Origin of the sequence: Mesorhizobium sp. M1050 (genome assembly GCF_040318715.1) — a bacterium.
In the GTDB taxonomy this organism is placed as follows: domain Bacteria; phylum Pseudomonadota; class Alphaproteobacteria; order Rhizobiales; family Rhizobiaceae; genus Mesorhizobium.
In genome coordinates, this window is record NZ_JAMYMV010000007.1 from 1 (window position 1) to 57,671 (window position 57,671).

The following is a 57,671-nucleotide window of genomic DNA, read 5'->3' on the forward strand; positions in this document are numbered from 1 at the left end:
AACACTGCCCGCCGGGGGGGGGCGTCGGGCTGCGGGGGGCCCTGCGTGGCGGGCCTATGCCGCGGCGGGGGGGGCGCGCCCCCCCGCCACCGAGAACACCCGATAGGCGTCGTCGACGGTCGATGCGAACACCGACACGCAGTCGAGCGTGCGGCAGGCCGGCACGACGCCGGCGGCCGACAGCGCGCCGACCGTCGGCTTCAGCCCGACGATATTGTTGAGGCCGGCGGGGATGCGGCCGGAGCCGGCGGTGTCGGTGCCGAGCGCAAACGAGACGATGCCGCGCGCCGTCGCCACCGCCGACCCCGACGAGGAGCCGCCCGGCACCAGCTCGGCGTCGATGGCGTTGCGCGGGATCGGCCAGGGCGGGCGCCCGCCCCCGCGGCCCGGGGGGCCCTGGGCGGGCTTGGTTTTTGCGCCCACCCGCGCGCCCGCCCCCCCCCCCCCCCCCCCCCCCGCCCCACCGCCGCCCCCCCCCCCCCCCCCACCCCCACACCCCCCCCCCCCCCCCCCCCCACCCCCCGCCCCCCCCGCCCCCGCCCCGCCCCCCCCCCCCACCCGCTGGGCGGCGAGGGCGTGGCGGGGGAGCGGCCCGGGCGGGCCCCCCCCCACGAGGCCGGTGGCGAACTGGTCGAGATTGGTTTTGCCGACGACCAGCGCGCCGGCCGCCCTCAGCCGCGCCACCACGGTGGCGTCGCTGTCGGGCCAGTAGGTGTATTCGGCGCAGGCCGCCGTCGTCGGCATGCCGGCGACGTCGATATTGTCCTTGACGGCGAAGGGGACGCCCCAGAGCGGCTGGGCCACCGGGTCGAACGGGCAGAGGGCGGCGGCGGCCGCCAGCAGCGCGGCCTTGTCGGCCAGATGGATGAAGATGCCGGGATCGGCGGCGGCCCTCAGGCGGGCATGCACCGTCTCGATGACTTCGTCTACGCCGATGCCAGCCCTATAGGCGGTGTGCAGGCTGCTTATGTCGAAGCGCAGGTCGCTCATTTGGCCTCCCCCAGAATGATCACCGGCAGGTCCCACTGGATCAGCACGACGCAGCCGTCTTTCGTCCAAACCGAATGCTCTGTGCCGACCGGATTGAGCACCACGCTGCCGGTGGGATAGTCGCCATTCTCGTCACTCTGCGTTCCCTCCAGCACGACGATGGTTTCCAGCCCGACATGGCGATGGCGCGGCACACCGGCGCCGGGCCGGTAGCTGAGGACGGCGACCGACGGCTCCACCGGCCCGCCCTTCAGCAGCCAGTGCACACTGATTCCCTCTCGGAAAGGCTCGAACGCCAGATCGCGCCAGCCGCCGTCGAGCAGGCCGGCAAAGGCAAGATTAGGCATTGGCAATTCCCTTGAGTACCTGATCGGTGGTCGCTGTCCAGCCGACGATGGCGCCCTGCGCCCTGATCATGGCGATCGCCGCTGCCTTGAACTCGGGGAAATAGCTTTCCGTCGCGTCCTCGGCGAGCAGGCACTCATAGCCACGGTCGTTGGCCTCGCGCATCGTCGTCTGCACGCAAACCTCGGTGGTGACGCCGGCAAAGACCAGCTGCCCTGCGCCAAGCCTCTTGAGATCCTCGTTAAAGGAAGTGGCGTAGAATGCGCCCTTGCCGGGCTTCTCGATGACGATCTCGCCAGGCAGCGGCGCAAGCTCGTCGAGGATCGCCGTGCCCGGCTCGCCGACGATCAGCACGCGGCCCATCGGCCCGGCATCGCCGATGCGGATCGAGGGATTGCCGCGATTGCGCTTGGCTGGCGGCAGATCCGAAAGGTCCGGACGATGGCACTCCATCGTGTGGATCACCGGCAGGCCGGCGGCGCGAAATCCCTCGATCAGCCGCTTCACCGTCGGCACGATCGCCACGACCCGGCTGACGTCGTTGCCGAGGCTGGCGCCGAAGCCGCCGGGCTCGGCGAAGTCGCGCTGCATGTCGATGACGACCAGCACCATGCTCTCACGCTTGAAGGCGAACGGAAACGGCTGCGCTGCGATTTCAGCCATCAATGATGTCCAGCCATATGCACGCCGATCGTCTGCACGCTCGCCTGCGCGATCGGCGTCTCGTAGACCAGTGCGCCGTCCGACATGACCAGGATACGGTCGGAGAGTTCAAGCAGTTCGTCGAGGTCTTCCGACATCAAAAGCACCGCTGCACCCGCATTGCGCGCCTTCATGATGCGGGCGCGGATTTCGGCCACTGCCGAGAAGTCGAGGCCGAAGCACGGATTGGAGACGATCAGAAGGTCGACTTCGCCGGTGAGTTCGCGGGCGAGCACGGCGCGCTGCACATTGCCGCCCGACAGCGAGGCGATCGGCGAGGATAGCGAGGCAGTCTTGACCTTGAACTGCTCGACCAGGCGGGCGCTGAAGGCCTTGATGGCACCGGCGCTGATCCAACTCACCGGCTTGCCGTTGCCGTCAATATCGAAGGTGCGGAAGGAGATGTTTTCGGCCACGGTCATCTTCGGCGCGCAGGCGTTCTTCAGCGGCTCCTCCGGAATGAGGCGGACGTTGAGCGCACGCGCCTCGGCGCGCGTCGCCGCATAGGCAGTGCCGCGCACCATCACTTCGCCGGCGTCGCGCGGGCGCTGCCCGGCCAGCACTTCGAGGAATTCCTTCTGGCCGTTGCCGGAAATACCGGCGATGCCGACGATCTCGCCGGAGCGCACGCCGAGGTCCTCGATCCGGATCGACTTCAGCCCGGTGCGATCAGGCGCCTTCAGCGCCTTGACCTTGAGTACGATCTCCGCGTCCGGCTTCGGCTCGGCGCGGCTGTCGAGCGCCGCGATCGGCTGGTCGCCGATCATCATCGCCGCCATCTGCCTGTGGTCGAGGTCGGCGACGCGGCCGGTCCCGGTCAGCCTGCCCTTGCGCAGCACGCTGACGTCGTCGGCGAACGCCGTCACTTCGTGGAACTTGTGCGAGATCATCAGCACGGTGAGGTCGCCGGCCCTGGTCATGGCGCGCACGAGGCCGAGCACCTCCTGCGCTTCGGCGGGGGTGAGCACCGAAGTCGGCTCGTCCAACACCATGAAGGAGCGGCCGAGATAGAGCTGCTTGACGATCTCCAGCTTCTGCTTCTCGCCAGCGGCAAGCTCGGCCACCTTGACATCGAGCGGAAGCTTGAATGGCATCCGGTCCATGAACACGGCAAGTTCGTCGCGCTCCTTGCGCCAGTCGATGATGGCAGGCACCTTCTCGCGCGAGATGACCAGGTTTTCCGCGCCGGTCAGCGACGGCACGAGGGTGAAATGCTGGTAGACCATACCGAGGCCGAGCGCCGAGGCGTCCTGGGGGCTGGCGATTGCCACCTCGCGGCCGTCGACCAGTATATCGCCGGAGGTCGGATGGTAGAAACCCATCATGCATTTGACCAGCGTCGACTTGCCGGCGCCGTTTTCCCCGAGCAGCGCATGGAATGATCCCGCCGGCACCTTGATCGAAACATCGCCCAGCGCCGTGAAGGCGCCGAAGCGCATGGTCATGCCGATGGTCTCGACACCGACGGCCTTGTGGCCGGTGATCTTGCTCATCCCGGGTTCCTCACGGCAGTTGGGCGACGAATGAGGCCGAGCTCGACACCGCGCCGAAGACGCCGCCCTGCATCTTGATCATCTTGATGGCGGCCAGATGGTTGCCGTAGTCGGTAGCGCCGCAGCAATCCTCCAGCATCACGCATTCGAAGCCGCGGTCGTTGGCCTCGCGCATGGTGGTGTGGACGCAGACATCGGTCGTGATGCCGGTGAGCACGATGTTGTCGATACCGCGCTGGTTTAGGATCAACTCCAGATCGGTGGCGCAGAAGGAGCCTTTGCCCGGCTTGTCGATGATCGGCTCGCCTTCGGCCGGATAGAGGTCCGGGATGATGTCCCAGCCCGGCTCGCCGCGCACCAGGATGCGCCCGCAGGGGCCGGGATCGCCGATGCCGGCATTGATGCGACGCGAGCGCCAGCGCTTGTTGGCCGGCAGGTCGGCGAGGTCGGGCCGATGGCCCTCACGGGTGTGAATGATCGTGTAGCCCTTGGACCGCATCGCCGACAGCACCGACTTGATCGGCTCGATCGGCGCACGCACCAGCGACAGATCGTAGCCCATATGATCGACATAGCCGCCCGGCCCGCAGAAATCGGTCTGCATGTCGATGATGATCAGCGCCGTGTTGTCTGGACGAAGCTCGCCATTGTAGGGCCATGGATAAGGATCGGCGTCGATATAGCGCTGGGTGATACCGGCTCTGGCGTTCATGGCAAAAACTCCGGTCTCATTTGGTGATCGACAGTTCGCCCGGAGCGCCGGCGAGCGAGCGGCTCGGCGACGAAGTGGCGATCATGATGACCAGGGTGAGGATGTAAGGTGCGGCGTAGAAGAGGTAATAGCCTTGCGTGACGCCGACCGACTGCAGCGCCGGCCCGAGCGCCCCGGCACCGCCGAACAGAAGTGCGGCGGCAAAGCAGCCGAGCGGGTTCCAGCGCGCGAAGATGACCAGCGCCACCGCCATCAGCCCTTGTCCAGACGAGATGCGCTCAGTCCAGCTGCCGGGATAATAGAGGGACAGATAGGCGCCGCCGATGCCGGCGAGCGCGCCGCCGACGCCGGTGGCGATCAGGCGCACGGTGTTGGGGTTGAGGCCCATGGCGCGGGCGGCATCGGAACTGTCGCCGACGACGCGCACGATGAGGCCGGCGCGGGTGTTGCGGAAGGCCCACCACAGGAACACCGCAAGTGCGGCGCCGATCAGGAACAGCACGTTGACGTCGAGGGCTGCCTGCACCTGCGGAATGTCGGACCATGCGCCTAAGGGGATGGCCGGCAGGTCGGGCGCAGAGGGCTGGATAAACGGCTTGCCGAAGAAGAAGGCGAGGCCCGAGCCGAACAGCATCAAGGCGATGCCGATCGCGATATCGTTAACCCGAGGGAATTTGCAGATCCAGCCGTGGAAGAGGCCGAAGCACAGGCCGGCGAAGGCCGCGGCGACGAGGCCGAGCCAGGGCGAGCCGGTTATAACCGCCACCGCATAGGCGGCCATGGCGCCGAATACCAGCGTGCCTTCCAACCCGAGGTTGATGCGGCCCGAACGCTCGGTGATGGCTTCGCCGAGCGAGACGAAGATGAAGGGCGTGGAAACGCGGATGGCGCCGCCGAGGATGGCGAGCGGCACGCCCCAGAGGCCGATCCCGCTGGCGTCCATCAGCTGCTCCTCTGCCACAGATCGGGGTTGAATGCCTTGAAACGGCCGTAGAAGGTCTCGCTGAACAGGATGACGATGAACAGCATGCCCTGCAGCACCAGCACGGTGGCGTCGGGCAGGTCCATGCGGCGCTGGATCAGCCCGCCGGAGGCGTCGATCCCGCCGAGCAGGAAGGCGACGGGGATGATGGCCAGCGGATTGTGGCGGGCGAGGAAGGCGACGAGGATGCCGGTATAGCCGTAGCCGGCGGCAAGCGAGGCGTTGGCGCTGCCCTGCACTGCTGCGACCTCCAGCATGCCGGCAAGACCGGCGAAGGCGCCGGCCAACCCGGTGAAACCGATGATCAGCGAGCCAACGGCAAGCCCCTGCACCTGGGCGGCCCTGACATTGCCGCCGGCGATGCGGGCGGCGAAGCCCCAGCGGGTCTTTTCGATCAGCACCCAGGACACGACGCAGGCGATGACGCCAACGGCAAGGCCCCAATGCACCTCCATGCCCGGCATGTCGCCGATGCGGTAGATATCGGCCAGCGGCTGGGTCGAGGGCTTGTTGAGCGAGGCTGGGTCGCGCAGCGGCCCTTCGACCAGCTGGTTCATCAGGGCGATGGCGATATAGGCCATCAGAAGGCTGGAAATGGTCTCGTTGACGGCACGGTAATGGCGGAGCGCGCCGACGGCACCTATCCAGATGCCGCCGGCGGCCATGCCCGCCACGCCCATGACGAGAATGACGATGAAGGAGGGGACGCCGTCGAGCGCCGTGCCTGCAGCCGCGGCGGCGACGCCGCCCAGCACGATGGCGCCCTCGCCGCCGATAACGACGAGGCCGAGCCGCGCCGGTAGCGCCACGCAGAGCGCCGCCAGCAACAGGGGTGCGGCGCGTGACAACGAGTTCTGCATCGAGAACCACGAGCCGAAGCCGCCACGCCACATCGTTTCATAGAGCTGGACCGGCGACTTGCCGACAGCCAGGATGAACAGGCTGAACAGGGCCATGCCGACGACCAGCGCGGCCAGCGGAATGACGAAGGCCTCGGCCCGCCGGGCCATCCATTCCAGCGCTGCCGGATGACTCCTGGCGCCGAACGTCACCGGCATGCCGACTTCTGTCACTATCTCGGCCATCGCCCCGCTCCCCTTCGATCAGGCGGTCGAGCCGACGACCCCGTCGACCAGATAGTCCATGCTTTCGAGTTCGATCGCGTTCTCGGGGAAGGCCTGGCCCGCAGTGGCTACAACAGCACCCTTGCTGCTGTTCAGTGGACCCTTGATGACGGCGAAGCCGCCCTTCATCATTTCGGCCAGCGTGGCGTCGAACTGCTTGCGCGCCGGCTCGCCGACGGCCGGGCCAAGCGGGCTCATCTTGACGAAGCCATCGGCCAGTCCGCCGCGGGTGAAATTGGGCAGCGGGTTTCCGGCGACGAGGTCGTCGACGAACATCTTGTAGACCTTTGCCCAATTCCATTCGGCACCAGTCAGGTATTTCTCGGGCGCCAGTGGGCTCTGGTTGGCATGGTAGCCGCAGACAAAGGCGCCGCGGCCAGCGGCCGTCTCGACCACGACCTTGGGGCTGTCGACATGGCAGGTGACGACATCGACGCCCTGGTCGACCAGCGCGTTGGTGGCCTCCGCCTCCTTGACCGCCAGGGACCATTCGCCGGTGAAGATCACCTGGCAGGTGATGGTCGGGTCGACGGAGCGCGCACCGAGCAGGAAGGAGTTGATGTTGAGCAGCACCTGCGGGATCGGCTTGGCGGCGACAAAGCCGAGCTTCTTGGTCTTCGTGGTGTGGCCGGCGACGACACCGTTCAGGTACTGGCCCATGCCGATATAGCCGAAATAGGATCCGGCATTCTTCGGATGCTTGTCCTTGTTCCACATGCCGCCGCAATGGCGGAACTGCACGTCGGGGAATTTCGTGCACATGGCCAGCATATGCGGGTCGAAGTAGCCGAAGGAGGTCGGGAAGATCAGCGAGGCGCCGTCGAGGTTGATCATCGATTCCATCGTCTTCTGGACATCGACCGTCTCGGGCACGTTCTCCTCCTCGACAATGGAGAGGCCTTCGATACCCTTCAGCGACGCGGCACCCTCGGCATGCGCCTGGTTATAGCCATAGTCGTCCTTCGGGCCGACATAGATGAAGCCGACAGTTGCCGAAGCGGCGAAGGCGCGGCCGATGGGAAAGGATGCCGACGCGAGCCCAAGTGCGGCTCCGGCGGCGGAAGTCTTGAGCAACTCGCGGCGGTTAAGCGTGAATTTCGCGGTCATAGTGAATGCTCCCCTGTAAGACCCATTTCCGGGTCGGTTAACATGCCGTCAAGAAAGTGCATGCAATCGCCATGCCAATTCTTTCGACGCAATTTATCGAATAAAATCAGTATATACATGAAACGCGCCTGCTCACGTCAAAGGCAATTGCATGCACTTTTTGCCTTGAAACTAGCCAGTTTGACAGGCAGATTAAAATAGAGGCATAAACAAGAAATATCGATTCGACGGGCCGCTGGGCCGCCCAACGAGAAGACCAAACGGAGGAAACTTGTCGGGGAAGCGCAGCTTGATCAGGTCGGGCACGACCGTGGATCAGATGGTGAGGGCGATCGGTGACCGGATCGTCACCGGCTTCTTGCGTCCCGGCGAAAAGCTGGACGAGACCTCGCTCGCCGCGCGCTTCGACGTATCACGCACCCCGGTGCGAGAGGCGCTCGGCCAGCTGAGCGCCATGGGCCTGGTCGAAAGGCGGCCCAACCGCGGCGCCATCGTCGCCGTGGTGACGCAGGAGCATCTCGCCTCGATGTTCGAGAGCATGGCCGAACTGGAAGCGATCTGCGCGCGCTTCTCGGCCGAGCGCATGACCAGCAGCGAGCGCCGCGCGCTCGAGGTCGAGCACCAGGCCTCGGCGCGGATGGTGCGTCTGGGCGCCGAGGAGGACTACGAGTACTTCAACACGGAGTTCCACAGCAGGCTTTATCGCGGCGCCCACAACGCACATATCTACGAAATGACCGTGATGACGCGCAGTCGGCTGGCGCCGTTCCGCCGAGCCCAGTTCATGCTGCCAGGCCGGCTCGCCAAATCCTGGCAGGAGCACGATGCCATCGTCACCGCGATCATGCGCGGTGACGGAGTTACTGCGGGAAACGCCGCCAAGGATCACGTTTCCATCGTCAGCAAGGCCAGTTCCGTCTTTGCGCTCGGCGAGCAGCCAAAGGGCACAAGTACGACAATGCCGGTTACCGCCGGTTGACGCCCACACGCCTTCATCTCGCTTTCCTCCCTTACGCCGCGCAAGCCTGCCACAAGCTTGTTGAGGCATGGTCTGGCTAAGGAAAACCGACAAAAGGCGGACTTTCTTGGCGATTTCTCCACCCAGCGACATCGTTATGGATGTCGCCCGAGCCGTCGACCCGACGGATATTGAAGCCGCCCGCGCCGCGCTTACAAAGCGGGCCGGTGGTGCTGTGGGCGCATTTTCGGTCGATGACGCCGCTTCGGTGAATGCCGGCTCGATCCTGTCGCGCGCCACCGCCGACAAGGCCGCCGCTTCAACCGACCCCGCCAAGAAGTTCAAGAAGTTCGAGGCCATGGTGCTGCAGACCTTCATCCAGAACATGCTGCCCAAAGACACCGAAGGCGTCTACGGCAAGGGCCTGGCCGGCGACATGTGGAAATCGCAGCTTGCCGAACGGGTGGCCGACGTCATGGCCGAGCGCGGCGGCATCGGCATCGCCAAGTCGATGCTGGCCGACCACTATGTCGAAGGCAAGCGCATCGTGCCGGTCGGTCCGGTTTCGGGCGGGCCGGAAAAAACCGAGATCGATCAACAGAGCAGCTTGTCGACCTCGCTGGTCCACGAATTGCAGCGCAAGGCGGCGCGGTCAATCACCGGTGACGAGACCACCATCAGGACAGACATCAAGATTTAAAGCATGCCCGGAAGCGGAACCAGTTTTGGGAAGATCATGCTGAACCAAGCAGATAGTGCGTATCCGAGTTCAATCTAACCAGACCGGGATTTCTCATGGCCGACTTTTCGGAATTCACCGCCAACCTGCCAGCACCCACGACCGTGTCGGAAGCGCCTATCCCGTTCGCGCGGCCTGGCAACCTCGCTGCCATCATCGGCCGCATCGAGGACGTGGTCGAGGAAGAGACGGCCGGCATTCGCAATGCCACCGATTACGATCTCAAGGCATCGAACGCCCGCAAGAGCCGCTATCTCTATGAACTGACCCGCGCCATGAAGGGCGGCAGCGAAGCCGAATTTCTCGAACAGCACCGCGAGGGCCTGACCCGGCTGCGCCACAAGCTGGCGAAGAACGAGGCGGCGATCCTGGCGCACCTCAGCGCGGTCAACGAAGTTGCCAACCTGCTGCGGCACGCCATCCAGCGCGCGGAAACCGACGGCACATATTCGGCCGGCGAATTCGGCTGGGCAAAGGCATGATGCGGGACACAAGGAACGCATCGGCGACCCTGCTCATGCAGGAGGGCAGCGCCGCGTTGCCATCGCAAGTCAATGACGGGGCCCGATGATCAAGGTCATCGCGATCGCGGTCTGGATCTGCGCCGCGACGCTCGGCGCGGTGTTCTATTCGTTCCAGGCTGCGGGCGAAAAGGGCGTCGGCGAAACGCCGAAGCCGATGCTGGGCGGCCTCGACTACGTCAAGACCGATATCATCTCGGTGCCGCTGATCCGCGATTCGCAGATCGGCGGCTATTTCCTGACAAAGCTCGTCTACACGGTCGAACCCGAGCAGATAAAGAAGCTGTCCATTCCAGCGGAAGCGCTGATCACCGACCAAGTCTATTCCTACCTCTATTCCAATCCTCAGATCGACTTCACCAATAAGGCGACGATCGATCTCGATGCCTTCCGCGCCGCGATCCGCGATACCGTCAACACGCGTGTGGGCGCCACTTTGGTGCATGAGGTTCTGATCGATCAGGTCAATTTCCTGTCGAAGGACGAAATCCGTGACAACTGGCTGCGTCGCAAGAAAAGCGAGACGGCCGCCGAAATGACCAAGGCGTTCAAGGAACACTGAGTCGCCTTGCCCACGGGTTCCGATCACATCGGTCCTTACCTGCCGCCGGCGCAGGAACCAGCCCCCGCGGGATTCCGCGTTGACGTAAACGTCAACCCAAAGCTATATGCGCCAGTGACCGTGATCGCGAAACCGCGGCATGGGCTTCGGCCGGATCGAAGCGCCGTTGCGAGACAGATGCAACCAGACAAGGAGAACAGCGTGAGCGTTCAGGAGATTGCCGAGAAGATCAAGTCGCGCGTGGCAAGCAGCGGGTTCGATCGTTCCGTGAAATTCGACACCGGCAGCGACGGCGTCATCGTCATCGACGGCGCGACAATTTCAACCACCGACGCGCCCGCCGATTGCACCATCAAGCTCTCGCTCGACGATCTGGATTCGCTGATCGCCGGCGACCTGAACCCGACCATGGCCTTCATGACCGGCAAGATAAAGGTCGAAGGCGACATGACCGTCGCCATGGCCCTCAGCCAGTTGATCGGCTGAAAACATGCAGCCGCCCAAGGCGGCGCCCGCCAATCGCAAAAAAAACGCCGCCTTTTTCGGGCGGCGTTTTTGCATGAGTTGCTGGCGCTTCGTGTCTCAGGCCGCCGATGTCAGTTCCTGCGCCTTCAGCTTGCGGCCGGCCGCCTTCAGCGTGCCGTGCACGCCGTCGAGCGCGCCTTCCACCAGTTCCAGGGCCAGCAGGCGGTGCCGCTCATAGGGTCCCGGCATGGCAAGCGAACCGGTCCTGGCGGCCGAGAAGCCGAAGCGTTCATAGTAGGGCGCATCGCCGACCAGCAGGATCGCCGCGTGGCCAAGACGTGTTGCTTCGGCGACGGCATGGCGCATCAGCGCCGAGCCGATGCCGGCACTCTTGAGCGACGGATCGACGGCGAGCGGGCCTAGCAGCAGCGCTGCCGGGCCGCCCTCGCCCAACGTGACATCCCACAGCCGCACGGTGCCGGCCACGTCGCCCGACGCGTCGCGGGCGACGAAGGCCAGGCCTTCCGATGGCCGCCGGCCACGCCGCAGCTTCTCCGATGATTTTTTCCGCCGCTTAGAGCCCATGGCCTCATCCAACAGCACTTCACGCGCGGCAGTGTCGGCCGCGGTTTCGGCAACGATGGCAATGGCACTCTCCCTCCTTGAGGGGGAGATTTCGCACGGAGCGCCTTCAACAATGAAATTTGCAATGTCCATTTCCGCGATCCTTCACGAGCGGAGGTTGTTCCACAGGCGACCCCGGGCGGGCGACGGACGCCCACCTGGGGTGATCTGACCGGTTCTTTCGAACCGTCAGATCACGTAGGATCGGAGAGGCTCGAAGCCGTTGAAGGCGACCGCCGAGTAGGTGGTCGTGTAGGCACCGGTGCCTTCGATCAGCACCTCGTCGCCGATCGTCAGCGACAGCGGCAGCGGGTACGGCGTCTTCTCGTACATCACGTCGGCCGAATCGCAGGTCGGACCGGCGAGTACGCAAGGTGCGGTCTCCGTGCCGTCATGGCGGGTGACGAGGGGGTAGCGGATAGCCTCATCCATCGTCTCGGCCAGGCCGCCGAACTTGCCGATGTCGAGGAATACCCAGCGCACATTGTCGTTGGCCGCCTTCTTCGAGATCAGGACGACTTCCGACTTGATGACGCCGGCGTTGCCTACCATGCCGCGGCCCGGCTCGATGATGGTTTCCGGGATGGCATTGCCGAAATGCTTGCGCAGCGCCGAGAATATCGCCTGGCCATAGGCCTGCGCTGCCGGCACGTCACGCAGATAACGCGTCGGGAAACCACCGCCCATGTTGACCATCTTCAAGACGATGCCTTCCTCGGCGAGCGTCGCGAACACTGCCTTGGCATCGGCCAGCGCGCGGTCCCAGGCGGTCAGGTCGGTCTGCTGCGAGCCGACATGGAACGACACGCCATAGGCATCGAGGCCGAGCCCCTTGGCATGGCGCAGCACGTCGACGGCCATCGCAGGCACGCAACCGAATTTGCGCGACAGCGGCCACTCGGCGCCCTCGCCATCGGTCAGCACGCGGCAGAACACGCGCGCGCCTGGAGCGACACGGGCGATCTTCTCGACCTCTTCGACGCAGTCGACCGCGAACAGGCGGATGCCGAGCTGGTAGGCGCGTGCGATGTCACGTTCTTTCTTGATGGTGTTGCCGAAGGAGATGCGGTCCGCCGGCGCACCGGCGTCCATCGCCATCTCGACTTCGGCAACGGAAGCGGTGTCGAAAGACGAGCCCATCGCAGTAAGCAGGCGCAGGATCTCCGGCGCCGGGTTTGCTTTCACCGCATAGTAGATTTTCGAATCGGGCAGCGCCTTCTCGAAGGCTCGGAAATTGTCGCGCACGACATCGAGGTCGACGACGAGGCAGGGGCCGGTCGGACGTCGGGTGGCGAGGAAGTCAAGGATGCGCTGGGTGGCCATCGGGGTCTCTCCATCAGCGCCTTTCGGCGCGCAATAAGGCTGCGGGAAGCGGGCTGTTGGCCTCGCGAACACGCGGTGGACAAAGGCGGGACGGAAATCCATGGAACCAGCCGGTGGAGACCCCGGAACCATGAAACGCCGTCTCGCGGCGGTGAACCTTGGCCTTGCCCGGCCTCGGTTCGCTTTGTCTGCCTTGGCTTGGATGGGAGACCCGTCCGCACTGCCGGCAATGAAGGTGTGCCTCTTCAGTAACCCCGGTCTTTGGACAACCGGCAGAACACCAGAAAGGCCCGCACCGTCGTTGCTTCAAGGTGTCCTCGGGCTTGCGGTTGGCCGCTAGACCGACTGGAGGGGTTAGCTCCAGTTACCTTACCGATTTCCCTCACCATTCGAGGATCGGCGGACACCCACAGGCACGTGCGACTTTGGGCAAGCGCGATATAAGGTTGAACGATTTCACAATCAATAAAAATCGTATCCAAGGTTGTAAAATTCCTTGCATCGAACAATGCTGCGCCAACCGTATCCGGATAGCGAACGATGACAGGCACGCACGGCCCTCCAAACGCCTTTCTCGACCTTCGCCAGATGCCGGTGGCGCATGCCGAAACTGGCCCTCTGGCCGGCTTGCGGCTGGCCGTCAAGGACATCTACGACGTCGCCGGCTACCGCACCGGTTGCGGCAACTTGCAGAAATTCGCAGACAGCCCCGCCGCCTCGCGCACGGCGCAGGCCGTGCAAGTGATTCTCGATGCCGGGGCGCGCTTCGTCGGCAAGACCCAGACCGACGAGCTTGCCTTCGCGCTGTTCGGCCAGAATGCGCATTTTTCGTTTCCGGTGAACCCGGCCGCGCCCGACCGTGTCACCGGCGGCTCGTCATCGGGATCGGCGGCGGCGGTGGCGGGCAGGCTTGCCGATATCGCCACCGGCTCCGACACCGGCGGCTCGATCCGCGCGCCGGCGAGTTTTTGCGGACTGATCGGGCTGCGCACCACGCATGGCCGCATTTCGCTCGATGGCACGATGAAGCTGGCCCCGAGCTTCGACACGTTCGGCTGGTTCGCCGACGACATCGAGACTTACGAGACCGCTGGCAGGCTGCTGCTCGGCCGCGACCCGCACCAGCACACACTCGACCGGCCGTTGGCGCTGGACTGGCTGGATGGGATGGTCCACCACCCGGCGCTTGCCGAATATGCCCGAATGAAGGCACTGGCGAGTACGGTATTCGGTGCGCCAGCGACGGCAATGACGCGCTTCACCTCATCTCCCGATAAACTCTACTGGTGCTTTCGCCGGCTGCAGGCCAAGGAGGCCTGGGCCGTGCATGGCGATTGGATAACCAGCGGCGAGCGCGACCTCGGTCCGGGCGTCGAAGAGCGCTTCGGCTTCGGCCGTGCCGTCGACGACAAAACAGCCCAGGCGGAGAAAATGCGCCGACAGACCTTTCGCGGCGAACTGAGCGTCCTGCTGGGCAAGGACGGCTTCCTTATCCTGCCGACGGTGCCGGGCCCAGCTCCCTACGTGAACAGCACGCCGGAGCAGTTCCAGGCCTATCGCGAACGAGCGCTTCAACTTCTGTGCCTGGCCGGCCTGTCCGGTTTTCCACAGATCACCCTGCCCATCGGCTCGGTCGCCGGCGCCCCGTTCGGCCTGTCGCTGCTTGGCCCTTCCGGCAGCGACATTGCCCTGATACGGCTCGGCCGGAAACTTCTCGACGCCGCACGAAAGGCCTGACCATGGACACACTGACCCGCATGCGTGCCTTCATCGACGTGGTCGAGGCCGAGGGCTTTTCGGCGGCGGCACGCAAGATCGGCCGTTCCAAGGCCCTTTTGTCGAAATATGTGCGCGAACTGGAGGACGAACTCGGCGCGCTGCTGCTCAACCGCACCACGCGCCAGTTCTCCATGACCGAGGCCGGCCACACCTATTACCGGCGCGCCTCGGAGATCGTGCGCGAGGTCGACAGCCTGGCCGACGCCGTGCGCGAATCTTCCGGCGACGTGCGTGGCCGGATCAAGCTGTCGGCGCCGCGCACCTTCGCCGACGCGCCGGTCGGCCAGTCGCTGATCGATTTCGCCAAGCAGCATCCCGACATCGTGCTCGACGTCCAGCTCGACGACCGCTTCGTCGATTTGGTCGAGGAAGGCTTCGACCTCGCGGTACGCATCTCGCGGCTCGAGAACTCGTCGCTGATCGCCAGGCGGCTGGCGCCATTTTCTGTAAAGCTCTGTGCCTCTCCCGAACTGATCGCCAAGCATGGCATGCCGACGCGGCCGCAGGATCTTAGCCGCATGCCCTGTATCGTCGACACCAATGGCCGCGGATTGAGCAACTGGCCGTTCAAGGGCGACAATGGCGATCCGATGAGCGTTTCGGTGTCGGGTCCCATCGAGGTCAACAGCCCGATGACGGCGCGTGCGGCGACCGTGGCCGGGTTGGGGTTTTCCGTCCTGCCGGATTTTATCGCCGCGCCCGACCTCGAGAGCGGCCGGCTGGTGTCGGTGATGGATGACCGTATCCTGCCGGGCGGCGGCATATTCGCCGTCTACCCGCACCGCCGTTACCTGCCCGCCAAGGTTCGCGTTTTCGTCGATTTCCTGGTGCAGTGGTTCAGGACGCGTGAAGCTGCCTGACCCATTCAGTCGAGTCCCGGTCCCAATTTCGCCCCCTTTCTGATAACTCTCGACATCACTCCGAGGCCCATGGAATCGCGACTGAGAATGCACCTGAAACGGCACGCAATCATGCTGGCTTCGGCCTTGGCGGCAACCATTGCCGCCACCGGACCGGCTGAGGTGCACCCGCACGTCTTCGCCGAGGCCCGCCTGGACGTGATCCTCTCCCCGGATCACCAAAGTGTGAAAGCGTTGCGGCATCTCTGGCGCTTCGACGATCTCTTCTCCAGCACGGTGATGATGGAGTTCGACAAGAACTCCGACCTGAAGCTCGACGACAAGGAGCTGAAGGAGGTCGCCGACACCGTCCACGCCTCGCTGGCCGAATTCAACTATTTCCAGCTCGTCACCGTCGACGGCAAGGACGTGGCGATGACGCCGCCGCCGCATCTGATGGCCAATTTCGACAACGACCAGTTGATCATCCTGTTCGAGTCCGAGCCGAAAGTGCCGATCAAGCTCAACGGCAAGATAGATATCGGAGTCTACGATCCGACGTTCTACACCGCGATCGACTTCACCGACGATTCCAACATCACGGTTGAAGGCCTGCCGTCGAACTGCACCAGCAAGGTGATCCGTCCGGACCCGGACGAGGCCATCAAGGAAAACCAGAAGACCCTCACCGATGCCTTCTTCAACGATCCGACAGGCACCGACATGAGCAAGATCTTCGCCACCAAGCTCGAACTGACCTGTCAGCCAGAAGGATGAAGCCGGTGACGAAACCGTCCCTGCGTTTGGCATTCGGCCTGTTGGCCGCCACTGTCGTCATGATGCATTTCGCCAACTCCGCCCATGCCCAGAGTTCGCTCGGCATCGGCGTCAATGACGGCATCGCGCCCAGCACCGGCCCCTTCGCCCACATACTGATGTGGATCAATCTGCGGCAGCAGGAATTCTATCGTGCGCTGGCAACTGCAATGAAGGCGATGCGCCAGGACGGCAGCAAGATTTGGATACTCGTCGGCCTGTCCTTCGCCTACGGCATCTTCCACGCCGCCGGCCCGGGCCACGGCAAGGCGGTGATCTCGTCCTACATGGTCGCCAACGAAGTGGCGCTGCGGCGCGGCATCCTGTTGTCCTTCGTCTCGGCGCTGCTGCAGGGCCTCACGGCGGTCGCGGTGATGGGGGTAGCCTATTTCGTCCTGCGCGGCACCTCCGTGACGATGACGGACGCGGCCTGGTTCATGGAGATCATGAGCTTTGTCTTCGTCACCCTGTTTGGCGCCTGGCTGCTGTGGCGCAAGCTCGGCCCTGCCGTCCTGCGCTTGTTTGGCAAAGGTCCCGCCTACAGCCTGTCGGCGGCGCACGCCGGCCATTCTCATGGTGGCCATTCTCATGCCGGTCATTCGCATGCCGCTCACAGCCATTCGGCGCATGCCCATTCGCATGCGCTGCAGGTGCATCACGATCATGACCACGTGCACAACCATTCCCACGATCATCACGACCACGGAACGCATGACCATGATCACGCCACCCACGATCATGCCCATCACGATCACGCGGCGGGCGAGGTTTGCGACACCTGCGGCCATTCGCATGCACCCGATCCGGCGCTGCTGTCGGGCGATCGCTTCGACTGGCGCACCGCCTGGTCGGCGGTGGCGGCGGTCGGCATCCGCCCCTGTTCCGGCGCGCTGATCGTGCTCAGCTTCGCCCTGCTCAACGGTCTCTGGCTCGGCGGCCTTCTGTCGGTGCTGGCGATGTCGCTGGGTACCGCGATCACCGTCTCGGCGCTGGCGACACTGGCGGTGACGGCAAAGAACTGGGCGGTGTATTTCGCCGGTGATGGCCGCATGGGCAACCGCATCCACTCGATCGTCGAGATCGGCGGCGCCGCCTTCGTGTTCCTGTTCGGACTGTTGCTTTTGTCGGCGAGCCTGGCGTCAGGCGGATGATATCCCCACCGTAGTGCTGCGGGTTTAACTCGCGATCTTGCCGCCCAATTCATCCTCGATATGCGCGCGGATGATCTCGCCGAAACTCTTTTCGGCGACAAAGCCGAGCTCCCTCGACCGTCGCGCTTCGAACCTTGTCGGCCAGCCCTTGACGATCGCCCAGATCGTTTCGTCCGGCTCCTCGCGGATCAGGCTTACCGCCTTTGGCCCGGCGATGCGTTCCAGCGCCTCGATCTGCTCGCCAACGGTGACGGCGACGCCGGGCATCGTCAGATTGCGGCGCGGCCCGACAGCGGCGCCATCGATCTCCGCAGCATGGATCAGGAAATTGACCGCCGAACGCGGGCTGGCGTGGGTGTGCACGACCGAACGCGGCACTGGCAGGATCGCCTCGTGGCCGCTCAAGGGTTCGCGGATGATGCCGGAGAAGAAGCCGGACGCCGCCTTGTTCGGCTTGCCGGGTCGCACGCAGATGGTCGGCAGCCGGATGCCGATGCCATCGAAGAAGCCGCGCCTGGTAGAGTCGGCCAGCAGCGCTTCGCTCATCTGCTTCTGGGTGCCGTAGGAGGTCAGCGGCGTCGGATGGAATTCGTCCGGTATGACATCCGGGAACGGCGCGCCGAACACCGCGATCGACGAGGTGAAGACGACACGCGGTGCAAAGCCCGCCAGGCGAATGGCATCGAACAGCGCGCGCGTGCCATCGAGATTGACGCGGTAGCCGAGTTCGAAATTTGCCTCCGCCTCGCCGGAGACGATGCCGGCGAGATGGAAGACGACATCGGGGCGCGATGCGACCAGGCGCTCAGTGGCACCCGCCTCGGCTAGATCGCCGGTGTGGAGGGTGATGCTGGCCCCGTCCATGCTAGGTGCCTGCGGCGGCACGATATCGTGCAGTTCGAGCGCGGTGATCTTGCCGCCGCGCAACGTGCCGTCCTTGGCCAGCCGGGCGATGAGCTTGCGGCCGACCATACCCGCGGCGCCGGTGATCAGAATGCGCATGTCGAAAATCCCTTGCCTATTTACCCTGGTTTTTGCGCTGGTTGCGGGCCCGCAGCCAGAACACCGAGAAGAACGCCAGCACGAAGACGATGGCAAAGACGCCGGCCAGCACGGTCGAAAGGCTGCCGAGCGCCAGCATCATGGTCGGCAGATAGTAGGCGCCGACGCCGAACAGAAGCATGATCCACACCGCTGCGATGGCCGCATTCCTGGTGTCGCGATCCATCATGCCGCGTCCGGGCAGTGGGCGTTCATCAAGCTGGTTTTCAAGGTTTGGAACTCCTGAGGCAGGACCAATCGATCGGTCCTAGTGATGGTGGTCGTGATGCGCGGCCGCTTCATGCCCGTGCTCATGCCCGTGCTCATGGCCGTGGCTATCGTCGGCGCACTGTCCGAATTCCGGTTCCACGGTGGCATGGCTGATGCCGTGCTCGCTGGCAAGCCGCTTCTTGACGGCGCTGACCGCCTGGTGCGCGTCGACGCCCTCGTCGAGGCAGGCATGCAGCGTCGCCATGTTGCTGGTTCCGTCGAGCGACCAGACATGCATGTGATGCACTTCGCGGACGCCCGGGACCGTCGTTTCGATGTCCATGGCTATGAGATCACGGTCGAGGCTGGGCGGCACGCCTTCGAGCAGGACATGGGCGGCTGCGCGCATCAGCGACCATGCCGTATACAGGATCAGCAGCGAGACCAGGACCGACAGGATCGGGTCTATCGGCGTCCAGCCGGTCGCCAGGATAACCAACGCAGCCGCGATGGCGGCGGCTGAGCCGAGCAGGTCGCCCAGCACATGCAGGATGGCGCCGCGCATGTTCAGGTTCTCGCGATCGCCGCCATGCAGCACCAGGAAGGACCCGATATTGACCAGCAGCCCGAGGATCGCGACCACCAGCATCGGGCCGCCAAGCACCGGAGCCGGTGCCTGCAGCCGCCTCCATGCCTCGTAGACGATCCACAGCGCGATGACGAAGATGGCGATGCCGTTGGTATAGGCCACCAGCGTCTTGACCCGGCCGAAGCCATAGGTGAGGCGCACGGTCGCCGGACGCCCCGCTAGATGAAACGCATACCAGGCAAGGCCGAGCGCGATCGAATCGGCGAGCATGTGGCCGGCATCGGCCAACAATGCCAGTGAGCCGGTAAGGATGCCGCCGAGCGCTTCGGCGACCATGAAGCCGCCAGTCAGGCAGGCCGCGGTAAGCACGCGTTTCTTGTCGGTCGAGCCATGCACATGACCGGGCCCATGATCGTGGCCAATGTGATCGTGCCCAGTGTGATCGCGCCCGGTGTGATCATGCCCGCTGTGATCGTGGGTGTGGGCCAATGGCATACTCCCGTTACGCGCCTGATCTCACGCACCGAACTGCGCGCGAAAATCCTCAAGCCGTCGCTTCTGCTGGCCGTCGCCATCGAAATTAGCCGGATCGAGCCACGCTTCATAGGCCTTGCGCAAGGCCGGCCACTCCTTGTCGATGATCGAATACCATGCCGTATCGCGGTTTTCACCCTTGACGATGAGATGCTGGCGGAAAATGCCCTCGAACTTGAAGCCGAACCGTTCTGCCGCCCGCTTAGATGGCTCGTTGCGGTTGTTGCATTTCCATTCGTAGCGGCGATAGCCGAGCTCGTCGAAGATGTATCTCATGAACAGGAACTGCGCTTCGGTCGCCGCCGGCTTGCGCGAGATGATTGGTCCCCAGTAGATGTTGCCGATCTCGATGACGCCGTAGGCCGGATCGATGCGCATCAGTGTCTGGCGCCCGGCGATCTTGCCGCTGGCCTTGTCGATAACCGTGAAGAACAGCGGATCCTCGCTGGCCTCCACCTTGTCCAGCCATGGCTGGAAGGCGGCACGGGTCTCCGGCGGATAGTCGGGCAGCCAGGCGAAGCGCCCATCGACATCGGATACGGACGACGCTTCATAGAGACCGTCGCCGTGTTTTGCAGCGCTCAGCGGCTCAAGCCGGACATACCGGCCGTCGATGGCCTTGCGTTCGGGCCGCGGGCGCGGTTGCCAGTCTTTGAGATTTTCCGACACCGAAAGCTCCAATCCGTTTGACTTTTGCGGCCTGAGGCTCACAAAAACGCGACCCAACAGTAAGAACCACACGGACGGGAAAAATGCTCCACACGATTTCGGCCTTCGACCGTCTCGGCGAGGAAAACGCCTTTGCCGTGCTCGCGAGGGCCACAGCACTGGCCCAACAAGGCCGCGACATCGTCAATCTCGGCATCGGCCAGCCCGACTTCAAGACGCCGCAGCACATCGTCGAGGCGGCGATCAAGGCGCTGCGCGACGGCCATCACGGCTACACGCCGGCCAATGGCCTTTTGGCGACGCGCGAGGCGGTGGTGCGGCGCACGCTGACCACCACCGGCGTAGAGGTGTCGCCCGAAGCGGTGATGATCCTGCCCGGCGGCAAGCCGACCATGTTCGCCGCGATCCTGATGTTCGGCGAGCCTGGCGCCGAGATCCTCTATCCCGATCCGGGCTTCCCCATCTACCGCTCGATGGTCGAGTTCACCGGTGCGGCACCTATTCCAGTACCTATGCGCGAGGAAAACGGCTTTGCCTTCTCCGCAGAGGAAACGCTGGCGCTGATCACCTCCAAGACCAGGTTGTTGATCCTCAATTCGCCCGCGAATCCGACCGGCGGCGTCACGCCGCGGGCCGAGATCGAGAAACTGGTCAAGGGTCTGGAGGCGCATCCCCAGGTCGCCATCCTCTCCGACGAGATCTACGACGTCATGACCTATGACGGCGAGACGCATTGCTCGCTGCTTGGCTTCCCCGGGATCCGCGACCGGCTGATCGTGCTCAATGGCTGGTCGAAGACCTGGGCTATGACCGGCTGGCGCATGGGCTGGTCGATCTGGCCGAATGGCGACAAGGGCGCTCACCTCTACGACAAGGTGCGCAAGCTCGCGGTCAATTGCTGGTCCTGCGTCAACGCGCCGAGCCAGTTTGCCGGCATCGCGGCCATCGACGGCCCGCAGGACGACGTCGACAAGATGATGCGCGCCTTCGACCGCCGCAGGAAGATCGTGGTCGAGGGATTGAACGCCCTGCCTGACATATCCTGCATCACGCCCAAGGGAGCGTTCTACGCCTTCCCCAACGTCTCGAAGACCGGCTGGAAAGCAAAGAAGCTTGCTTCGGCCCTGCTCGACGAGGCCGGCGTGGCATTGATTGGCGGCCCCGATTTCGGCATTCTCGGCGAAGGCTATATCAGGCTCTCCTACGCCAACTCCGAGGAGAACATCTTGCGGGCACTGGAGCGGATCGGAGCGTTCCTGGGCAAGTGAGGCTGTCGGGCCTTGCGACCGGCGCTGGATGTTTGCAATCACGACAGAAGGTGACTCGATGTTTTACGCCATCCTCGCCTACCATGTGGAAGGAGCCATCACCGCACTGACGCCGGAGCAGGACGCCGCATTGATGGCCGACCTGCTCGAAATCAACGATCGGCTTTACCGGGAAGGCAATCTTGGCCCATCGGCGCGGCTTGGGGCGACCCAGTCGGCCTGCACCTTGCGTGGACCGGGCGACGGAACCGTTTTTGACGGGCCGTTCGCCGAGACGAAGGAACAGCTTCTCGGTCTCTATGTCGTAGACTGCGCGACACGCGACGATGCGATCGTTATCGCCCGCGACCTGCGCCGCGTTAATCCGACCGCCGTCTACGAAATCCGTCCAATCGCGCTCTACCTGCCGGGCGTGGCGTTGGCCGGGAAATAACTACCCACGCCCGACGAACGGCATCTTGGTCGCCATCACCGTCATGAACAGCACATTGGCGTCGAGCGGCAGGCTGGCCATGTGGACAACGGCGTCGGCAACGTGCTGAACGTCCATCACCGCTTCGGCAGCGATAGAGCCGTTGGCCTGCGGCACGCCGACCGTCATCGGCTGCGCCATGTCGGTCAGTGCGTTGCCGATGTCGATCTGGCCGCAGGCAATGTCGTAGGGCCTTCCGTCGAGCGCCAGCGTCTTGGTCAGCCCGGTGATGGCATGCTTGGTCGCGGTATAAGGCACGGAGCCCGGGCGCGGCGCGTAGGCCGACACCGAGCCATTGTTGATGATGCGGCCGCCCATCGGGCGCTGCTTGCGCATGGCGCCAAAGGCGGCGCGAGCGCACAAGAACGAACCGGTGAGATTGACGCCGACGATATCGTTCCACACCTCGACCGGGATCTCGTCGATGGGCGTCGATTTGTAGCCCATGCCGGCATTGTTGAAGAGCAGGTCGACGCGGCCGAAGGCCGCCGCCACCGTCTCGAACAGATCGTCGACCTCGCCGGCCTTGCTGATATCGCAGGCAACCGCCAATGCCTTGGCATCGGTGCGGCCAGCCTCGGCGACCGCGGCATCCAGCACCGGCTTGCGGCGCCCGCAAAACACCGTGTTCCAGCCGGCCTTGAGCAGCGCCGTAGCGACGCTCTTGCCGATGCCGGTGCCGGCGCCGGTGACGATGGCGGTTCTTTTTACGGTCATGGCTATTGTCCTCCGAAGCGACGCGCGCTCGCGCTATTTTCCGGGTTTGCGCACGAAGCAAAGGGATCGCAAATGACGGCGGCGATGGCAAGCCGAAGCACAAAGCATGATCCGAAAATTGGGATCCGATTTTGCTCGAGATCATGCTCGGGCGAGCAGATCGTGCCGACAAAAAGGGCGGTCATTGGCGACCGCCCTGATCTGGACCGGGCTTGGGAGGAGGAAAGCCGATCCAACTGGTTAGAATGATGCGCTTGCTGGGTTAACGAAAGGTTAACGCCAGACAAGCCACCTGTGCCGTTTTGGCCTACCAGCGCGGATTGGGTGAAGTTCCGGCCTTGGCCGGCACCTTGGCTGCCGAAACTGTCGCCTCGACATGATCGACCAGCGCATCCGGCAGGCCAAGCCGGCCGGCCAGCAGGTCGAGGTAGCCGCGCTCGGCGCGTGTGTCGGGATCGATGGTCAGGCGCGATGCCGTGTAGAGTTCGAGCTTCTGCGCATCGGTCTGGGCGCCTGCCACCAGCGCGTCGAGGTCGAGCGGGCTCGCCAGCTCCGCCATCAGGAATTTTTCGGCGTCGGAGCCGATGCCCGAAAGACTGAGCTTGCCGGCGATCTTCTGGCGCTCGTCATCGTCGACATGGCCGTCGGCCTTTGCTGCCGAGATCATCGCCCGCACCAGCGTCAGCGTGAATTCGTCCTCGCCTTGCGGCGCCTGCGACGGGTGGAAGGCGGTGTCCTTGGGCGGCGGCAGCAATTCAGGTTCGCCGCCTGCCGGCGCCTCGGCCGGAGCATTGCCGGCCTTGTAGTTCTGGTAAGCCTTGTAGGCGAGCCCGCCGATCGCGGCCAATCCACCGAGCTTCACCGCGGTACCCGTCACCTGGCGGCCGGCACCGGTTCCGAGCAGCACTGCAGCGAGCGCTCCAGCGGCCAGCGGATTGTCCTTGGCCATCTGCACGGCCTGGCCCGCCTTGTCGCGAACGGTGCCACTGGTGCCGGGGATTTGCGAGCCGAGCAGATCGTCGAGAAGCTTCTTGGGATCGAACATACATTGCCTCCAGGATTGCCCGGCCGAACGGGCAGGTTTCGAACGTCGAAGACGTAGGTCCCGAACCCTTGCATTACAATGACAAACCCACGCCTTGCGGCTGTCGATGACAGAGCCAAACTAGGATCCGATGTGCGGATCCCTGCCCCGCGCCTGCGCAAGCTCGACTTGCCGCTGACGCTCGGCATAGCGCTGGCGGTCCTGGTCCGAACGCGCATCGAAGCAATGCGGGCACGAAACACCGGCGGCAAATCTAGGCGATGTCAGGTCGCTCGGCGTCAGCGGATGGCGGCAGGCGCGGCAGAGTTCCGCCTCGCCCTCGGCGAGGCCGTGCGACACAGAAACGCGCTCGTCGAAGACGAAGCACTCGCCTTGCCAGAGGCTCTGTTCGGACGGAACCTCCTCGAGGTATTTGAGGATGCCACCCTTGAGGTGGAATACGTCCTCTAAGCCGAGCGATTTGACGTAGGCGGTCGCCTTTTCGCAGCGTATGCCGCCGGTGCAGAACATCGCGACCTTGCGGCCTTCGAACTCCGCCCGGTGTGCTTCCACCCAGGCCGGGAACTCGCGAAAGCTGGCTGTAGCGGGGTCGATTGCGCCCTTGAAGGTGCCGATCGATACCTCATAGGCGTTGCGCGTGTCGATGACGACAGTGTCGGGCTCGGAAATCAGCGCATTCCAGTCGGCAGGCGCGACATAGGTGCCGGCGCTCGTCGCCGGATCGATATCGGCGATGCCCATGGTGACGATCTCGCGCTTCAGCCGCACCTTCATGCGATGAAACGGCATTTCCGCGGCTACGCTGTATTTGACCTCGAGGCCGGCGAGCCCTTCGACGGCTTCGAGATAATCGATCAGTTGGCCGATCGCCGTTTCGCTGCCGGCCACGGTGCCGTTGATGCCTTCATGCGCCAGAAGCAGCGTGCCCTTGATGCCGCGCCCGCAACAGAAGGCAGCGAGCGGCGCGCGCAGCTCCTCGAAGGCGTCGAGCCGGGCAAACCGGTAGAGCGCCGCGACGCGGAGAGGTTGAAATGGTGTCATGGCCGAAGCCACTAAACGCACCCGCAGGCCGATTCAAGGCAGCGCCGGAATCCAGCCAAGTATCGGCCGCGCGTGACATCGCGACACGCTTCGTTTCATGGACAGAAAAACACCCGTCTGCTAATCGGTTGAATTGCCCTCAAGCGCGTCGCGCCGAAACCAATTCATGCGACGCGCTTTAGGTCTTTGTTTTATGGATGTCGTTTTCCCAAAGCCGGGATCGCTTTGGGGCGACATGCGCTAGGATACGGAGAGACAGATGCCCAGCAAGACCGAAAACCTCCTGTCGCTCCTAAACGGCCAGCCGGTCATCCCGGTGCTGAAGATCGCCAATGTCGCTGATGCCGTGCCCTTGGCCCGCGCCCTGGCACGCGGCGGCCTGCCGGCGATCGAGATCACGCTGAGGACCGCCGACGCGCTTGAGGCGATCCGGCGGGTGGCTGGTGAGGTCGAGGAAGCCATCGTTGGCGCCGGCACCATTCTCGATATCAGGCAGTTCGAAGAGGCAGCGAGCGCAGGCTCGCGATTCATCGTCAGCCCCGGCATCACCCGCGAGCTTCTGGCGGCAGCAAGCGACAGCGCTGTTCCGCTGCTACCCGGCGCCATCACGCCCGGCGAGATCATGGCCGCACGGGAAGCCGGCTTGCGCTTTCTCAAATTCTTCCCGGCTGAGCAGTCGGGCGGCATCGCCTCACTGAAGGCCTTCGCCTCGCCGCTTGCCGATGTGAAATTCTGCCCGACCGGCGGCATCACCGGCAAGAACGCAGCCGATTATCTCAGCCTGCCCAATGTCATCTGCGTCGGCGGCTCCTGGGTGGCCCCGGACGATATGGTCAAGGCCGGCAAGTGGGACGAGATCGAAGCCCTGGCGCGTGCGGCAAGCAAGCTGGCGAAGTAAGGCCTTCGTCGCCGCATGAAAACCCGGCCGGCTTCCGTCGACCGGGTTGCGTTCCTGCTGCGAGCAGGGTCCGTCGCAGGTTTCGAGCCATCCGCGATCACTGCGATGTCACACCGGAGTGATCCGCCGATGGCAGCGGCATAGCGGCTGGTCTCGCAGCAAAAAGCCGCGCAGGTTGCCCAGCGTGGCTTTGTCGATTGGCTGATCGCTCACTTGGTCTGGAAGCGGGCGACCGAGAGGAACTTGACCGCGTTGCCTGTAAAGCGGTTGGCATCAGCCATCTGGTTGTCCTGCTGGAAGCCGGCCGTGTAGACCTCGCTCGGCGCCGTGTGCACGATGCTGTAGGCGTAGCCCGGCGCTGTCGTCGCGCTCGAGACGGTGGCGACATGCTCGCCGCTGGTCAGCGCCCAGCGGGCGGCCTGCGGTGCGGCGGCAACCACCATGGCCTTGGGGCCTGGCTTCAGGTCGCGCGCGGTGGCTCTCGATTCCTTGCGGGTGGTTTTCACGCCGGCACCGATCGCGGCGACCGGATCGGAGCCGGCCGGGCGGGCAACGACAGCCTCGCGCGGCGATGCGGCATCATTACCCGACGGATCGTTGAAGGCCGAACGCGGCTCGGACTCGGACAATGAAGCAACCTGGTATTCACCGGCCGCGCCGACCTGGGCATTGGCCTCGTCGAGAACGGCCTTGACCGCGTCCGGCCGAGCCATCTCGGGGCGCGCCGTCGGCAGCACCGAGAACGCGTCGGTCGCGGTCTTGCTGTGCTCAGCCGTATCGGCCAACGCCATCAGCACGGTCTTGCTGGGGGACGCAGCCAGAGCGGCTGGCAGAGAAGCGTCGGGGCGCCATGTCGGCAACGGTATGTTGTTGACGGCAATTTGGGCCGGATCAGCCGAAGCCGCTGCGTCGGCCATGCCGAAAGGAACGGTAGCCGGCGCATGTGCGGTCGCCACGGCCTGCTCGGTGGTGGCTGTCGCATCCGCCATCCCAAAAGGAACGCTTTCAGGCGGCTGAGCGCCGACATCGGCCTTCGGCCGCGGTGCGAAATCAGGCAACGGAATACTGCGTGCAGGCAATGCCGCTATGATCGTCTCCGGCGTGTCCTGTTCAGGCTCGGGGGCCTGCTCCTCGGTCACCTGCGGAATCTCGGCGCGCTGCGCGTTATCCGGCGCCACGATGGCGATGCCTGGCAGGTTGCCGGTCTTTGCTGCCTCGGCCGGCTTCAGGTTTCTCGCCTTGGGCGGAGGTGCAGCCGAAGCGGTCTCGACATCGGCGCTGTCGTCGGCCTCGTCGTCGCCGCCGCCAAAAAAGGCCGACAGGAACCCGCCTGATTTCTTGCCGCTGCCACCAGCGCTGGCCAACTCGATGGCCGGCGAGCCCGAACCCTTGCGCGCCTTGTAGGAGGCGAGCGCCTGCTCAAAGCCGGGCAGCGGCCTGCCGTCGCTCGGCACATGCAGCGTCTTGCCATTGGGGAACAGGCTGACCAGTTCCTGGCGGCTGATGCCGGGCCAATGGCGCACATTGCCGACATCCATATGGACGAAGGGCGAACCGGAAGACGGATAGTAGCCGACGCCACCGCCCTGCATCTTGAGACCGATATTGCGCAGCTTCTTCAGCGGCACGCCGGGAATGTAGAAATCCATCGCCTTGCCGAGCATGTGCTGGCTCTTCTCGGCGACGCCCCGGCTGCGGCTGCGCAGCATCGAGTTCGTCGACGGCGAGCGATAGCCGCAGACGACCTGGATGTAGTCCGTGGCGCCGGCTTCCCGGTACGCTTCCCAGACCAGATCGAGCAGACGCGGATCCATCTTGGTCGGCTCGTTGCGACGCCAGTCGCGCAGAATGATGTTGATCTTCCTGAGACCCTCCGGGACGTAGCGGCCGTTGCGCTTGTAGACGATCTCGGCCTTCTCGTGTGTATGGAGGTGATAGAGCTTCAGCGAACGTGTTTCGGCGCTAGCTCCGGTCGCAGCCGCGGCAACAAAACCAAGTGCGACAATCAATGCCGCCAGCCACTTCGGCCAGACGTTCACTTGATGGTGCCGCCCGTTTGTGTGTCGTTCGATTCTGTCCAAATCAAAAGGCCCTGCAGGCTGCCGTTTGTCCCCGGATTTGTCCAAACGGATGTGTCGTGATCACATCCGAATATCGATCCTAATGGTTAATCATCGCTTATTGAAGTCGAAATGCGGTAACACCGTGGCGATATCCCGCCAAAAATTGTACACGGGGTTTCTTGGTAAACCACTGGTTTAGATCATGTTTCCGCCTTTGCGTGGAACACGATCTGTTACCGTCAGCCTTAATGCGTGAACAGCGCTGTCCATGGGCCCGCCACAATCCGCCAACGGCCGGTATACGGCCTGTTGTGGCATTGCAGACTGGTGCCGAGCTTGTGCCTCAGGAAGCGAGCCGGTCGACTCGGCCGGTCTCAGGGTCGATGCCGTATTCCTTGAGCTTGCGATAGAGCGTCGAACGGCCGATGCCGAGTCGGCGGGCGACTTCGCTCATCTGGCCGTTGTAGTGATCGATGGCGAGCTTGATCATCTCGAATTCGACATCGGCCAGAGCGCGTACATTGCCGCGATCGTCGAGCGCCCGCAACGTGCCGAAGCGAGGCGGCAACCTGGCCGGCGAATTGGACTCGGTTGCCAAGCTAACCTCGCCGGGCAAAGCTTCTTCTTCGTCCCCCTCCGGAGGCAAGGACGGCGACAGCGCAGCGCCGTCGGTGTCGAGGTTGACGGTGCCTTCCACCTGCGCCCGGATCTGCGGGAAGTCCTCCGTGGTCAGCAAATCACCTTCGCAGAGCACAGAGGCCCGGAAGACAGCATTTTCGAGCTGCCGGATGTTTCCGGGCCAGTCATAGGCCTGCAGCACGGCGAGCGCAGCGGCCGAAATGCCTTGCAGGCGATGACGCGGGTCGGCCGGCGCCACCTTGTCCATGAAATGGGTGACCAGGTAGGGGATGTCGTCGCGGCGGTCGCGCAGCGGCGGCACGAAGATCGGGTAGACGTTCAGCCGATAGAACAGATCCTCGCGGAACTTGCCGTCCTTGACCTGCTGCAGGAGGTTGCGGTGCGTCGCCGAAATCAGCCTGATGTCGACCCTGACGGTCGAGCGTCCGCCGACCGGGTCGACCTCGCCGTCCTGCACGGCGCGCAACAGCTTGACCTGCACGTCGAGCGGCAGGTCGCCGATCTCGTCGAGAAACAGCGTGCCGGAATGCGCTTCGACGAATTTTCCGGTGTGCTTGTCGGTCGCGCCGGTGAACGAGCCCTTCTCGTGGCCGAACAGGATCGATTCGACCAGATTGTCGGGAATGGCGCCGCAATTGACGGTGACGAAGGGTTTCGAGCGGCGGTCGCCGCTGCCCTGGATGGCGCGCGCCACCAGCTCCTTTCCGACGCCGGACTCGCCCTCGATCAGGATCGGAATGTTGGATACCGCCGCCTTCTGGCCAAGGCGGATCACCCTGTCCATGGCCGGGCTGTGCGTGATCATGTCCTTGAAGGTCAGAAGACCGCTGCGCCGGCGCGACGTGCGCTTGACCTCGCCCTCGACGGCCTCGACCTTGAGCGCATTGCCGATCGACGCCTGCAGTCTGTCCGGAGACGCCGGCTTGACGACGAAATCGAAGGCGCCGTGGCGCATCGCCGAGACCACGGTCTCGATGCCGCCCTGGGCGGTCTGTACGATGGTCGGGATATTTATGTCGCGCTCGCGCATCGCCTTCAGCACGCCGATGCCGTCGAGACCGGGCATGACCAGGTCGAGGATGACCACCGAAACCTCGCGGGCGCTGGGCCCGTCGAGGACATCGAGAGCAGCCGCGCCGCCATCGACGACGATGGCCGTGTAACCGAACCGTGTCACCGCCGCTTCGAGCAGCCGGCGCTGCACGGGATCGTCATCGACTATGAGTATGGAACCTGTCATGACTGGTATGACTGCCCGCCCGAGGAATTCTGCCCTGTGGACCATCTTGGCACAGGGTTCTAAATAAGGTTTCAAAAAACCCGGTGAATGAATTCCTTAGGATTTGACCGGCTTCTCGTTTCCCCCTGAACCTTGGCCACGGAAGGTGTCGGCAATGCACATGGTCTCTGGGCACATGGTTTCTGCTCGGCAGCTTGCGGCGCCAGCGTCCGGTCAGGGCGCGGCCGAGCTTGGCGACCTGCCGGAATGGAATCTTGCCGACCTCTATGCCGGCATGGACGCGCCGGAACTGAAGCGCGACATCGCCAAGGCCGCCACCGATGCGATCAGCTTCGAGAGTCGCTGGAAGGGCACGCTGGCCGCCGAGGCCGAACGCGGCGGCGCAGGCAGGCTGGGCGAGGCGCTTGTCGCCTACGAGGCTCTGGAGGAACTGATCGGCCGAATCGTGTCCTATGCGGGGCTGGTCTATGCCGGCAACACTGCCGACCCGCAGCGCGCCAAGCTCTATGGCGACATCCAGGAGAAGATGACCGACGCCAGCGCGCATCTTCTGTTCTTCGCGCTCGAACTCAACCTGATCGACGATGCCGCCATCGAAGGCGCGCTAACCGGTGATCCGGCATTCGGCCACTACCGGCCTTGGGTGCTCGATCTGCGCAAGGACAAGCCCTACCAGCTCGAAGACCGTGTCGAGCAGCTCTTCCACGAAAAATCTATCACCGGACGCGGTGCCTGGAACCGACTGTTCGACGAGACGATGACGGATCTTCGCTTCGACATCGACGGCGAGGAACTGACGCTGGAGCCCGCGCTGAACCGGCTGCAGGACGCCGATGGCGAGGTGCGCCGCCGGGCGTCCGAGGCGCTGGCCACGACCTTCCGCAAGAATTTGCGCACCTTCACATTGATCACCAACACGCTGGCCAAGGACAAGGAAATATCGGACCGTTGGCGCGGCTTCGAGGACATTGCCGACTCACGCCATCTCGCAAACCGCGTCGAGCGCAGCGTGGTGGATGCCCTTGCGTCCGCCGTTCGCGATGCCTATCCGCGCCTGTCGCACCGCTACTATGCGATGAAGGCGCGCTGGCTGGGCATGGAAGCGATGAACCATTGGGACCGCAACGCGCCGTTGCCGGACACGCCTCAGGCGATCATCGGCTGGAACGAGGCCAGGAACACTGTGCTGTCCGCCTATCAGCGCTTTTCGCCAGACATGGCGGAGATCGCGCGAACCTTCTTCGACCGCAACTGGATCGACGCGCCGGTGCGTCCGGGCAAGTCGCCCGGCGCCTTCGCGCATCCGACCGTGCCGTCGGCGCATCCCTACGTGCTGCTCAACTACATGGGCAAGCCGCGCGATGTGATGACGCTGGCGCATGAACTTGGCCATGGCGTGCATCAGGTGCTGGCCAGCGGCCAGGGCGCGCTGATGGCCTCGACGCCGCTGACGCTGGCCGAGACCGCGTCCGTCTTCGGCGAGATGCTGACCTTCCGCTCACTGCTCGACCAGACCACGGACAGGCGCGAGCGCAAGGCCATGCTCGCCCAGAAAGTCGAGGACATGATCAACACGGTCGTGCGCCAGATCGCCTTCTATGAATTCGAGCGTAAGGTGCATGCCGAACGCAAGAACGGCGAACTGACCTCTGACAGGCTCGGCCAGTTCTGGCTCGAAGTGCAGGCCGAAAGCCTGGGGCCGGCGATCAAGCTGCGCGAAGGCTACGAGGTGTTCTGGACCTACATCCCGCACTTCATCCATTCGCCCTTCTATGTCTATGCCTATGCCTTCGGCGACTGTCTGGTGAACTCGCTCTATGCCGTCTATCAGAACGCCGAGCGCGGCTTTCAGGACAAGTATTTCGAAATGCTCCGCGCCGGCGGCACCAAGCATCATTCGGAGCTTCTGGCGCCCTTCGGGCTTGACGCCACCGACCCCGCCTTCTGGCAGATCGGGCTTGGCGTCATCAGCGGCCTGATCGACGAGTTGGAAGTGCTCGACACTTGAAATGCGTCCCGCAGGCGTCGCCGAACAGTTTAGCCCGAATGCATGTTGGTATCGCTGTATTCTTGCTCTAAATATCTGTTCTTGAAGTACTCTCCATCGAAGTTTTTCAGATAGCTTTCCACAAGCTCTATGATAGCCTTCGCTCCAAGCTCAGCCGGAGCGCATGCGGATCGGCGAGGAAATATCTCAGCCGGCCGTAGCGCTCAGGCGAACGCGACGATGGCCGTTGGCCATGGCAAGCAAGGCCGATTGCCGACAGCTCGAACCGAAGCCGGCTGTTCTGCGAACCGCGGAACCACCATCGAGTAGTCCTTCGCCGAAGGTCATGACCCCACGGCAGACGGATCTGACTGGAGAGAGACAATGGGCACTTTTTTCTACATGCTCCTGGCATTCCTGGTAGGCGTGCTTGTGGGCTGGTTCCTGTGGGGCCGCCTGCGCGGTGATTTGGACAGCTTGCGTGGCGACGTCGACCGCACCCGTAGCGAGCGCGACAGACTGCGCGCCGACAGCGACCGGCTGACCGCTGAACTCGATGCATGCGGCAAGACTCGCGCCGACCTTGAGCGCCGGCTGCGCGACGCGCAGGCGACGCCCGCTGCCAGTGCCACGACAAACGCCGCCCCCTCGGCCCTGATGTCGCAACCTTCGACGGCCAAATCCGCGCCCACAAAGCCGGCGCCTGCCAAGCCGGTGGCCGCAAAGGCAGCCCCTGCAAAGGCGGTGGCTGCGAAATCGGCGGCGCCAAAGCCGGCAGCGTCGAAACCTGCGGTCAAGCCCGCGGCGAGCAAGCCGGCAGCCGCGACCTCGGCGGCCAAGAGTTCGACCGCACCAAAGGCAGCCCCGGCCAGGAAAGCCGCACTGGCACCTGCCAAGCCGGCATCCGGCAAGCCTGCCAATCTGCGTCGGCTGATCGGCATTGGGCCGGTCAACGAGAAGCTGCTCAAGGCGCAAGGCGTCACCAGCTTCGCCCAGATCGCCGGCTGGACAGCCGCCGATATCAAGCGGATCGAGGACGTGATGAATTTCGACGGCCGCATAGCACGCGAGCGCTGGATCGAGCAGGCGAAGCTGCTCGCTGACGGCAACGAGAAGGAATTCGCCAAGCAGTTTCCAACTGCTGGAACCGCCAGCAACACCTGATTGTCAGGCAATAGCTGAAGATTGCAAACGGCGGCGCCAATCCTGCGCCGCCGTTTGCTTTTGGCCCTTGGGTTTGCCCGGAGTCGACCCGAAGGTCGGCCCAAGGTCGGCCCAAGGTCGGCTTTGAGTGGCAGCGTGCCGTTCCCTCGATTGCGCGCGAGCGGCCCCCCATATAGAGCGATCGACGGCTTCATTGACCGCAGCATCCGGTGCCCATGTCCCTGCCCGCCGCAATTTTCCGCAACGACGAAAGTGCGCGCCAGCTCGTTTTCGACCGGCCGGCCGATGTCATCGTGGCGCATGAGGCAAAGGATTTCCTGCCGGCGCTGGAAGCAGCGCAAGCCGCGCACGATGCCGGCAAATGGCTTGCCGGCTATTTCTCCTACGAGGCGGGTTATTTGCTCGAACCGAAGCTCGTTCCCTTGCTGCCGGACGGGCGCCGAACTCCGCTCGTGTGCCTTGGCGTTTTCGATGCGCCGGTCGAAGAGGCGGTGCCGCCGCGCAATACCGTGGCGACCAATGGCCCGATCTTCGACGCCCGCGCGACGTGGTCGCCTGAGGATTACGAGAAGCGGTTCTCACGGCTGCACCAGCACATCAGGCAGGGTGATTGCTACCAGGGCAATTTGACCTTTCCGGTGCATGCGCAATGGTCAGGCGACCCGCTTGCCGCCTTCGATGCGCTGACCGAACGCCAGCCGGTAAAATATGGCGCGCTCGTCGCGCTCGGTGAACCCATCGTGCTGTCGCGCTCGCCGGAACTCTTTTTTGAAATCGACGCCGGGGGCATGATCGAGACGCATCCGATGAAGGGCACGGCGCCGCGCGGCGCGACCAAGGCCGAGGACGAACGGCAGAAGATCTTTCTGCGCAATGACGAGAAGAACCAGGCCGAAAACCGCATGATCGTCGATCTCCTGCGCAACGATATCTCGCTGATCAGCGAGGTCGGCACGCTCGACGTCCCGGCGCTGTTCCGTATCGAAACCTATCCGACGGTCCACCAGATGGTGAGCGACGTCAGGGCCAAACTGCTGCCGGGTCTTTCCATCCGCCAGATCTTCGCGGCGCTGTTTCCTTGCGGCTCGATCACCGGCGCGCCAAAGATCCGCGCCATGGAAATCCTGCACGATCTGGAAGGCACGCCGCGCGATGTCTATTGCGGCGCCATCGGCTGGATCGCGCCCGGTGGCACGATGCGCTTTTCCGTGGCGATCCGCACCATCTCACTCTTTTCCGGCGGCGAGGCCGTCTACAATGTCGGTGGAGGCGTCGTCTTCGATTCGACCGCGCAGGAGGAGTATCAGGAGTGTCTGCTGAAAGCGCGCTTCGCTACGGGAACACCGCCAATTTCCAGCTGATCGAGACCATGCGCTGGGAGCCCGGTTCGGGCTTCCTGCGCTTCGATCGCCATCTCGCCCGCCTCTATGGTTCGGCGGCGGAACTCGGCTTCCGCTATGATCCGCAGACGATCGGCGACGTACTTGGCGATGCGGTCAGTGGGTCCGGCACTGCCCTGCGCACCCGCCTCGTCTTGTCGCGCGACGGCGAGGTGACCGCCTCGGCACAACCCTATGAACCGCTCGCCGCTGACAAGGTCTGGGCGCTGCGGCTGGCGCGAACGAGGCTCGATTCGCACGATACGCTGCTGCGCCACAAGACCAGCCGGCGGCAGCTCTACACGCATGCCCGCGCTGAATATCTTATCACCCAGGCGGACGAGGTCATCCTGGCTAACGAGCGCGGCGAAATCTGTGAAGGCACCATCACCAACGTCTTCGCCGATTTCGGCGACGGAGCGCTGGCGACGCCCCGGCTCGACTGCGGCCTCCTGCCTGGCGTATTGCGCGCGGAGCTTCTGGACGAAGGCCGCGCCCATGAAGCGATCTACAGCTTGGACGATCTGAAGACCGCCAGGGCGCTGTTCGTCGGCAACTCGCTGCGCGGACTGATTCCGGCCAAACTTACCTGAGAGAAGCCCAAACAATGTTTGTCGTCTCGCTGAACTACAAGGTGCCGCTGACCGAAAACGACCGCTTGCAGGCGGCGCACGTGGAATGGCTGAACGCCTGCTATGCGGACGGCATCTTCGTTGCCTCCGGGCCGAAGAAGCCGAGGACCGGCGGCATCATCATCGCACGATGTCCGCGCGAGGTGCTCGACGCCAGGCTGGCCGCCGACCCTTTCGCCAAGGCAGGCGCGGCCGAATATGATGTCACCGAATTCCTGGCGAGGATGACCGCCGCCTGCCTCGATCATCTCAAGGAGGCATGAGCTTGGCCGAGGCGCTGCCCGCCCACACGCCTTATGACGGTTCGTCGAAACTCTTCAGCATCGGGCTGAAGCCTCTCAATCCGGCGGACTGGATCGAGGTCGACGATCATCTGCTGCCTTATCTCGCCGAGAAGCGCCGGCTCTACGCGGAAATCCCCGAGCGCGTTTTTGTCGAGGAGGACGGCACGCGGGACGCCCAGCAGGAAGTGCTCGAATTGCTCCGCGCGTATCTGCCCGGGAGATTTCCCGGTATCTATCACCCCACCGATACGGGCATCGAGGCCGTTGATGCCGCGAACCATCCCGCCATTCCTTCCGGTCTGGGCGATGCGCCGCTGGTCACGGCTTCGCTGCTGGTCCAGGAAGACCTGATCCTGATGCGCCGCAGCGACAGCGGCTGGCGGCTTGTCGCAGGCTCGCTGTGCTTTCCCTCTTCCTGGTCGCTTCTCGAAAAGTTCGGCAAGCCGCTGCAGGACATCCACGCCCCGGTGCCGGGTTTCGGCCCGGGCACGCGTCCGGCCGAGCTGATCAACCGCATGTTCGACGGTCTGCAGGGCCAAGCCGTCGAGCGCTACAACTGGTCGATCCAGTCGGGCGACGCGCTCTACCATCCGCTTTCCGACCTGCAGCGCATCGACCGCGCCACGAACCGGCCCTCGCGTTTTCCCGACGGCGACATCGACGCCCATGCCTTCATCCGTGTCGAGCGTCAGACATTGCGAAGACTGCCTGTTACACGCGATATCCTGTTCACCATCCGCATCCATCTCGACCCGCTCGCCGTCCTCGCCCGGCACCCGGATCGGGCGATGCTCGCGGTGTCTTTCGCCGCCCAGCTCGAAGCGCTCGATCTCGCCCAGCTCGACTACAAGGGCCTGACCGCAGACCGCGACCGGCTGATCTCAGTCCTTAACCACATGGCCAATGACGGCTAGCCGCTGGTTGGCGCTTTTCGCTGGTTTGTGACAATGATCTGTGATGTAGCGCATGGCCGCCGGGCAAAGATGCCCGGTTTTGTGTGCGTGTTCCCAGTTTCCTGGGCTTTAAAGGAGTGTTCGATAAAATGGCGACCGAAAACTGGCCCGTTTACGGTGAAATCACCGGCCCTGTCGTGATGATCGGCTTTGGTTCGATCGGCCGGGGAACGCTGCCGATGATCGAGCGCCATTTCCAGTTCGACAAGTCGCGCATGACGGTCGTCGACCCGCGCGACACCGACCGCAAGCTGCTTGACGATCGCGGCATCGCCTTCGTCCAGGAAGCGGTGACCGAGAAGAACTACAAGAAGCTCTTGACGCCACTTCTGACCAATGGCGGCGGTAAGGGCTTTTGCATCAACCTGTCGGTCGATACCGGCTCGGTGGACCTGATGCGGCTCTGCCGCAAGCTCGGCGTGCTCTACATCGACACCGTCGTCGAGCCATGGCTCGGTTTCTATTTCGATGCCGAGGCCGACAACGCCAGCCGCACCAACTATGCGCTACGCGAGGCGATGATCCAGGAAAAGCACGACAAGCCCGGCGGCGCGACGGCGATCTCCACCTGCGGCGCCAATCCCGGCATGGTCTCGTGGTTCGTCAAGCAGGCGCTGGTCAATCTCGCCACCGATCTTGGCCTCGCGTTTTCAGAGCCTGCGCAGGACGATCGCGAGGGCTGGGCCAAGCTGATGAAGAAGGCCGGCGTCAAGGGCATCCACATCGCCGAGCGCGACACCCAGCGCGCCAAGAAGCCGAAGCCGATGAATGTGTTCTGGAACACCTGGTCGGTCGAGGGCTTCATCTCCGAAGGCCTGCAGCCTGCCGAGCTCGGCTGGGGCACGCATGAGAAGTGGATGCCGAAGAACGCCAAGAAGCACAAGGATGGCTCCAAGGCCGCGATCTACCTGGAGCAGCCCGGCGCCAACACGCGCGTGCGCTCATGGTGCCCGACGCCCGGCGCGCAGTACGGTTTCCTGGTCACCCACAACGAGGCGATCTCGATCGCCGATTTCTTCACCGTACGCGGCAAGAAGGGCAAGGTGCACTACCGCCCGACCTGCCACTACGCCTACCATCCCTGCAATGACGCGGTACTGTCGCTACACGAGATGTTCGGCGCCGCCGGCAAGGCCCAGCCTGTGCACCATGTGCTCGACGAGAACGAACTGGTCGACGGCGTCGACGAGCTCGGCGTGCTGCTCTACGGCCACGACAAGAATGCCTACTGGTACGGCTCGCATCTCTCGCTCGCCGAGGCGCGCAAGCTGGCACCCTATCAGAACGCCACCGGCATGCAGGTCACCTCGGCGGTTCTCGCCGGCATGGTATGGGCATTGGAAAACCCGGAGGCCGGCATAGTCGAGGCCGACGAGATGGACTACAGGCGCTGCCTGGAAGTGCAGTCCCAGTATCTCGGGCCCGTCGAGGGCTACTACACCGACTGGACGCCGCTCGATAACCGCCCCGGCTTGTTCCCGGAAGACCTCGACCGGAACGACCCGTGGCAGTTCCGCAACATCCTCGTCCGATAGCGCCCTGCTCGGAATACTCCATTGCCTTGCAATCGCCCGGAAATCGGGCGATTGAAGGGATGCGGACGAGAGCGACGCGTGCCCGTTTGAAGGCACGATGTACGCTCTGGAAACTTGGATGCGCGCATCGTGCTTTCCGAAAATCGATTCCGATTTTTCGGCCGATGCGAGAGGAGAGGATTTTCACATGACTATTGCGCGCAAAGTTCTTTCTATGAGTTTGGCGGGGGCCATTGCGGCGATGCTTGCTGCTTGTGCCACCAGCGGCCCCGACGGACCGCCGATGGCGGCGTCGCCGAAAGGCGTTGAAGGCTCCTGGATCGATGCCAAGGGCACCGGCCTGTCGACCTTCACCGGCGGCACCTTCACGACCGTCGCCACCGACACAGGCCAGAAGCTTGCCGACGGCAGCTACACGATGACCGGTGCCACTTCGGTACAGATCAACGGCACCTCGCTGATCCGCCAGACGCCAGTCAGCTTCAACTGTCTGATGGTTTCGACAAGCCAGCTCAACTGCACCAGCTCCAGCGGCCAGAATTTCGTGCTGACACGACGCGTCTGAACCTGCTGGCATTCGCTGACGAAGGACGGCGGCCGATTGGCCGCCGTCCTTTTTACGCCGGCAAAGTTCCCGGATTTCCGCTTGCGTCATCCGGGACGCGATGGGAACATGGCCAAAGCGCCGACTGTTATGTTCCAGTCAAGCAAGGGCGTTAAAGGCCTCTGATCAGCTTTCCGGGAGACGAAGATGAAGAAGCTTGCTGCCGTTGCCGCCCTGTCCGCCTCAGCACTCGGCCTGTCGGCCGGCGCATCCTTTGCCGACTACACGTTGAACATCTTGCACATCAACGACTGGCACAGCCGCATCGAAGGCAACAACAAATACGAGTCGACCTGCTCGGCCGACGAAGAGACCAAGGGCGAGTGCATCGGCGGCGCGGGCCGGCTGATCACCGCGATCGCCCAGGAGCGCAAGAAGCTGGATGGTCAGAACGTGCTGCTGCTCAGCGCCGGCGACAATTTCCAGGGCTCGCTTTTCTACACGACCTACAAGGGCAAGGTCGAAGGCGAGTTCCTCAACCAGATGAAGTTCGACGCCATGGCGCTCGGCAACCATGAATTCGACGACGGCGAAGCGGCCTTGGCGCCGTTCCTCGACATGATCGAATTTCCGGTGCTGGGTGCCAATGTGAAGGCCAATGCGCAATCCAAGCTCGGCGATCGCGTCAAGCCGTCGATCGTCGTCGAGGTCGGAGGCCAGAAGATCGGCATCATCGGCGCGATCACCAACGACACGCCGGAGCTCGCGTCCCCCGGTCCCAACGTCGCCATCGAGGACGACGTCAAGTCGATCACTGCCGAGGTCGAGAAGCTGAAGGGCGAAGGCGTCAACAAGATCATCGCCGTGACCCATATCGGCTACAAGCGCGAGCGCGATGTCATTGCAAAAATCCCGGGCATCGACGTCGTCGTCGGCGGCCACAGCCATTCGCTGCTGTCGAACACCGACCCCAAGGCTGAAGGCCCCTACCCGACGATGGTCGACAACCCGGACGGCTACAAGGTGCCGGTCGTGCAGGCGGCGTCCTATTCGAAATATCTCGGCGAGTTCAAGGTGGTGTTCGACGACAATGGCGTCGTCAAATCGGCCAGCGGCGACCCCATCTATCTCGACAAGTCGACCACGCCCGATCCGGCCGTGCTCGCCCGCATCAAGGAGCTAGGCGCGCCGATCGAGGCGCTGAAGAACAAGGAAGTGGCTGAGACGACCGACGTGATCGACGGCAGCCGCGAGAGCTGCCGCACGCGCGAGTGCGCGATGGGCAACCTCGTCTCCGACGCCATCCTGGATCGCGTCAAGGGACAGGGCGTCGAGATCGTCATCTCCAATGGCGGCGGCCTGCGCGCATCGATCGACAAGGGCACAGTGACCATGGGCGAGGTGCTGACCGTGCTGCCGTTCCAGAACACGCTGGCAACCTTCCAGATTTCCGGCAAGGACCTGGTGGCCGGTCTCGAGAACGGCCTCAGCCAGGTCGAGGACGGCGCCGGGCGCTTCCCGCAGGTCGCCGGCCTGAAATACACCTTCGACAGATCCGCCGCACCCAATGCCGGCCGCGTCAAATCGGTGGAGGTCATGGAAGGCGGCGCCTGGACGCCACTCAATCCGGACAAGGACTATCTGGTCGCCACCAACAATTATGTCCGCCAGGGCGGCGACGGCTACAAGGTCTTCGCTGACAAGGCGAAGAACGCCTACGATTACGGTCCAGGCCTCGAACAGGTGGTTGCCGACTATCTCGGCGCCCACCGGCCGTACACGCCGAAGCTCGACGGTCGCATCACCGAGATCGCGGCGACCGTCGCGGCGGCACCCGCGGCCGGAGCAGCTCCGGCAATGCCTGAACTTCCGGCCAACTCGGGTGATATCGCCAACACACCGCCGGCCGTATCGACAGAGACAGCGCCAGCCGCGCCTGCCGCACCAGCCGAGCCAGCAAAACCGGCTGAAGCAGCACCGGCTCCTGCCCCGGCGGCACCGGCCGAACCGGCAAAGCCCGCCGAGGCCGCACCGGCCGAAAGCAGCCATGTCATCGTTGCCGGCGATACCTACTGGGATCTGGCGGTGAAGGCCTATGGCGACGGCACCAAGTGGAAAGTCATTTCGGGCGCCAACAAGGGCTATGAGCCGCGCCGTCTTCCGGTCGGCGCAACGCTGACCATCCCGCCGAAATAGCATCGCTTCGATGCCTGAAAGACACCGCCCGCCCGAGAAACCGGGCGGGCGTCCTGTTTTCGAGCTAAGGTGCGGCCAGACGCTCCATTGAAAGCGCCCACAAGATGGTTAGGTTCGCGTCTCCCGGAGAACCCCTATGACGCTATCCACCCCTGTCGATCGCAAGGCCGCGAAGGCACTTGGCCCGTTGCCCGCCGGACATCCGCCGGTCAAGGCTGGCAAGATCGGCATCATGCTGGTCAATCTGGGCACGCCTGATGGCACCGATTTCAAGTCGATGTGGCGCTATCTCCGAGAATTCCTGTCCGACCCGCGCGTCATCGAGCTCAACAGGGCGATCTGGTATCCGATCCTCTATGGCCTGGTGCTCACCAGGCGGCCGAAGACGTCGGGCGCCAACTATGCCCGGATCTGGAATCGGGAGAAGAACGAGTCACCGCTGCGCACCTATACCCGCGGCCAGGGCGAGAAGCTGGCCGAAGCGCTGCGCGACCTGCCCGATGTCGTCGTCGATTGGGCGATGCGCTATGGCAATCCTTCGACCGAAAGCGTTGCCCAGCGTCTGGTCGACCAAGGCTGCGACCGCATTCTTTCATTCCCGCTCTACCCGCAATATTCGGCGACGACCACGGCAACGGCCAACGATCAGCTGTTTCGCGCCTTGATGAAGATGCGCCGCGCACCGGCCATCCGCAGCGTACCGCCTTACTATGACGAACCGGTCTACATCGAAGCGCTGGCGCGCTCGATCGAGCAGCATCTGGCGACGCTTGATTTCGAGCCGGAGGTGGTCATCACCTCCTATCATGGCATCCCTAAACCCTATTTCGAGAAGGGTGATCCCTATTATTGCCATTGCCAGAAGACGACGCGATTGTTGCGTGAGCGGCTCGGCTGGGATGACAAGAAACTGATCATCACCTTCCAGTCGCGCTTCGGCGCTCAGGAATGGCTGCAGCCCTATACCGACAAGACGGTAGAGAAACTCGGCAAGGACGGCGTGAAAGCGATCGCCATCGTCAATCCCGGCTTTTCCGTCGACTGCATCGAGACGCTGGACGAGATCGGCCGCGAGGCGGCCGAGACCTTCCATCATGCCGGCGGCAAGAACTTCGCCCATATCCCGTGCCTCAACGACAGCGCCGAGGGCATGGCAGTGGTCGAGGCGATGGTGCGGCGCGAACTGTCCGGCTGGGTCTAAAGCAATTCCAGGAAAAGTGTGAAACGGCTTTACGTCCGGAATTGCTTCAACAAGAGTTAAGTTAGAGTGGCTCGCCGCTTCCGTGAAGCGGTGAGCCGCTCTGAACCGGCACGTCTCTACGCCCCCGCCGAAGCGATGGCGATCGCGAACAGTGCCGACGCGGTAGTGGTCGCAACCAGGGACGGCCCGGCCGTCACCGCGCAACATGTCGTGCTTGCCACCGGCTTCGAACTGGTCGATATCGTGCCGGCGACTGCCCACCAGATCCGCTCGACCTGGGCGATCGCGACACGACCGCAACCGCGAAAGATCTGGCGGCAGGCAGCCTTCATCTGGGAGGCGTCGGACCCCTACCTCTATATGCGCGCGACGGCCGACGGCCGGGTCATCTGCGGCGGCGAGGACGAGGATTTTGTCGACGAGGCGCGGCGCGACGAGCTGATCGGCGACAAGAGCGCACGCATTGCCGAAAAGCTTGGCCGGATATTTCCGCATCTCGACAACAGGCCTGAATTCGCCTGGACTGGTTCTTTCGGCACCACGACCACCGGCCTGCCCTATATCGGCGCCATTCCCAGCCACCCTCGTATCCATGCCGTGATGGGCTACAGCGGCAATGGCATTACCTTCTCGCAGATCGCTTCCGAGATTGTCTCGGCTTCGATCAACGGGCTGGACGACATGGATGCAAGGCTGTTTTCTTTCAACCGTAAGTCGCAATCCGACAAACAATGCATCATCACCTGATTGTAACGCATCTGAAATACACTTAAGCCTTTGGTGAAGTCGGCTGCGCGAGAATGGCTTGTGCGGCCTTCGTCTGGGGGAGAGCCAAATGGATTTCAGTGGTTTCGATATTGCGGTTGGTGCACTTGCCCTTCTGGTATTGGTGCTTCTGATCAAAGGCATAAGGACGATCCCGCAAGGCTACAATTATACGGTGGAGCGCTTTGGCCGCTACACCAAGACACTGAGCCCGGGCCTCAATTTCATTTTCCCGTTCGTCGACCGCATCGGCGCCAAGATGAACATGATGGAGCAGGTGCTTGACGTTCCAAGCCAGGAAATCATCACCCGCGATAACGCCATCGTCGGTGTCGATGGCATCGCCTTCTACCAGATCCTCAATGCGGCTCAGGCCGCCTACCAGGTTGCGGGTCTGCAGAACGCCATCCTCAACCTGACAATGACCAACATCCGCACCGTCATGGGTTCGATGGATCTGGACGAGCTTTTGTCGAATCGCGACGCCATCAACGAGCGGCTGCTGCGCGTCGTCGATGAAGCAGCGCATCCGTGGGGCATCAAGATCACGCGCGTCGAGATCAAGGACATCAACCCGCCGGCCAACCTCATCGAATCGATGGGCCGGCAGATGACGGCGGAACGCAACAAGCGCGCGCAGATCCTTGCCGCCGAAGGCCTCAAACAGTCGCAGATCCTCGAAGCCGAAGGCCGCAAGGAAGCCGCCTTCCGCGACGCCGAGGCACGCGAACGTTCGGCTGAGGCGGAAGCCCGCGCCACGCAGGTGGTATCGGAAGCAATTTCCAAGGGCGACGTGCAGGCGCTGAATTACTTCGTTGCTCAGAAATACACCGAGGCATTGGGTAAGATCGGCACCGCCACCAACAGCAAGATCGTGCTGATGCCGTTCGAGGCGTCGTCGCTGATCGGTTCGCTCGGTGGCATTGGCGAGATTGCCAAGGAAGTCTTCCGCAGCGAAGGCACGACCGGCGCGCAAAGACAGGCCGCACGCCCGCCAGTCGTGCGCCCAAGCGACAACTGAGATCGTAGGAGCATGACCCCGAAAAGTGGAAATCGGTTTTCGGAAAACGTCATGCTCAAACAAGAAGAAACACACCCATGATCGACCGCATCATTTCCGAACTTGGCCCGTGGAACTGGATGGTTCTCGGCTTCGCCCTGCTGGTGATGGAGATCATCGCGCCCGGTATCTTCATGCTGTGGATCGGCATCGCCGCCCTGATAATCGGCGCCGTGTCGCTACTGATCTGGGACACCGGTTTCTGGACCTGGCAGGTTCAGGTCCTCGCCTTCCTGGCGCTGTCGCTGGTCTCGGCCTATATCGGCAAGAAGCTGGTCGGCAGTCGCAATGACCCGACCGACCAGCCGCTGCTCAACCGCCGCGGCGCGCAAATGGTCGGCCGTATGGCGACACTTGCCGAACCGATCCGGGATGGACGTGGCCGCATCAAGCTGGGCGACACGCTGTGGCGTGTCTCCGGTCCGGATCTGCCGGCCGGCACGCAAGTGCGCGTGACGGGTGCGGCCGACACCGATCTGGAACTGACAGTGGAGCCCGTCTGAACGTTCAGGCCGCGCCGATCCGCAAGAGATCGTGCAGGTGGATGAGGCCGACTGGTCTCCGGCCCTCCACCACCATCAGGCTGGTGATGGCTGAATTGTTGATCGTCTGCAGCGCCGTTGCCACCAATGTATCCGGCGCCGCCGTCTTCGGTCCTTTCGTCATCACCTGATCCACCGTCATTGCCAGCAGATTGCTGCCTATATGACGGCGGATGTCGCCATCTGTGATGATGCCGACCAGCGCACCGTCGGCGTCGGTGATCGCCACGCAACCAAATCCTTTGCGCGACAGTTCCAGGATAGCGTCCTGCATGCCGGTGCCCGTGACCACCAGCGGCAGCCTGTCGCCGACATGCATGATCTCGCGGATCTGCGTCAGGTTGGCGCCGAGCTGGCCGCCCGGGTGAAAGGTGCGGAAATGGTCCGGCGTGAAGCCGCGTGCTTCGAGGAGAGCAATCGCCAGCGCGTCACCCATTACGAGTTGCAGCAGTGTCGATGTCGTCGGTGCCAGGCCATGCGGGCAGGCCTCTGGCGCGCGCGGCAAAAGCAGCACCACATCCGCCGCCCGCGCCAGCGCTGATGTCTCTCCGGCGGTTATGGCGATAAGCGGAATGGAAAAGCGCCTGGAATAGGCGACGATGCCCATCAATTCCTTGCTCTCGCCCGACCACGACATGGCGATGATGGCGTCGTCCCTGGCGATCATGCCGAGATCGCCGTGATTGGCTTCGGCGGGATGGACAAAGAAAGCCGGCGTGCCGGTCGAGGCCAGCGTCGCCGCGATCTTCGAACCGATATGGCCGCTTTTGCCGACGCCAGTGACGATGAGACGGCCTTCAATCCCGGAGATCATGTCGACGGCTTGGCAGAAAGGCCCGGCCAATCCGCTCCCGAGGGCCTCGGCAAGGGCTGCGACACCAGCTTGTTCTGTCGCCACCGTCCTCAGCGCCGAAGCGATCGACGCTTGCCTGTCCAAAGGCTTGTTGTCAGGAGATCCCGCATGCATGGCTGATGCGATTAGCGCTTTGCCGGAGCGCTGTCCAACGGAAATGGCCGCAGGCATGTCGTCCGAATGTTTGCGGCGGTTTGCGATAGCGACAGGCATGGAGACAAAAGGCTTACACGGGCCGTATAAACCCCTTGGGAAATCAGCGCTTCAGGCGGCCGGCGGCCCGCCTCCTCAACCCTCCGTTAACCATCCCCATTTACGGTTCGGTAAGTATGGCGCGCGTGCGCCGCGCAAGCAGTGGTGGCGATGTCCCGGGTCCAGCCAGAAAAATCGACAGGACGAAAGGGCAAGGCGGCCTGCGCGTTGCTGCTGGCGACCAGCATGTTTGCCCTGCTGCGCCCAACGGCGCTCCATGCCCAGGAAACGGAACTGCGCGGCGAGGTTTCGGAATCGGCGATCCTGTCCGACCAGCAGCGCAAGGCGAGGCAGCTAGCCCAAGCAGCGCAGGGTCAGGCGCCGACCAACGCCGCGCAGGACGACGCGTCGGCCCGCACCTATCTGCCGGCCAGCGCCGGCGCTGTGCCTGACGACACCGATGCCGCCGATGCAACCGCGGACGGCAGTATTTTCGGTCCGCCGGAGGCCACCGGCGACACCCCTGCCGGCATTCAAGCGCCGCTGAAGCCTCGCCGTCGCTCGTCGACCGCCGGGCAGAATGCGGCTGACCAGACCAAGGACAAGGCTGCGGACAAGTCTAGAAAGAAAAAAAAGTCGACGGCAACAGCCACCGACATCACTGCTTCCACGACCGCCTCCACGACGGACGCCAGCGACAGCGCTGACACCCCCGATGAGGAGACGGCCAACCGTCGCGCCCTCACCATCGACAGCGCCGACAAGCAGAAGCTCGACCCAGGCGCAAAACGCACGGATGCCATCGAAGGCCAGAAAAAGAAGCCGGAGGATGACCCGTTCGCCGCCACCGGCGTCAAATGGGGCTCCTTCGTCATCCGGCCGACGATCGAACAGGGCCTGACCGCCACGTCGAACGGCGATTCGAGCAATGCCGGCAAGTCGGCACTGCTGTCCGAGACGGCGCTGCGCTTTTCCGCCGCCTCCGACTGGCGCGAGAACTCCGCCACGATCGACGGCTATGGCCTGTTCCGCGAGACCGTCTCGGGTTACCCCGTTCACAACGAGCAAGGGCGCATCGAAGGCCAGCTCAATGTCGACCTCGACAATGAACTGCGCGCCATTGCCAAGCTCGGCTACGAGGCCGTACCGGAATCGGCATCCTCGCCTGACGCCATCGCGGGCGTCAGCAAGCAGCCGCTGCGGCAGACCGTCAACGGCAGCCTCGCCGTCGAAAAACACATCGGCAAGATGCAGTACACATTGACCGGTGCGGTCTCGCACGACTTCTACGGCGACGCCAAGCTTTCGAACGGCACCTCGCTGTCCCAGAAGGATCGAGACTCCACGCTCTACACCGCGACCTTGCGCACCGGCTACGAGATCTCCCCCGCCCTCACCCCTTTCACCGAAATCGAGGTCGGCCGTCGGGCCTATGATCAACGCATCGACAATGAAGGCTTCGAGCGCTCGTCGACGCGGCTAGGCGCCCGCGCCGGCCTTGCGCTCGACATGGGTGAGAAATTGTCGGGTGAATTCTCGGCCGGCTGGCTCAGGGAAGCGATCGATGACAAAGACCTGGATGCGATTTCGGGTGCCACCGTCAACGCCGACCTCAAATGGTCGCCCGAACGCGGCACCACGATCGGCCTGACCGGGCGGACCACCGTCGAGCCCACGACCACAGCCAATGAAAGTGGCGATATCCTTTATTCCGGCCGCCTGACCGCCGAACGCCAGATTCGCGCCAACCTCACCGGAAATGCGGCTTTGGGCCTGGACTGGCGTGACTATGTCGGCATCGACGGCCACGACAGGATCTGGAGCGCCGAGGCGGGCCTGACCTGGTGGCTGAACCGCTATGCCGGCCTAACGACAAGGGTGAGGACCGAACAGCTGACCAGCAATTTACCGGGCCGCGACTACACCGCCAACAGCATCTTCCTCGGTGTAAAAGTGCAGAGATAGGAAAGCCAGCCAGGCGCAGTCTGGCAAGCGACAAGTCCCCAGCTTGACTGCCTCAAGCGACGCCGAGCCGCTCCGATGGTCTTATCTCATCGAGAAGCGTGCGGATCACGCCGGCCATGTTCCCGTTCATGTCGCTGCGCCACAATGCGAAGGCGACATTGGCCTCGACAAAACCTTCCGGCGACCCGCAATCGAACGTGCGGCCCTGATAATGGTAGCCATAAAAGGCTTGCTGCTTTTCCAACTTCAGCATCGCGTCGGTGAGTTGGATCTCGTTGCCGGCGCCCTTTTCCTGGCCTTCGAGGATATTGAAGATCTCGGGCTGCAGGATGTAGCGGCCGTTGATGTAGAGATTGGACGGCGCGGTGCCGGTCTTCGGCTTTTCTACCATCTCGGTGATGCGGAAGCCGTGATGCGTGTCCTCGCCACGCCCGACGATGCCGTATTTGTGGGCTTCGGCGGGATCGCATTCCTGCACGGCGATGATGTTGTTGCCGGTTTCCTCGTAGAGCTCGACCATTGCCTTCATGCAGCTCTTCTCCGACTGCATGATCATGTCGGGCAACAAAAGCGCGAACGGCTCGTCGCCGACGAGCTCGCGGGCGCACCAGACGGCGTGGCCGAGCCCCATCGGCACCTGCTGGCGGGTGAAGCTGGTCTGCCCCGGCGCCGGCTGCAGCCGTTGCAGGCGGGCGAGCTGGTCGTCCTTGCCGCGCTGGGCCAGCGTGTCGTAGAGCTCGAACTGTATGTCGAAATGGTCCTCGATGACGGCCTTGTTGCGGCCGGTGACGAAGATGAAATGCTCGATGCCTGCCTCGCGCGCTTCATCCACCACATACTGGATGACTGGTCGGTCGACGACGGTCAGCATTTCCTTGGGGACGGCCTTGGTGGCCGGGAGAAACCGCGTGCCGAGACCGGCGACCGGGAACACTGCCTTGCGAACTCTCTTCATGCAGTCAAATATCCGCTTGATGGCTAGCTCCGCAATCCCCGTTGCAAGACATTTTCACGCCGGAATTGAGGATTACTGGGCGACAGGGCTGGAGCGATCGCCGGAAAGCTTCGAGACGTCTTTTTCGTTCCCGGCGGCGCCTATGGTAAACTAATTCCTAACCTGGTTCGGCGATGAATGGTCTTTCCTGAGACAGAGAAGGAGGAAAAGATGTCCGTTCGCAATGCCGCAAAACGTTTTACCAGCGTCATAGCGGCAGCCAGCCTCTCGCTCGCTCTGCTGATGCCTGGCCCCGCTTTCGCCGATGCCGGCTTCCGGCAATGGGTTGCCGGCTTCCGCGCCACCGCCGTGCAGAGCGGCGTTTCCGGCGCCCTCTACGACCAGGCCTTCAGGGACATCCGGGATATTGACCCGGTGGTTCTGGAAAAGGCGCGCACGCAGCCTGAATTCACGGCCCCTGCCTGGGATTATTTCGACAACCGCGTCCACGACCAGTCGGTCTCGGTCGGCCAGCAGATGGCCAGGAAATGGAAGCCGTGGCTGGACAGGATCGAGTCAAGGTTCGGCGTCGACCGCCACATCGTGCTGGCCATCTGGTCGATGGAATCGAACTATGGCGAGATCCTCAAGCGCGACGACATCATGCGCAATGTGGTCCGCTCGCTGGCGACCTTGGCCTATGCCGATCCGAAACGGGCGAAATTCGCCCGCACCCAGCTGATCGCCGCGCTGAAGATCCTGCAGACCGGCGATATCGACGAAAGCCATCTGAGCGGATCGTGGGCCGGCGCCATGGGCCACACCCAGTTCATCCCGACCAGCTATCTGCACTATGCCGTCGACATGGACGGCAACGGCAAGCGCGACATCTGGAATTCGATACCCGATGCGCTGGCGACCGCCGCCAACCTGTTGGAGAAGAATGGCTGGCAGGCCGGCAAGACCTGGGGCTATGAGGTTGTGCTGCCTGCCGGCAAGCTTCCCGGGGGCTCCAAGACGCTGTCGCAGTGGCAGGCTCTCGGCGTGGTCAGGGCCAACGGAAAGCCGTTCAAGAACGGCTCCGACAAGGCAACGCTGAAAGTACCGGACGGCCGTAGCGGGCCGGCTTTCCTGATGATCAAGAATTTCTCCGTCATCAAAGCCTACAACAACGCCGACAAATATGCGCTTGCCGTCGGTCTTCTTGCCGACGAGATCGCCGGCTCCAGCGGTCTCGTGCAGGACTGGAAGCGGCCTTTCACCAAGCTCACTTTCGAGGAAAGGCAGGAGCTGCAGAAGCGGCTTTCCCAGCACGGCCTCTACGACGGCAAGTTCGATGGCAAGATCGGCGACGGCTCGAAGTCAGCCATCATGGCCTTCCAGGCCAGCGCCGGCTTGACCCAGGATGGCTATCCGAGCTTGGAAGTGCTGAAGTGGCTCCGGCAGAAATAGAGCCGCATGCAGTGCCGCGCGGCCCTTCGGGCGCGCAAAGGACACTGTAGCAATCTGCCAAGGGATGGAGGAAGCGATTGGCTTCGGCTGCGCGCATCGCAGGGCTTGTTCGTCGCATGCCGGTGCTCATTCTGGCGGTAATCGTGCTCGCCGTCGGTGTGGCCGGCGTCTTTCACGCACCTGCAATGGCGCAGGAGCAGCAAGACCGCGGCTGGTCGTTGCGCGACCTTCTGTTCCCGCGCCGCAGCGAGCGGTTCGAGCCGCCGCAGGATATCCAGAAGGCAAGGCCCAGGCCGATTGTGAAAAAACCCCGCGCGCCCCGCCCGCCCGCGGAACCGGAAACCCCTGTGGTCGAAAAGGCGCCGGACGCCCGCGCCGTTCTGGTGGTCGGGGACTTCATGGCGGCCGGTCTCGCTGAAGGCCTCGACACCGCCTTTGCCGAGAATGCCGGCGTCAGGATCGTCGTGCGCAGCAATGGTTCGTCCGGCTTCGTGCGCGACGACTTCTACAACTGGCCCGAACAGATCAAGTCGTTGATCGAGGCCGAAAAACCCGCCGCCGTGATCGTCATGCTTGGCTCCAACGACCGCCAACAGATGAAAATCGGCGACATTCGCGAACCGCCGCGATCCGAAAACTGGATCAAGGAATATGAGCGTCGCGCCGACGCGTTCGGCAAAGCCATTACGGAGGCCAAGGTGCCTTTCCTTTGGGTCGGCATGCCGGCCTTTCGGGTACAGAAGATGACCTCCGACATGCTTGCCTTCAACGACATCTACCGTCAGGCGGCCGAAAGCCATGGCGGCGAATTCGTCGATATCTGGGACGGCTTCGTCGATGAGAACGGTGCCTTCGTCACCAGCGGCCCCGACATCAACGGCCAGCCGGTGCGACTACGCGCCGATGACGGCATCAACGTTTCGAAGGCAGGCAAGCGCAAGCTCGCCTTCTATACCGAAAAACCGCTGTTGAAGATCCTCGGACTGACCGCGCCGGGGAGCGCGGTCACGGCATCTGCCCCCGCAGGCGCTCCCGTGGAGGCGCCGGCGCCGGCCGCGGCCCCCATTGTCATCGACCGAACCGCACCGATGCTGCTCAGCGATCCGGCACTCGATGGCGGCACCGAGCTGCTTGGCGCGGCACCGCTAGCGAAGGCTAATCCGGACCTGCCGGGTGAAAAGCTAATAATCGAGGGCAAGGCACCAAACGCCTCGCCCGGCCGCGCCGACGATTTCTCCTGGCCGCCGAAGGCTACCACCGCGACCGACACCACGACCGCGATCAGTCGTTAGTATCGCAGAGCGGCTCTGAGGCCGTTTGGCTCAGCGCGGCAGAACGCTCGACCCCATTAGCGCCTCGTCGATCGATCGTGCCGCCTGGCGGCCCTCGCGGATCGCCCAGACGACCAATGACTGGCCGCGGCGCACGTCGCCGGCCGCATAGAGCCTGTCGACGCTGGTCCTGTAGTCACGGTCGTTGGCCTCGACATTCCTGGAGCGGCGGTTGTCGGTGACGATCTTCATCTTACCGTCCAGCTCCGTCGCCACGCCGACCTTCGCCGGTCCGGCAAAACCGATAGCGATGAAGGCGAGATCGGCGCGTATGACGAATTCGCTGCCGGGGATCGGCTTGCGCTTCTCGTCGACCTCGCAGCACTTGACGCCGGTCAGTTGGCCTTCCTCGCCGATGAATTCGAGTGTCGCCACCTGGAATTCACGCTCCGCGCCTTCGGCCTGCGAGGACGAAGTGCGCATCTTGGTCGCCCAGTAGGGCCAGACCGAAAGCTTGTCTTCCTTCTCCGGCGGTTGCGGACGGATGTCGAGCTGGGTGACGCGCACCGCGCCCTGGCGGAAAGCGGTGCCAACGCAGTCGGACGCGGTATCGCCGCCGCCGACAACGACGACATGCTGACCGCCGGCGATGATCGGATGCGACGGCCACGCCACAGACTGGATCGGCTCGCCGCCGACACGCCTGTTCTGCTGCACCAGATAGGGCATCGCATCATGCACGCCGCCGAGATCGTCACCGGGAATACCGGCTGCACGCGGCGTTTCCGACCCGCCGCAATAGAGCACGGCATCATGTTCGGCGAGCAACTCGGCAACCGGCTTGTCGACGCCGACATTGACGCCGCAATGGAAGGTGACGCCCTCGCCCTGCATCTGCTCGATGCGCCGGTCGATATAGTGCTTCTCGATCTTGAAGTCGGGAATGCCGTAACGCATCAGCCCGCCGGGTCGGCTCTCGCGCTCATAGACATGGACGTCGTGGCCGGCGCGGCCGAGCTGCTGGGCAGCCGCCATGCCGGCCGGTCCGGAGCCAATGACGGCGACACGTTTGCCGGTCTTCTTCTCCGGCGGATAAGGCCTGATGTGGCCGGTTTCATAGGCCTTGTCGGCGATCGCCTGCTCGACCGTCTTGATGGCGACGGGGATGTCCTCGAGGTTCAGCGTGCACGCTTCCTCGCAGGGCGCGGGGCAGATGCGGCCGGTGAACTCCGGGAAATTGTTGGTCGAATGCAGGTTGCGGATCGCGTTGTCCCAGTCGCCATTGTAGACGAGGTCGTTCCAGTCGGGGATCTGGTTGTGGATCGGACAGCCGGTCGGCCCATGGCAGAACGGAATGCCGCAATCCATGCAGCGCGCGGCCTGTTTCTCGACCTCCTTGTCCGACATCGGCAGCGTGAATTCACGGAAATGCCGGATGCGGTCGGAGGCCGGCTGGTACTTGTGCACCTGCCGGTCTATTTCAAGAAAGCCTGTTACCTTGCCCATAGTCCAGTTCCTGCTGTCCAGATGGTGCGGTTTTCGCCGCACCCGTTAACCTCTTGAGGCAGCCGTGGCAACCTTTCGCACGAGGTCAAACTGTCGATGAAGATAGGCCGGGAGACCTGAGCCTCCCGGCAATCCCAAGTCTATTCCGCCGCAACGCCCATGCGCATGCGTTCCATCTCGATCAACGCGCGGCGGTATTCGACCGGCATGATCTTGCGGAATTTCGGCCGGAATGTCGTCCAGTCGTCGAGGATCTCGCGACCGCGCACCGAACCAGTGTAGTGCACATGGTTCGAGATCAGCTGATAGAGCCGCTCCTCGTCATGGCTGGTCATGTCGCCTGACACATCGACGCGTCCCTTGTGGTCGAGGTCGCCGCCGTGATGCAGCAGCCTTTCCATCAAATCGTCTTCTTCCGGAACCGGTTCCAGCTCGACCATCGCCATGTTGCAGCGCTCGGCGAAATCGCCCGCTTCGTCGAGCACATAGGCGACGCCGCCCGACATGCCGGCGGCGAAGTTGCGCCCGGTCTGGCCGATGACGACGACGATGCCGCCGGTCATGTACTCGCAGCCATGGTCGCCGACGCCTTCGACGACAGCCGCCACGCCCGAATTGCGCACCGCGAAACGCTCGCCGGCGACACCGGCGAAATAGGCCTCGCCCTCGGTAGCGCCATAGAGCACCGTATTGCCGACGATGATGGAGTCAGCCGCGACGATCTTGGCCGCTTCTGGCGGCCGGATGACGAGGCGTCCGCCCGACAGGCCCTTGCCGACATAGTCGTTGCCTGCGCCGACAAGCTCGAACGAGATGCCGCGCGCCAGGAAGGCGCCGAAGGACTGGCCGGCGGTGCCGGTCAGCTTCACCGAAATCGTATCCTCGCGCAGGCCCTTGTGCTTGAAGCGCTTGGCCACCTCGCCCGACAGCATGGCGCCGGTCGAGCGGTCGACATTTCGGATGTCGACCTCGATCTTGACCGGCTGCTTGCTTTCGAGCGCCGGCTTGGCCAGTTCGATCAGCCTGCGGTCGAGCACGTCGTCGATCGGATGCTTCTGCCGCTCGGTCCAGTGCGCCGCTTCATGCGGCGCATCCGGCTTGAAGAACATCTTCGAGAAGTCGAGCCCGCGCGCCTTCCAGTGGACGATCAGGTCGCGCTTTTCCAGAAGGTCGGTGTCGCCGATGATCTGGTCGATATGGGTGTAGCCCATTTCGGCGAGCAGACCGCGAACCTCTTCCGCAACGTAGAAGAAGAAGTTGATGACGTGTTCCGGCGTGCCCTTGAAGCGCTTGCGCAGCACCGGATCCTGCGTAGCGACGCCGACCGGGCAGGTGTTGAGATGGCACTTGCGCATCATGATGCAGCCGGCCGCGATCAGCGGCGCGGTCGAGAAGCCGAACTCGTCGGCGCCGAGCAGCGCGCCGACGATGACGTCGCGCCCGGTGCGCAAGCCGCCGTCGACCTGCAGCGCGACGCGTGACCGCAAGCCGTTCAAAACCAGCGTCTGGTGAGTCTCGGCGAGACCCATTTCCCACGGGCTGCCGGCATGCTTGAGCGAGGTCAGCGGCGAGGCGCCGGTACCGCCATCATAGCCCGAGATGGTGATGTGGTCGGCGCGCGCCTTGGCGACGCCCGCCGCAACCGTGCCGACGCCGACTTCCGACACCAGTTTGACCGACACGTCGGCGGCCGGATTGACGTTCTTCAAATCGTAGATCAGCTGCGCCAGATCCTCGATCGAATAGATGTCGTGATGCGGCGGCGGCGAGATCAGGCCTACGCCCGGCGTCGAATGCCTGACCTTGGCGATGGTGGCATCGACCTTGTGACCGGGCAGCTGGCCGCCCTCGCCGGGCTTGGCGCCCTGCGCCACCTTGATCTGCATCATGTCGGAATTGACGAGATATTCGGCCGTGACGCCAAAACGACCCGAGGCGACCTGCTTGATCGCCGAGCGTTCGGGATTCTTGCCGCCGCCAGGCAACGGCAGGTAGCGGTCGGCCTCCTCGCCGCCCTCGCCGGTGTTCGACTTGCCACCGATCTGATTCATGGCACGCGCCAGCGTCGTGTGCGCTTCGCGCGAGATCGAGCCGAACGACATCGCCCCGGTCGAGAAGCGCTTGACGATGTCGGCCGCCGGCATGACGTCGTCGAGCGCGACCTTCTTGCGGCCGGTTTCCTCGGCTAGCTTGATCCTGAACAGGCCGCGAATGGCCTGTGCGCGGGCCGTCTCGCTGTCGATCTGGGCGGAATAGTCCTTGAACGTCTCCCACGATCCCTGGCGCACGGCGTGCTGCAATGTGGCGACCGCGTCGGGCGACCACATATGCGCCTCGCCGCGCATGCGGAACATGTATTCGCCGCCGACCTCGAGGCTGTTGCGCAGCACCGGGTCGTTGCCGAAACCGTCATTGTGGCGGCTGAGCGTCTCGGCCGCGATCTCGTCCAGCCCGACACCTTCGATCAGCGTAGCGGTGCCGGTGAAATATCGCTGCACGAAATCGGTCTTCAGCCCGACGGCGTCGAATATCTGGGCGCCGCAATAGGACTGGTAGGTCGAAATGCCCATCTTGGACATCACCTTGAGAATGCCCTTGCCGATCGACTTGATGTAGCGCGAGACGACTTCGTAGGCGTCCACTTCCTTCGGCAGCTCGCCACGCTTGTGCATGTCGAGCAGCGTGTCGAAGGCGAGGTACGGGTTGATCGCCTCGGCGCCATAACCGGCAAGGCAGCAGAAATGATGCACCTCGCGCGGCTCGCCGGATTCGACGACGAGGCCGACCGAGGTGCGCAACCCCTTGCGGATCAGGTGATGATGGACCGCGGCCGTCGCCAAAAGCGCCGGGATGGCGATGCGGTCCGGCCCGACCTGGCGGTCCGACAGGATGATGATGTTGTAGCCGCCGGCGACCGCCGCCTCCGCCCGCTCGCACAGGCGGTCGATGGCGCCTTGCATGCCTGCCGCCCCTTCGGCGGAGCCATAGGTGATGTCGATCGTCTTGGTGTCGAAGCGGTCCTCGGTGTGGCCGATGGAGCGGATCTTTTCGAGATCGCCATTGGTCAGGATCGGCTGGCGCACTTCGAGCCGCTTGCGGCGCGAATTGCCGACCAGGTCGAAGATATTCGGCCGCGGCCCGATGAAGGACACCAGGCTCATCACCAGTTCCTCGCGGATCGGATCGATCGGCGGGTTGGTGACCTGGGCGAAGTTCTGCTTGAAATAGGTGTAGAGAAGCTTCGACTTGTCCGACATGGCCGAGATCGGCGTGTCGGTACCCATCGAGCCCACCGCTTCCTGGCCCGTCGTCGCCATTGGCGACATCAACAGCTTGGTATCTTCCTGGCTGTAGCCGAACGCCTGCTGGCGATCGAGGAGGCTGACGTCCTTGCGCAGTTCGCGCGGCTCGACCGGCTTCAGATCTTCCAGGATGAGCTGCGTGTTGGCGAGCCAGGTCTTGTAGGGATGCTTGGCCGCGATCTCCGACTTGAGCTCCTCGTCGGAGACGATGCGTCCCTTTTCCAGGTCGATGAGAAGCATGCGGCCGGGCTGCAGCCGCCACTTCTTGACGATCTTCTCCTCCGGCACCGGCAGCACGCCGGCTTCCGAGGCCATGATGACCCGGTCGTCGTCGGTGACGATGTAGCGCGCCGGGCGCAGTCCGTTGCGGTCGAGCGTAGCGCCGATCTGGCGGCCATCGGTGAAGACGACCGCCGCCGGTCCGTCCCACGGCTCCATAAGGGCCGCATGGTATTCGTAGAAGGCCTTGCGGTCGGCATCCATCAGCTTGTTGCCGGCCCAGGCTTCCGGGATCAGCATCATCATGGCGTGGCTGAGGCTATACCCGCCCTGGAACAGGAACTCGAGCGCATTGTCGAAGCAGGCGGTGTCGGACTGACCGTCATAGGAGATCGGCCAAAGCTTCGAGATGTTGTTGCCGAACAGTTCGGAATCGACCGAAGCCTGCCGCGCTGCCATCCAGTTGTTGTTGCCGCGCACGGTGTTGATCTCGCCATTGTGGGCGACCATGCGATATGGATGCGCCAGCTTCCACGACGGAAACGTATTGGTCGAGAAGCGCTGGTGGACGAGGATCAGCGCGGTCTCGAAGCGCGGATCCTTGAGGTCCTTGTAATAGGCACCGACCTGGTAGGCCAGGAACATGCCCTTGTAGACGATGGTGCGCGCCGACAAAGACACGCAATAGGCGCCGATGTCCTTGTTGTCGTTCTCGGCATAGATCCGGCCGGATATGACCTTGCGCAGCAGATAGAGCCTGGCCTCATACTCCTCGTCGTCGGTAATGTCTGGCGTGCGGCCGATGAATATCTGCCGATGGAACGGTTCCGACGCGACGATATCAGCCGCCTTCGACAGTGACGAATTGTCGACGGGCACGTCACGGAAACCGATGAGCGGAAGCCCCTCGGATTGCGCCGATTCGGCAATGATGTCCTCGACATGGGCGCGAAGTGCCGCGTCCTGCGGCATGAACCAGTGGCCGACGCCGTATTGGCCCGCCGGTGGCAGGTCGATGCCCTGGGCCGCCATTTCCTCGCGGAAGAAACGATCGGGAAGCTGCACCAGCACGCCGGCGCCGTCGCCGACCAAGGGATCTGAGCCGACGGCGCCGCGATGCGTCAGGTTTTCGAGCACGGCAAGCCCGTCCTTGACGATCTGATGCGACTTCACGCTCTTCATGTTGACGATGAAGCCGACGCCGCAGGCGTCATGCTCGTTACGCGGGTCGTAGAGACCTCGGGCGGAAAAGCCGTTGACGGTGCGACCAAAGTTGGATCGGCCGATATTGGTCAGGGACGTATTTTTGACGGTTGCCGCTTTCGTCTGCGCGGCCTGGCCGTTCGTCGCAGATTGCGTCATGTCCGTCATCTCCTGTCCTCCGTTCCCAGCCCCTCGGGCGCTGGTTTGCCTCGGCAAGCGCTTGGCTCACCCTGATCCTTGCGGCACGTCTTGCGAAATCCTTACCGGACCAGGCGGCTTTCCGCATGGTTCGTATTCGTACAGGCCAAATCGGGGCCGTCCACCTGTCGCTCGCAGCAACAGCCGGAGAGGCCCAAATGATACGCCAATCCAGCTCGTTTTGTGCGACAAAATAAGACAGCACTACTGTCCTAAATTTTTATGACAGAAATCCTGGACGCATACAAGACCGATTCACAAAAAACTTGGGCCTCTTGCGACAGAAAATTACGTGAAGCCGGGGAGAAACGTAAGGTTCAGTCGCCCAATCTCTCTTCTGTCGGCTGGCTGGCTTTACCGATTTTTCGGCGCCCGGCCCCCTTGCGATCAGCATGCGAAACCGGTCAACTTCAGGCTGACTTCCCCAAAACCCGATTTCCCTAGACATAGGCAGATGCATGTTCTTCGCTTCCGACAATTGGGCAGGCGCCCATCCCAATATCGTTGCTGGCCTGTCGGCCAATGCGGGGGGCTATTCCACCGCCTATGGCGACGGTGCGCTCGACCAAGCCGTCTATCAACGCTTCAATGAGATCTTCGAACGAGAGGTCGCGGTGTTCTTCGTCGCAACCGGCACTGCCGCCAACTCTCTGGCGCTGACCGCCTATAACAAGCC

The 57,671-nt window shown here is 63.5% G+C and carries 51 protein-coding genes and 2 pseudogenes (1 of these 53 running past the window's edge); 29 read left to right on the top strand and 24 right to left on the bottom strand.

Annotation, left to right across the window (positions count from 1 at the left end; all coding sequences use genetic code 11):
* Window positions 1-81 precede the first annotated feature (81 nt).
* From NKH57_RS05950 to NKH57_RS05990, 9 genes and pseudogenes are all read right to left on the bottom strand, one after another.
* Window positions 82-435: pseudogene (locus tag NKH57_RS05950) on the bottom strand (amidase family protein); the annotation flags it as partial.
* A gap of 51 nt (window positions 436-486) precedes the next feature.
* Window positions 487-990 (bottom strand): annotated as a pseudogene (locus NKH57_RS05955) (amidase family protein); the annotation flags it as partial.
* Window positions 987-1,337: a cupin domain-containing protein gene (locus tag NKH57_RS05960; protein ID WP_352942556.1), complete on the bottom strand. Its 351-nt coding sequence runs from the start codon at window positions 1,335-1,337 to the stop codon at window positions 987-989. The gene NKH57_RS05960 and the pseudogene NKH57_RS05955, both read right to left, overlap by 4 nt.
* Window positions 1,330-1,998, bottom strand: coding sequence for a cysteine hydrolase family protein (locus tag NKH57_RS05965; protein WP_352942559.1), 669 nt, complete (start codon window positions 1,996-1,998; stop codon window positions 1,330-1,332). Before NKH57_RS05965 ends, NKH57_RS05960 begins: the two co-directional genes overlap by 8 nt.
* On the bottom strand, window positions 1,998-3,530 hold the full coding sequence (locus NKH57_RS05970; RefSeq protein WP_352942562.1) for an ABC transporter ATP-binding protein: 1,533 nt from the start codon (window positions 3,528-3,530) through the stop codon (window positions 1,998-2,000). Before NKH57_RS05970 ends, NKH57_RS05965 begins: the two co-directional genes overlap by 1 nt.
* A gap of 10 nt (window positions 3,531-3,540) precedes the next feature.
* On the bottom strand, window positions 3,541-4,242 hold the full coding sequence (gene biuH / locus NKH57_RS05975; protein ID WP_352942565.1) for a biuret amidohydrolase: 702 nt from the start codon (window positions 4,240-4,242) through the stop codon (window positions 3,541-3,543).
* Between the two features lie 16 nt (window positions 4,243-4,258).
* A complete protein-coding gene (locus NKH57_RS05980; RefSeq protein ID WP_352942568.1) occupies window positions 4,259-5,185 on the bottom strand; it encodes an ABC transporter permease in 927 nt (308 codons plus the stop codon).
* A complete protein-coding gene (locus NKH57_RS05985; RefSeq protein ID WP_352942876.1) occupies window positions 5,185-6,282 on the bottom strand; it encodes an ABC transporter permease in 1,098 nt (365 codons plus the stop codon). The genes NKH57_RS05980 and NKH57_RS05985 overlap by 1 nt, the downstream gene beginning before the upstream one ends.
* A 45-nt stretch (window positions 6,283-6,327) precedes the next feature.
* Window positions 6,328-7,455 (bottom strand): BMP family ABC transporter substrate-binding protein, encoded by a 1,128-nt coding sequence (locus tag NKH57_RS05990; protein WP_352942571.1) that lies wholly within the window; start codon window positions 7,453-7,455, stop codon window positions 6,328-6,330.
* Between the two features lie 289 nt (window positions 7,456-7,744).
* Between NKH57_RS05990 and NKH57_RS05995 the strand changes: the two genes are divergently transcribed.
* The 5 genes from NKH57_RS05995 to NKH57_RS06015 all read left to right on the top strand — a co-directional run bounded on the left by NKH57_RS05995 (window position 7,745) and on the right by NKH57_RS06015 (window position 10,721).
* Window positions 7,745-8,434, top strand: a complete 690-nt coding sequence (locus NKH57_RS05995) for a GntR family transcriptional regulator (RefSeq protein ID WP_352599689.1) — start codon at window positions 7,745-7,747, stop codon at window positions 8,432-8,434.
* A gap of 67 nt (window positions 8,435-8,501) precedes the next feature.
* Complete coding sequence (locus NKH57_RS06000; RefSeq protein ID WP_352942574.1) at window positions 8,502-9,113, top strand: rod-binding protein; 612 nt, start codon at window positions 8,502-8,504, stop codon at window positions 9,111-9,113.
* Window positions 9,114-9,208: 95 nt separating this feature from the next.
* Entirely contained in the window at window positions 9,209-9,634 is a 426-nt protein-coding gene (locus NKH57_RS06005; RefSeq protein WP_352942577.1) for a hypothetical protein, read from the top strand.
* A gap of 85 nt (window positions 9,635-9,719) precedes the next feature.
* Window positions 9,720-10,235, top strand: coding sequence for a hypothetical protein (locus NKH57_RS06010; protein WP_023759774.1), 516 nt, complete (start codon window positions 9,720-9,722; stop codon window positions 10,233-10,235).
* A gap of 201 nt (window positions 10,236-10,436) precedes the next feature.
* Window positions 10,437-10,721: an SCP2 sterol-binding domain-containing protein gene (locus NKH57_RS06015; protein WP_352942580.1), complete on the top strand. Its 285-nt coding sequence runs from the start codon at window positions 10,437-10,439 to the stop codon at window positions 10,719-10,721.
* Between the two features lie 96 nt (window positions 10,722-10,817).
* Here the strand turns inward: NKH57_RS06015 and NKH57_RS06020 are convergent, their stop codons facing one another.
* Both NKH57_RS06020 and odc2 read right to left on the bottom strand, forming a co-directional pair.
* Entirely contained in the window at window positions 10,818-11,417 is a 600-nt protein-coding gene (locus NKH57_RS06020; RefSeq protein WP_352829146.1) for a GNAT family N-acetyltransferase, read from the bottom strand.
* Between the two features lie 96 nt (window positions 11,418-11,513).
* A complete protein-coding gene (gene odc2, locus NKH57_RS06025) occupies window positions 11,514-12,647 on the bottom strand; it encodes an ornithine/lysine decarboxylase (protein ID WP_352829148.1) in 1,134 nt (377 codons plus the stop codon).
* Between the two features lie 540 nt (window positions 12,648-13,187).
* On the opposite strand from odc2, the gene NKH57_RS06030 reads away from it, so the two are divergent.
* The 4 genes from NKH57_RS06030 (at window position 13,188) to NKH57_RS06045 (ending at window position 17,232) form a co-directional block, all read left to right on the top strand.
* A complete protein-coding gene (locus NKH57_RS06030) occupies window positions 13,188-14,384 on the top strand; it encodes an amidase (protein ID WP_352942584.1) in 1,197 nt (398 codons plus the stop codon).
* Window positions 14,385-14,386: 2 nt separating this feature from the next.
* Window positions 14,387-15,286 (top strand): LysR family transcriptional regulator, encoded by a 900-nt coding sequence (locus tag NKH57_RS06035; protein WP_352599677.1) that lies wholly within the window; start codon window positions 14,387-14,389, stop codon window positions 15,284-15,286.
* An 87-nt stretch (window positions 15,287-15,373) separates the two neighbouring features.
* A complete protein-coding gene (locus NKH57_RS06040) occupies window positions 15,374-16,042 on the top strand; it encodes a DUF1007 family protein (protein WP_352599675.1) in 669 nt (222 codons plus the stop codon).
* Window positions 16,039-17,232, top strand: coding sequence for a nickel/cobalt transporter (locus NKH57_RS06045; RefSeq protein WP_352942588.1), 1,194 nt, complete (start codon window positions 16,039-16,041; stop codon window positions 17,230-17,232). The genes NKH57_RS06040 and NKH57_RS06045 overlap by 4 nt, the downstream gene beginning before the upstream one ends.
* A gap of 24 nt (window positions 17,233-17,256) precedes the next feature.
* On the opposite strand, the gene denD is transcribed toward NKH57_RS06045, so the two are convergent.
* The 4 genes from denD to NKH57_RS06065 all read right to left on the bottom strand — a co-directional run bounded on the left by denD (window position 17,257) and on the right by NKH57_RS06065 (window position 20,275).
* Window positions 17,257-18,234, bottom strand: a complete 978-nt coding sequence (gene denD, locus NKH57_RS06050; protein WP_352942591.1) for a D-erythronate dehydrogenase — start codon at window positions 18,232-18,234, stop codon at window positions 17,257-17,259.
* A gap of 16 nt (window positions 18,235-18,250) precedes the next feature.
* Window positions 18,251-18,463, bottom strand: coding sequence for a hypothetical protein (locus NKH57_RS06055; protein WP_352829157.1), 213 nt, complete (start codon window positions 18,461-18,463; stop codon window positions 18,251-18,253).
* A 78-nt stretch (window positions 18,464-18,541) separates the two neighbouring features.
* Window positions 18,542-19,561 (bottom strand): cation diffusion facilitator family transporter, encoded by a 1,020-nt coding sequence (locus NKH57_RS06060; RefSeq protein WP_502907264.1) that lies wholly within the window; start codon window positions 19,559-19,561, stop codon window positions 18,542-18,544.
* Between the two features lie 27 nt (window positions 19,562-19,588).
* Complete coding sequence (locus NKH57_RS06065; RefSeq protein ID WP_352942594.1) at window positions 19,589-20,275, bottom strand: GNAT family N-acetyltransferase; 687 nt, start codon at window positions 20,273-20,275, stop codon at window positions 19,589-19,591.
* A gap of 83 nt (window positions 20,276-20,358) precedes the next feature.
* Between NKH57_RS06065 and NKH57_RS06070 the strand changes: the two genes are divergently transcribed.
* Both NKH57_RS06070 and NKH57_RS06075 read left to right on the top strand, forming a co-directional pair.
* Window positions 20,359-21,543: a pyridoxal phosphate-dependent aminotransferase gene (locus NKH57_RS06070; protein ID WP_352942597.1), complete on the top strand. Its 1,185-nt coding sequence runs from the start codon at window positions 20,359-20,361 to the stop codon at window positions 21,541-21,543.
* A 58-nt stretch (window positions 21,544-21,601) separates the two neighbouring features.
* A complete protein-coding gene (locus tag NKH57_RS06075; RefSeq protein WP_352829165.1) occupies window positions 21,602-21,976 on the top strand; it encodes a YciI family protein in 375 nt (124 codons plus the stop codon).
* Here the strand turns inward: NKH57_RS06075 and NKH57_RS06080 are convergent, their stop codons facing one another.
* The 3 genes from NKH57_RS06080 to trhO form a co-directional block, all read right to left on the bottom strand.
* A complete protein-coding gene (locus NKH57_RS06080; protein WP_023759759.1) occupies window positions 21,977-22,732 on the bottom strand; it encodes an SDR family oxidoreductase in 756 nt (251 codons plus the stop codon).
* Between the two features lie 307 nt (window positions 22,733-23,039).
* Window positions 23,040-23,777, bottom strand: coding sequence for a tellurite resistance TerB family protein (locus NKH57_RS06085; RefSeq protein ID WP_023759758.1), 738 nt, complete (start codon window positions 23,775-23,777; stop codon window positions 23,040-23,042).
* 120 nt (window positions 23,778-23,897) lie between these two features.
* Window positions 23,898-24,818, bottom strand: coding sequence for an oxygen-dependent tRNA uridine(34) hydroxylase TrhO (gene trhO / locus NKH57_RS06090; RefSeq protein ID WP_352942601.1), 921 nt, complete (start codon window positions 24,816-24,818; stop codon window positions 23,898-23,900).
* Window positions 24,819-25,077: 259 nt separating this feature from the next.
* Between trhO and NKH57_RS06095 the strand changes: the two genes are divergently transcribed.
* Window positions 25,078-25,716, top strand: a complete 639-nt coding sequence (locus NKH57_RS06095) for a 2-dehydro-3-deoxy-phosphogluconate aldolase (protein WP_352942604.1) — start codon at window positions 25,078-25,080, stop codon at window positions 25,714-25,716.
* A 209-nt stretch (window positions 25,717-25,925) separates the two neighbouring features.
* Here NKH57_RS06095 and mepK read toward each other — a convergent pair whose 3' ends face one another.
* Together mepK and NKH57_RS06105 are read right to left on the bottom strand one after the other, a co-directional pair.
* Window positions 25,926-27,755 (bottom strand): peptidoglycan L,D-endopeptidase MepK, encoded by a 1,830-nt coding sequence (gene mepK, locus NKH57_RS06100; RefSeq protein ID WP_352942607.1) that lies wholly within the window; start codon window positions 27,753-27,755, stop codon window positions 25,926-25,928.
* Window positions 27,756-28,122: 367 nt separating this feature from the next.
* Entirely contained in the window at window positions 28,123-29,658 is a 1,536-nt protein-coding gene (locus tag NKH57_RS06105; protein WP_352942610.1) for a sigma-54-dependent transcriptional regulator, read from the bottom strand.
* Window positions 29,659-29,833: 175 nt separating this feature from the next.
* On the opposite strand from NKH57_RS06105, the gene NKH57_RS06110 reads away from it, so the two are divergent.
* The 13 genes from NKH57_RS06110 (at window position 29,834) to NKH57_RS06170 (ending at window position 43,861) form a co-directional block, all read left to right on the top strand.
* Complete coding sequence (locus tag NKH57_RS06110; RefSeq protein WP_502907265.1) at window positions 29,834-31,666, top strand: M3 family oligoendopeptidase; 1,833 nt, start codon at window positions 29,834-29,836, stop codon at window positions 31,664-31,666.
* A 363-nt stretch (window positions 31,667-32,029) separates the two neighbouring features.
* Window positions 32,030-32,809 (top strand): helix-hairpin-helix domain-containing protein, encoded by a 780-nt coding sequence (locus tag NKH57_RS06115; RefSeq protein ID WP_352942612.1) that lies wholly within the window; start codon window positions 32,030-32,032, stop codon window positions 32,807-32,809.
* 215 nt (window positions 32,810-33,024) lie between these two features.
* Window positions 33,025-34,170: an aminodeoxychorismate synthase component I gene (locus NKH57_RS06120; RefSeq protein ID WP_352942614.1), complete on the top strand. Its 1,146-nt coding sequence runs from the start codon at window positions 33,025-33,027 to the stop codon at window positions 34,168-34,170.
* Window positions 34,119-34,781: an aminotransferase class IV family protein gene (locus NKH57_RS06125; RefSeq protein ID WP_352942617.1), complete on the top strand. Its 663-nt coding sequence runs from the start codon at window positions 34,119-34,121 to the stop codon at window positions 34,779-34,781. The genes NKH57_RS06120 and NKH57_RS06125 overlap by 52 nt, the downstream gene beginning before the upstream one ends.
* A 14-nt stretch (window positions 34,782-34,795) precedes the next feature.
* Complete coding sequence (locus NKH57_RS06130) at window positions 34,796-35,083, top strand: YciI family protein (RefSeq protein WP_352942620.1); 288 nt, start codon at window positions 34,796-34,798, stop codon at window positions 35,081-35,083.
* Window positions 35,080-36,018: a heme-dependent oxidative N-demethylase family protein gene (locus NKH57_RS06135; protein WP_352942622.1), complete on the top strand. Its 939-nt coding sequence runs from the start codon at window positions 35,080-35,082 to the stop codon at window positions 36,016-36,018. The genes NKH57_RS06130 and NKH57_RS06135 overlap by 4 nt, the downstream gene beginning before the upstream one ends.
* 128 nt (window positions 36,019-36,146) lie before the next feature.
* Window positions 36,147-37,592, top strand: a complete 1,446-nt coding sequence (locus tag NKH57_RS06140) for a homospermidine synthase (RefSeq protein WP_352942624.1) — start codon at window positions 36,147-36,149, stop codon at window positions 37,590-37,592.
* 187 nt (window positions 37,593-37,779) lie between these two features.
* On the top strand, window positions 37,780-38,157 hold the full coding sequence (gene omp10, locus NKH57_RS06145; protein WP_352942626.1) for an outer membrane lipoprotein Omp10: 378 nt from the start codon (window positions 37,780-37,782) through the stop codon (window positions 38,155-38,157).
* Window positions 38,158-38,343: 186 nt separating this feature from the next.
* Window positions 38,344-40,332, top strand: a complete 1,989-nt coding sequence (locus NKH57_RS06150; protein WP_352942628.1) for a 5'-nucleotidase C-terminal domain-containing protein — start codon at window positions 38,344-38,346, stop codon at window positions 40,330-40,332.
* Window positions 40,333-40,468: 136 nt separating this feature from the next.
* Window positions 40,469-41,533, top strand: a complete 1,065-nt coding sequence (gene hemH, locus NKH57_RS06155) for a ferrochelatase (RefSeq protein WP_352942630.1) — start codon at window positions 40,469-40,471, stop codon at window positions 41,531-41,533.
* A 66-nt stretch (window positions 41,534-41,599) separates the two neighbouring features.
* Entirely contained in the window at window positions 41,600-42,280 is a 681-nt protein-coding gene (locus NKH57_RS06160; RefSeq protein ID WP_352942632.1) for an NAD(P)/FAD-dependent oxidoreductase, read from the top strand.
* Between the two features lie 88 nt (window positions 42,281-42,368).
* The gene (locus NKH57_RS06165) at window positions 42,369-43,319 is read left to right on the top strand and encodes an SPFH domain-containing protein (RefSeq protein ID WP_023759741.1); all 951 of its coding nucleotides are present in this window, start codon (window positions 42,369-42,371) and stop codon (window positions 43,317-43,319) included.
* A 77-nt stretch (window positions 43,320-43,396) separates the two neighbouring features.
* Entirely contained in the window at window positions 43,397-43,861 is a 465-nt protein-coding gene (locus NKH57_RS06170) for an NfeD family protein (protein WP_023759740.1), read from the top strand.
* Between the two features lie 4 nt (window positions 43,862-43,865).
* Here NKH57_RS06170 and NKH57_RS06175 read toward each other — a convergent pair whose 3' ends face one another.
* Entirely contained in the window at window positions 43,866-44,867 is a 1,002-nt protein-coding gene (locus NKH57_RS06175) for a KpsF/GutQ family sugar-phosphate isomerase (RefSeq protein ID WP_352942883.1), read from the bottom strand.
* A gap of 249 nt (window positions 44,868-45,116) precedes the next feature.
* Between NKH57_RS06175 and NKH57_RS06180 the strand changes: the two genes are divergently transcribed.
* Complete coding sequence (locus NKH57_RS06180; RefSeq protein WP_352942636.1) at window positions 45,117-46,910, top strand: outer membrane beta-barrel protein; 1,794 nt, start codon at window positions 45,117-45,119, stop codon at window positions 46,908-46,910.
* 52 nt (window positions 46,911-46,962) lie between these two features.
* Here NKH57_RS06180 and galU read toward each other — a convergent pair whose 3' ends face one another.
* On the bottom strand, window positions 46,963-47,865 hold the full coding sequence (gene galU, locus NKH57_RS06185) for a UTP--glucose-1-phosphate uridylyltransferase GalU (protein WP_023759737.1): 903 nt from the start codon (window positions 47,863-47,865) through the stop codon (window positions 46,963-46,965).
* Between the two features lie 210 nt (window positions 47,866-48,075).
* Between galU and NKH57_RS06190 the strand changes: the two genes are divergently transcribed.
* Together NKH57_RS06190 and NKH57_RS06195 are read left to right on the top strand one after the other, a co-directional pair.
* Window positions 48,076-49,296, top strand: a complete 1,221-nt coding sequence (locus NKH57_RS06190) for a lytic murein transglycosylase (RefSeq protein ID WP_352942640.1) — start codon at window positions 48,076-48,078, stop codon at window positions 49,294-49,296.
* A 77-nt stretch (window positions 49,297-49,373) separates the two neighbouring features.
* A complete protein-coding gene (locus NKH57_RS06195) occupies window positions 49,374-50,588 on the top strand; it encodes an SGNH/GDSL hydrolase family protein (protein ID WP_352942643.1) in 1,215 nt (404 codons plus the stop codon).
* 30 nt (window positions 50,589-50,618) lie between these two features.
* Here the strand turns inward: NKH57_RS06195 and NKH57_RS06200 are convergent, their stop codons facing one another.
* A complete protein-coding gene (locus NKH57_RS06200; RefSeq protein ID WP_352725284.1) occupies window positions 50,619-52,073 on the bottom strand; it encodes a glutamate synthase subunit beta in 1,455 nt (484 codons plus the stop codon).
* Between the two features lie 140 nt (window positions 52,074-52,213).
* Window positions 52,214-56,965, bottom strand: coding sequence for a glutamate synthase large subunit (gene gltB / locus NKH57_RS06205; protein ID WP_352942646.1), 4,752 nt, complete (start codon window positions 56,963-56,965; stop codon window positions 52,214-52,216).
* Window positions 56,966-57,453: 488 nt separating this feature from the next.
* Here gltB and NKH57_RS06210 point away from each other — a divergent pair, with 488 nt between their 5' ends.
* Window positions 57,454-57,671 carry the beginning of a threonine aldolase family protein gene (locus NKH57_RS06210; RefSeq protein WP_352942648.1) on the top strand. Its footprint extends 832 nt past the window's final position, so 218 of the gene's 1,050 nt are visible here — the first part of the coding sequence; it begins with the start codon at window positions 57,454-57,456; its stop codon lies beyond the right edge, outside the window.

Excerpts from the sequence above, each read along its gene's own strand:
- NKH57_RS05960 (WP_352942556.1), bottom strand. The coding sequence starts at position 1,337 with ATGCCTAATCTTGCCTTTGCCGGCCTGCTCGACGGCGGCTGGCGCGAT.
- NKH57_RS05965 (WP_352942559.1), bottom strand. The coding sequence starts at position 1,998 with ATGGCTGAAATCGCAGCGCAGCCGTTTCCGTTCGCCTTCAAGCGTGAG.
- NKH57_RS05970 (WP_352942562.1), bottom strand. The coding sequence starts at position 3,530 with ATGAGCAAGATCACCGGCCACAAGGCCGTCGGTGTCGAGACCATCGGC.
- biuH (WP_352942565.1), bottom strand. The coding sequence starts at position 4,242 with ATGAACGCCAGAGCCGGTATCACCCAGCGCTATATCGACGCCGATCCT.
- NKH57_RS05980 (WP_352942568.1), bottom strand. The coding sequence starts at position 5,185 with ATGGACGCCAGCGGGATCGGCCTCTGGGGCGTGCCGCTCGCCATCCTC.
- NKH57_RS05985 (WP_352942876.1), bottom strand. The coding sequence starts at position 6,282 with ATGCCGGTGACGTTCGGCGCCAGGAGTCATCCGGCAGCGCTGGAATGG.
- NKH57_RS05990 (WP_352942571.1), bottom strand. The coding sequence starts at position 7,455 with ATGACCGCGAAATTCACGCTTAACCGCCGCGAGTTGCTCAAGACTTCC.
- NKH57_RS06000 (WP_352942574.1), top strand. The coding sequence starts at position 8,502 with ATGGTCTGGCTAAGGAAAACCGACAAAAGGCGGACTTTCTTGGCGATT.
- NKH57_RS06005 (WP_352942577.1), top strand. The coding sequence starts at position 9,209 with ATGGCCGACTTTTCGGAATTCACCGCCAACCTGCCAGCACCCACGACC.
- NKH57_RS06010 (WP_023759774.1), top strand. The coding sequence starts at position 9,720 with ATGATCAAGGTCATCGCGATCGCGGTCTGGATCTGCGCCGCGACGCTC.
- NKH57_RS06020 (WP_352829146.1), bottom strand. The coding sequence starts at position 11,417 with ATGGACATTGCAAATTTCATTGTTGAAGGCGCTCCGTGCGAAATCTCC.
- odc2 (WP_352829148.1), bottom strand. The coding sequence starts at position 12,647 with ATGGCCACCCAGCGCATCCTTGACTTCCTCGCCACCCGACGTCCGACC.
- NKH57_RS06030 (WP_352942584.1), top strand. The coding sequence starts at position 13,188 with ATGACAGGCACGCACGGCCCTCCAAACGCCTTTCTCGACCTTCGCCAG.
- NKH57_RS06035 (WP_352599677.1), top strand. The coding sequence starts at position 14,387 with ATGGACACACTGACCCGCATGCGTGCCTTCATCGACGTGGTCGAGGCC.
- NKH57_RS06040 (WP_352599675.1), top strand. The coding sequence starts at position 15,374 with ATGCACCTGAAACGGCACGCAATCATGCTGGCTTCGGCCTTGGCGGCA.
- NKH57_RS06045 (WP_352942588.1), top strand. The coding sequence starts at position 16,039 with ATGAAGCCGGTGACGAAACCGTCCCTGCGTTTGGCATTCGGCCTGTTG.
- denD (WP_352942591.1), bottom strand. The coding sequence starts at position 18,234 with ATGCGCATTCTGATCACCGGCGCCGCGGGTATGGTCGGCCGCAAGCTC.
- NKH57_RS06055 (WP_352829157.1), bottom strand. The coding sequence starts at position 18,463 with ATGATGGATCGCGACACCAGGAATGCGGCCATCGCAGCGGTGTGGATC.
- NKH57_RS06070 (WP_352942597.1), top strand. The coding sequence starts at position 20,359 with ATGCTCCACACGATTTCGGCCTTCGACCGTCTCGGCGAGGAAAACGCC.
- NKH57_RS06075 (WP_352829165.1), top strand. The coding sequence starts at position 21,602 with ATGTTTTACGCCATCCTCGCCTACCATGTGGAAGGAGCCATCACCGCA.
- NKH57_RS06080 (WP_023759759.1), bottom strand. The coding sequence starts at position 22,732 with ATGACCGTAAAAAGAACCGCCATCGTCACCGGCGCCGGCACCGGCATC.
- NKH57_RS06085 (WP_023759758.1), bottom strand. The coding sequence starts at position 23,777 with ATGTTCGATCCCAAGAAGCTTCTCGACGATCTGCTCGGCTCGCAAATC.
- trhO (WP_352942601.1), bottom strand. The coding sequence starts at position 24,818 with ATGACACCATTTCAACCTCTCCGCGTCGCGGCGCTCTACCGGTTTGCC.
- NKH57_RS06095 (WP_352942604.1), top strand. The coding sequence starts at position 25,078 with ATGCCCAGCAAGACCGAAAACCTCCTGTCGCTCCTAAACGGCCAGCCG.
- NKH57_RS06105 (WP_352942610.1), bottom strand. The coding sequence starts at position 29,658 with ATGACAGGTTCCATACTCATAGTCGATGACGATCCCGTGCAGCGCCGG.
- NKH57_RS06110 (WP_502907265.1), top strand. The coding sequence starts at position 29,834 with ATGGTTTCTGCTCGGCAGCTTGCGGCGCCAGCGTCCGGTCAGGGCGCG.
- NKH57_RS06115 (WP_352942612.1), top strand. The coding sequence starts at position 32,030 with ATGGGCACTTTTTTCTACATGCTCCTGGCATTCCTGGTAGGCGTGCTT.
- NKH57_RS06120 (WP_352942614.1), top strand. The coding sequence starts at position 33,025 with ATGTCCCTGCCCGCCGCAATTTTCCGCAACGACGAAAGTGCGCGCCAG.
- NKH57_RS06130 (WP_352942620.1), top strand. The coding sequence starts at position 34,796 with ATGTTTGTCGTCTCGCTGAACTACAAGGTGCCGCTGACCGAAAACGAC.
- NKH57_RS06135 (WP_352942622.1), top strand. The coding sequence starts at position 35,080 with ATGAGCTTGGCCGAGGCGCTGCCCGCCCACACGCCTTATGACGGTTCG.
- NKH57_RS06140 (WP_352942624.1), top strand. The coding sequence starts at position 36,147 with ATGGCGACCGAAAACTGGCCCGTTTACGGTGAAATCACCGGCCCTGTC.
- omp10 (WP_352942626.1), top strand. The coding sequence starts at position 37,780 with ATGACTATTGCGCGCAAAGTTCTTTCTATGAGTTTGGCGGGGGCCATT.
- NKH57_RS06150 (WP_352942628.1), top strand. The coding sequence starts at position 38,344 with ATGAAGAAGCTTGCTGCCGTTGCCGCCCTGTCCGCCTCAGCACTCGGC.
- hemH (WP_352942630.1), top strand. The coding sequence starts at position 40,469 with ATGACGCTATCCACCCCTGTCGATCGCAAGGCCGCGAAGGCACTTGGC.
- NKH57_RS06165 (WP_023759741.1), top strand. The coding sequence starts at position 42,369 with ATGGATTTCAGTGGTTTCGATATTGCGGTTGGTGCACTTGCCCTTCTG.
- NKH57_RS06170 (WP_023759740.1), top strand. The coding sequence starts at position 43,397 with ATGATCGACCGCATCATTTCCGAACTTGGCCCGTGGAACTGGATGGTT.
- NKH57_RS06175 (WP_352942883.1), bottom strand. The coding sequence starts at position 44,867 with ATGCATGCGGGATCTCCTGACAACAAGCCTTTGGACAGGCAAGCGTCG.
- NKH57_RS06180 (WP_352942636.1), top strand. The coding sequence starts at position 45,117 with ATGTCCCGGGTCCAGCCAGAAAAATCGACAGGACGAAAGGGCAAGGCG.
- galU (WP_023759737.1), bottom strand. The coding sequence starts at position 47,865 with ATGAAGAGAGTTCGCAAGGCAGTGTTCCCGGTCGCCGGTCTCGGCACG.
- NKH57_RS06190 (WP_352942640.1), top strand. The coding sequence starts at position 48,076 with ATGTCCGTTCGCAATGCCGCAAAACGTTTTACCAGCGTCATAGCGGCA.
- NKH57_RS06200 (WP_352725284.1), bottom strand. The coding sequence starts at position 52,073 with ATGGGCAAGGTAACAGGCTTTCTTGAAATAGACCGGCAGGTGCACAAG.
- gltB (WP_352942646.1), bottom strand. The coding sequence starts at position 56,965 with ATGACGGACATGACGCAATCTGCGACGAACGGCCAGGCCGCGCAGACG.